Origin of the sequence: Streptomyces sp. NPDC090445, assembly GCF_044769385.1 — a bacterium.
Lineage (GTDB): Bacteria > Actinomycetota > Actinomycetes > Streptomycetales > Streptomycetaceae > Streptomyces.
In genome coordinates, this window is the sequence record NZ_JBIVXV010000014.1 from 57197 (window position 1) to 112126 (window position 54930).

The 54930-nt window shown below is 72.8% G+C and carries 54 protein-coding genes and 1 riboswitch (2 of these 55 only partly in view); of the genes, 29 read left to right on the forward strand and 25 right to left on the reverse strand.

Going from position 1 to position 54930, the window contains the following annotated elements; translation table 11 throughout:
- On the forward strand, window positions 1-69 hold the 3' portion of the coding sequence (gene def / locus ACIQUT_RS24430; protein ID WP_403565613.1) for a peptide deformylase. The gene continues 567 nt to the left of window position 1, outside the view; only the last 69 of its 636 coding nucleotides appear in the window; the start codon falls outside the window, past its left edge; it ends in the stop codon at window positions 67-69.
- Window positions 70-132: 63 nt separating this feature from the next.
- The gene (locus ACIQUT_RS24435; RefSeq protein WP_403565614.1) at window positions 133-330 is read left to right on the forward strand and encodes a hypothetical protein; all 198 of its coding nucleotides are present in this window, start codon (window positions 133-135) and stop codon (window positions 328-330) included.
- A 90-nt stretch (window positions 331-420) separates the two neighbouring features.
- Here ACIQUT_RS24435 and ACIQUT_RS24440 read toward each other — a convergent pair whose 3' ends face one another.
- From ACIQUT_RS24440 to ACIQUT_RS24450, 3 genes are all read right to left on the reverse strand, one after another.
- Window positions 421-1434, reverse strand: a complete 1014-nt coding sequence (locus tag ACIQUT_RS24440) for a ribonucleotide-diphosphate reductase subunit beta (RefSeq protein WP_403565616.1) — start codon at window positions 1432-1434, stop codon at window positions 421-423.
- Window positions 1434-3848: a ribonucleoside-diphosphate reductase subunit alpha gene (locus tag ACIQUT_RS24445; RefSeq protein WP_403565618.1), complete on the reverse strand. Its 2415-nt coding sequence runs from the start codon at window positions 3846-3848 to the stop codon at window positions 1434-1436. Before ACIQUT_RS24445 ends, ACIQUT_RS24440 begins: the two co-directional genes overlap by 1 nt.
- Before the next feature lie 146 nt (window positions 3849-3994).
- Window positions 3995-4135, reverse strand: a riboswitch (cobalamin riboswitch).
- 49 nt (window positions 4136-4184) lie between these two features.
- Entirely contained in the window at window positions 4185-4682 is a 498-nt protein-coding gene (locus ACIQUT_RS24450) for a GNAT family N-acetyltransferase (RefSeq protein WP_403565620.1), read from the reverse strand.
- A gap of 78 nt (window positions 4683-4760) precedes the next feature.
- Between ACIQUT_RS24450 and ACIQUT_RS24455 the strand changes: the two genes are divergently transcribed.
- On the forward strand, window positions 4761-5345 hold the full coding sequence (locus ACIQUT_RS24455; protein ID WP_403565621.1) for a Uma2 family endonuclease: 585 nt from the start codon (window positions 4761-4763) through the stop codon (window positions 5343-5345).
- Window positions 5346-5421: 76 nt separating this feature from the next.
- Here the strand turns inward: ACIQUT_RS24455 and ACIQUT_RS24460 are convergent, their stop codons facing one another.
- The 3 genes from ACIQUT_RS24460 to ACIQUT_RS24470 all read right to left on the reverse strand — a co-directional run bounded on the left by ACIQUT_RS24460 (window position 5422) and on the right by ACIQUT_RS24470 (window position 8731).
- Window positions 5422-5625, reverse strand: a complete 204-nt coding sequence (locus tag ACIQUT_RS24460) for a YbdD/YjiX family protein (RefSeq protein ID WP_360630894.1) — start codon at window positions 5623-5625, stop codon at window positions 5422-5424.
- Window positions 5622-7775, reverse strand: a complete 2154-nt coding sequence (locus tag ACIQUT_RS24465) for a carbon starvation CstA family protein (protein WP_403565623.1) — start codon at window positions 7773-7775, stop codon at window positions 5622-5624. The genes ACIQUT_RS24460 and ACIQUT_RS24465 overlap by 4 nt, the downstream gene beginning before the upstream one ends.
- Before the next feature lie 191 nt (window positions 7776-7966).
- Window positions 7967-8731 (reverse strand): GntR family transcriptional regulator, encoded by a 765-nt coding sequence (locus ACIQUT_RS24470; RefSeq protein ID WP_179172853.1) that lies wholly within the window; start codon window positions 8729-8731, stop codon window positions 7967-7969.
- 301 nt (window positions 8732-9032) lie between these two features.
- Between ACIQUT_RS24470 and ACIQUT_RS24475 the strand changes: the two genes are divergently transcribed.
- From ACIQUT_RS24475 to ACIQUT_RS24490, 4 genes are all read left to right on the forward strand, one after another.
- Complete coding sequence (locus ACIQUT_RS24475; protein ID WP_403565625.1) at window positions 9033-10319, forward strand: extracellular solute-binding protein; 1287 nt, start codon at window positions 9033-9035, stop codon at window positions 10317-10319.
- A gap of 169 nt (window positions 10320-10488) precedes the next feature.
- The gene (locus ACIQUT_RS24480) at window positions 10489-11586 is read left to right on the forward strand and encodes a carbohydrate ABC transporter permease (protein ID WP_403565627.1); all 1098 of its coding nucleotides are present in this window, start codon (window positions 10489-10491) and stop codon (window positions 11584-11586) included.
- A gap of 32 nt (window positions 11587-11618) precedes the next feature.
- Window positions 11619-12455 (forward strand): carbohydrate ABC transporter permease, encoded by an 837-nt coding sequence (locus tag ACIQUT_RS24485; protein WP_403565813.1) that lies wholly within the window; start codon window positions 11619-11621, stop codon window positions 12453-12455.
- Between the two features lie 6 nt (window positions 12456-12461).
- Window positions 12462-13979 (forward strand): glycoside hydrolase family 3 protein, encoded by a 1518-nt coding sequence (locus ACIQUT_RS24490; protein ID WP_403565628.1) that lies wholly within the window; start codon window positions 12462-12464, stop codon window positions 13977-13979.
- 105 nt (window positions 13980-14084) lie between these two features.
- Here ACIQUT_RS24490 and nagB read toward each other — a convergent pair whose 3' ends face one another.
- Together nagB and ACIQUT_RS24500 are read right to left on the reverse strand one after the other, a co-directional pair.
- Complete coding sequence (gene nagB / locus ACIQUT_RS24495; RefSeq protein WP_403565629.1) at window positions 14085-14870, reverse strand: glucosamine-6-phosphate deaminase; 786 nt, start codon at window positions 14868-14870, stop codon at window positions 14085-14087.
- Window positions 14871-15024: 154 nt separating this feature from the next.
- Window positions 15025-15786, reverse strand: a complete 762-nt coding sequence (locus ACIQUT_RS24500) for an SDR family oxidoreductase (protein WP_403565631.1) — start codon at window positions 15784-15786, stop codon at window positions 15025-15027.
- 84 nt (window positions 15787-15870) lie between these two features.
- Here ACIQUT_RS24500 and ACIQUT_RS24505 point away from each other — a divergent pair, with 84 nt between their 5' ends.
- Entirely contained in the window at window positions 15871-16464 is a 594-nt protein-coding gene (locus ACIQUT_RS24505; RefSeq protein ID WP_403565633.1) for a TetR/AcrR family transcriptional regulator, read from the forward strand.
- A 375-nt stretch (window positions 16465-16839) separates the two neighbouring features.
- Window positions 16840-18309, forward strand: a complete 1470-nt coding sequence (locus ACIQUT_RS24510) for a sensor histidine kinase (RefSeq protein ID WP_403565815.1) — start codon at window positions 16840-16842, stop codon at window positions 18307-18309.
- A 206-nt stretch (window positions 18310-18515) separates the two neighbouring features.
- On the opposite strand, the gene ACIQUT_RS24515 is transcribed toward ACIQUT_RS24510, so the two are convergent.
- Together ACIQUT_RS24515 and ACIQUT_RS24520 are read right to left on the reverse strand one after the other, a co-directional pair.
- Window positions 18516-18773, reverse strand: a complete 258-nt coding sequence (locus ACIQUT_RS24515) for a WhiB family transcriptional regulator (protein ID WP_003953983.1) — start codon at window positions 18771-18773, stop codon at window positions 18516-18518.
- A gap of 322 nt (window positions 18774-19095) precedes the next feature.
- Complete coding sequence (locus ACIQUT_RS24520) at window positions 19096-20061, reverse strand: diacylglycerol/lipid kinase family protein (protein ID WP_403565635.1); 966 nt, start codon at window positions 20059-20061, stop codon at window positions 19096-19098.
- A gap of 110 nt (window positions 20062-20171) precedes the next feature.
- Here ACIQUT_RS24520 and ACIQUT_RS24525 point away from each other — a divergent pair, with 110 nt between their 5' ends.
- On the forward strand, window positions 20172-20603 hold the full coding sequence (locus tag ACIQUT_RS24525) for a hypothetical protein (RefSeq protein WP_403565637.1): 432 nt from the start codon (window positions 20172-20174) through the stop codon (window positions 20601-20603).
- A 101-nt stretch (window positions 20604-20704) separates the two neighbouring features.
- Here the strand turns inward: ACIQUT_RS24525 and ACIQUT_RS24530 are convergent, their stop codons facing one another.
- From ACIQUT_RS24530 to ACIQUT_RS24540, 3 genes are all read right to left on the reverse strand, one after another.
- Entirely contained in the window at window positions 20705-21709 is a 1005-nt protein-coding gene (locus tag ACIQUT_RS24530) for an RNA polymerase sigma factor SigF (RefSeq protein ID WP_403565639.1), read from the reverse strand.
- A gap of 17 nt (window positions 21710-21726) precedes the next feature.
- Complete coding sequence (locus tag ACIQUT_RS24535) at window positions 21727-22140, reverse strand: anti-sigma regulatory factor (RefSeq protein WP_403565641.1); 414 nt, start codon at window positions 22138-22140, stop codon at window positions 21727-21729.
- A 204-nt stretch (window positions 22141-22344) separates the two neighbouring features.
- Window positions 22345-22605, reverse strand: coding sequence for a UBP-type zinc finger domain-containing protein (locus ACIQUT_RS24540; protein WP_179176614.1), 261 nt, complete (start codon window positions 22603-22605; stop codon window positions 22345-22347).
- A 75-nt stretch (window positions 22606-22680) separates the two neighbouring features.
- Between ACIQUT_RS24540 and ACIQUT_RS24545 the strand changes: the two genes are divergently transcribed.
- Window positions 22681-24258, forward strand: a complete 1578-nt coding sequence (locus ACIQUT_RS24545; protein ID WP_403565643.1) for a Na+/H+ antiporter — start codon at window positions 22681-22683, stop codon at window positions 24256-24258.
- A 94-nt stretch (window positions 24259-24352) separates the two neighbouring features.
- On the opposite strand, the gene ACIQUT_RS24550 is transcribed toward ACIQUT_RS24545, so the two are convergent.
- The 4 genes from ACIQUT_RS24550 to ACIQUT_RS24565 form a co-directional block, all read right to left on the reverse strand.
- Entirely contained in the window at window positions 24353-25303 is a 951-nt protein-coding gene (locus ACIQUT_RS24550) for a 1-aminocyclopropane-1-carboxylate deaminase/D-cysteine desulfhydrase (RefSeq protein ID WP_403565645.1), read from the reverse strand.
- Between the two features lie 138 nt (window positions 25304-25441).
- A complete protein-coding gene (locus ACIQUT_RS24555; protein ID WP_403565646.1) occupies window positions 25442-26032 on the reverse strand; it encodes an N-acetylmuramoyl-L-alanine amidase in 591 nt (196 codons plus the stop codon).
- Between the two features lie 152 nt (window positions 26033-26184).
- Window positions 26185-27381 carry a globin domain-containing protein gene (locus ACIQUT_RS24560; protein WP_403565648.1) on the reverse strand — a complete coding sequence of 399 codons (1197 nt, stop codon included), beginning with the start codon at window positions 27379-27381 and terminating at the stop codon, window positions 26185-26187.
- Between the two features lie 159 nt (window positions 27382-27540).
- Window positions 27541-27999 carry an RrF2 family transcriptional regulator gene (locus ACIQUT_RS24565; protein WP_403565650.1) on the reverse strand — a complete coding sequence of 153 codons (459 nt, stop codon included), beginning with the start codon at window positions 27997-27999 and terminating at the stop codon, window positions 27541-27543.
- A gap of 222 nt (window positions 28000-28221) precedes the next feature.
- Between ACIQUT_RS24565 and ACIQUT_RS24570 the strand changes: the two genes are divergently transcribed.
- The 5 genes from ACIQUT_RS24570 (at window position 28222) to ACIQUT_RS24590 (ending at window position 32674) form a co-directional block, all read left to right on the forward strand.
- Window positions 28222-29628: a family 2B encapsulin nanocompartment shell protein gene (locus ACIQUT_RS24570; RefSeq protein ID WP_403565652.1), complete on the forward strand. Its 1407-nt coding sequence runs from the start codon at window positions 28222-28224 to the stop codon at window positions 29626-29628.
- 39 nt (window positions 29629-29667) lie between these two features.
- Window positions 29668-30732, forward strand: a complete 1065-nt coding sequence (locus ACIQUT_RS24575) for a family 2 encapsulin nanocompartment cargo protein polyprenyl transferase (RefSeq protein WP_403565654.1) — start codon at window positions 29668-29670, stop codon at window positions 30730-30732.
- A 362-nt stretch (window positions 30733-31094) separates the two neighbouring features.
- Window positions 31095-31703 carry a GNAT family N-acetyltransferase gene (locus ACIQUT_RS24580; RefSeq protein ID WP_403565655.1) on the forward strand — a complete coding sequence of 203 codons (609 nt, stop codon included), beginning with the start codon at window positions 31095-31097 and terminating at the stop codon, window positions 31701-31703.
- Between the two features lie 70 nt (window positions 31704-31773).
- Window positions 31774-32358 (forward strand): dihydrofolate reductase family protein, encoded by a 585-nt coding sequence (locus ACIQUT_RS24585; RefSeq protein WP_403565657.1) that lies wholly within the window; start codon window positions 31774-31776, stop codon window positions 32356-32358.
- 85 nt (window positions 32359-32443) lie between these two features.
- Window positions 32444-32674, forward strand: coding sequence for a hypothetical protein (locus ACIQUT_RS24590; protein ID WP_403565659.1), 231 nt, complete (start codon window positions 32444-32446; stop codon window positions 32672-32674).
- 90 nt (window positions 32675-32764) lie between these two features.
- Here the strand turns inward: ACIQUT_RS24590 and snpA are convergent, their stop codons facing one another.
- The gene (gene snpA / locus ACIQUT_RS24595) at window positions 32765-33433 is read right to left on the reverse strand and encodes a snapalysin (RefSeq protein ID WP_403565661.1); all 669 of its coding nucleotides are present in this window, start codon (window positions 33431-33433) and stop codon (window positions 32765-32767) included.
- A 209-nt stretch (window positions 33434-33642) separates the two neighbouring features.
- Here snpA and ACIQUT_RS24600 point away from each other — a divergent pair, with 209 nt between their 5' ends.
- The 3 genes from ACIQUT_RS24600 (at window position 33643) to ACIQUT_RS24610 (ending at window position 36677) form a co-directional block, all read left to right on the forward strand.
- Entirely contained in the window at window positions 33643-34578 is a 936-nt protein-coding gene (locus ACIQUT_RS24600) for a LysR family transcriptional regulator (RefSeq protein WP_403565663.1), read from the forward strand.
- A gap of 244 nt (window positions 34579-34822) precedes the next feature.
- A complete protein-coding gene (locus ACIQUT_RS24605; RefSeq protein WP_403565665.1) occupies window positions 34823-35740 on the forward strand; it encodes a DUF4097 family beta strand repeat-containing protein in 918 nt (305 codons plus the stop codon).
- Window position 35741: 1 nt separating this feature from the next.
- Window positions 35742-36677 carry a helix-turn-helix transcriptional regulator gene (locus ACIQUT_RS24610; protein WP_403565666.1) on the forward strand — a complete coding sequence of 312 codons (936 nt, stop codon included), beginning with the start codon at window positions 35742-35744 and terminating at the stop codon, window positions 36675-36677.
- Between the two features lie 232 nt (window positions 36678-36909).
- Here ACIQUT_RS24610 and ACIQUT_RS24615 read toward each other — a convergent pair whose 3' ends face one another.
- From ACIQUT_RS24615 to ACIQUT_RS24630, 4 genes are all read right to left on the reverse strand, one after another.
- Entirely contained in the window at window positions 36910-37464 is a 555-nt protein-coding gene (locus ACIQUT_RS24615; protein WP_403565667.1) for a Clp protease N-terminal domain-containing protein, read from the reverse strand.
- On the reverse strand, window positions 37464-37673 hold the full coding sequence (locus ACIQUT_RS24620) for a helix-turn-helix domain-containing protein (protein ID WP_054220957.1): 210 nt from the start codon (window positions 37671-37673) through the stop codon (window positions 37464-37466). The genes ACIQUT_RS24615 and ACIQUT_RS24620 overlap by 1 nt, the downstream gene beginning before the upstream one ends.
- A 70-nt stretch (window positions 37674-37743) precedes the next feature.
- Window positions 37744-38706: a zinc-binding dehydrogenase gene (locus ACIQUT_RS24625; protein WP_403565669.1), complete on the reverse strand. Its 963-nt coding sequence runs from the start codon at window positions 38704-38706 to the stop codon at window positions 37744-37746.
- A gap of 480 nt (window positions 38707-39186) precedes the next feature.
- Complete coding sequence (locus ACIQUT_RS24630; RefSeq protein ID WP_403565671.1) at window positions 39187-40389, reverse strand: NADP-dependent malic enzyme; 1203 nt, start codon at window positions 40387-40389, stop codon at window positions 39187-39189.
- 524 nt (window positions 40390-40913) lie between these two features.
- On the opposite strand from ACIQUT_RS24630, the gene ACIQUT_RS24635 reads away from it, so the two are divergent.
- From ACIQUT_RS24635 to ACIQUT_RS24645, 3 genes are read left to right on the forward strand one after another with little or no spacing between them, the layout of a single operon-like run.
- A complete protein-coding gene (locus tag ACIQUT_RS24635; RefSeq protein WP_403565673.1) occupies window positions 40914-41876 on the forward strand; it encodes an ABC transporter substrate-binding protein in 963 nt (320 codons plus the stop codon).
- Between the two features lie 58 nt (window positions 41877-41934).
- A complete protein-coding gene (locus tag ACIQUT_RS24640) occupies window positions 41935-42876 on the forward strand; it encodes an amino acid ABC transporter permease (protein ID WP_403565675.1) in 942 nt (313 codons plus the stop codon).
- Entirely contained in the window at window positions 42876-43640 is a 765-nt protein-coding gene (locus ACIQUT_RS24645) for an amino acid ABC transporter ATP-binding protein (protein ID WP_403565677.1), read from the forward strand. Before ACIQUT_RS24640 ends, ACIQUT_RS24645 begins: the two co-directional genes overlap by 1 nt.
- Before the next feature lie 129 nt (window positions 43641-43769).
- On the opposite strand, the gene ACIQUT_RS24650 is transcribed toward ACIQUT_RS24645, so the two are convergent.
- Complete coding sequence (locus ACIQUT_RS24650) at window positions 43770-44525, reverse strand: class I SAM-dependent methyltransferase (protein ID WP_403565679.1); 756 nt, start codon at window positions 44523-44525, stop codon at window positions 43770-43772.
- An 82-nt stretch (window positions 44526-44607) separates the two neighbouring features.
- Here ACIQUT_RS24650 and ACIQUT_RS24655 point away from each other — a divergent pair, with 82 nt between their 5' ends.
- On the forward strand, window positions 44608-45237 hold the full coding sequence (locus ACIQUT_RS24655) for a CGNR zinc finger domain-containing protein (protein WP_403565680.1): 630 nt from the start codon (window positions 44608-44610) through the stop codon (window positions 45235-45237).
- Here the strand turns inward: ACIQUT_RS24655 and sodX are convergent.
- The gene (sodX, locus tag ACIQUT_RS24660; RefSeq protein ID WP_403565681.1) at window positions 45141-45566 is read right to left on the reverse strand and encodes a nickel-type superoxide dismutase maturation protease; all 426 of its coding nucleotides are present in this window, start codon (window positions 45564-45566) and stop codon (window positions 45141-45143) included. The genes ACIQUT_RS24655 and sodX overlap by 97 nt on opposite strands.
- 182 nt (window positions 45567-45748) lie before the next feature.
- Here sodX and sodN point away from each other — a divergent pair, with 182 nt between their 5' ends.
- Window positions 45749-46144, forward strand: coding sequence for a superoxide dismutase, Ni (sodN, locus tag ACIQUT_RS24665; RefSeq protein ID WP_403565683.1), 396 nt, complete (start codon window positions 45749-45751; stop codon window positions 46142-46144).
- Between the two features lie 100 nt (window positions 46145-46244).
- Here the strand turns inward: sodN and ACIQUT_RS24670 are convergent, their stop codons facing one another.
- Window positions 46245-46430, reverse strand: coding sequence for a DUF6104 family protein (locus ACIQUT_RS24670; RefSeq protein ID WP_010061466.1), 186 nt, complete (start codon window positions 46428-46430; stop codon window positions 46245-46247).
- Window positions 46431-46567: 137 nt separating this feature from the next.
- Between ACIQUT_RS24670 and ACIQUT_RS24675 the strand changes: the two genes are divergently transcribed.
- The 5 genes from ACIQUT_RS24675 to ACIQUT_RS24695 form a co-directional block, all read left to right on the forward strand.
- Complete coding sequence (locus ACIQUT_RS24675) at window positions 46568-48703, forward strand: trypsin-like peptidase domain-containing protein (RefSeq protein ID WP_403565685.1); 2136 nt, start codon at window positions 46568-46570, stop codon at window positions 48701-48703.
- 46 nt (window positions 48704-48749) lie between these two features.
- Window positions 48750-49760 (forward strand): AAA family ATPase, encoded by a 1011-nt coding sequence (locus ACIQUT_RS24680; protein WP_403565687.1) that lies wholly within the window; start codon window positions 48750-48752, stop codon window positions 49758-49760.
- A gap of 5 nt (window positions 49761-49765) precedes the next feature.
- Window positions 49766-53413: an SAV_2336 N-terminal domain-related protein gene (locus ACIQUT_RS24685; protein WP_403565688.1), complete on the forward strand. Its 3648-nt coding sequence runs from the start codon at window positions 49766-49768 to the stop codon at window positions 53411-53413.
- 119 nt (window positions 53414-53532) lie between these two features.
- Window positions 53533-53946, forward strand: a complete 414-nt coding sequence (gene fxsA, locus ACIQUT_RS24690) for an FxSxx-COOH cyclophane-containing RiPP peptide (protein ID WP_403565690.1) — start codon at window positions 53533-53535, stop codon at window positions 53944-53946.
- Window positions 53947-54083: 137 nt separating this feature from the next.
- Window positions 54084-54930 carry the 5' portion of an FxsB family cyclophane-forming radical SAM/SPASM peptide maturase gene (locus ACIQUT_RS24695; RefSeq protein ID WP_403565691.1) on the forward strand. 488 nt of this gene lie beyond the right edge of the window, so the window shows 847 of its 1335 coding nt (coding positions 1-847); it begins with the start codon at window positions 54084-54086; its stop codon lies off the right edge, out of view.

Below are 54930 nucleotides of genomic sequence, written 5' to 3' on the forward strand. Positions count from 1 at the left end.
GACCGCAAGGACGCCCTGCGCCAGATGGCCGAGGGCACCCCGCGCTACGAGACCGTCCCGAACGCGTAGCCGGCCGCCCGTCCGCCGCCCGCCCGCCGCGCGGTCCGCGCGGACCCGGGCCACAGTGGAGGTATGGACACCGTCCTGGGCTGCCTGGCGGTCCTGGTCATGATGGCCGTGGTACTCGCCCCGGCCCTGGTCGGCCTGCGGCACGAGCGGGTGGTCGACCGCCTGCTGCGCGAGGCGCGGCGGCACCCGCCGGCAGACCCGGTGTACGGCCTCGGCCCGCGCCTGAACCGCGTCCCGCGCCCGCACCCCCCGCAGGACTGAGGCGGTCCGCTCCACGGAACGCATGAGGGCCCCGGCAGCCGATCACGGCTGCCGGGGCCCTCGCACACGTACCGGGGCGGGCCGACCGGACTAGAAGTCCTCGTCCAGGTCGACCGTGCCCTCGACGGCGACCTGGTAGGCCGACGGGCGGCGCTCGAAGAAGTTCGTCAGCTCCTGGACACCCTGCAGCTCCATGAAGGAGAACGGGTTCTGCGAGCCGTACACCGGCGGGAAGCCGAGACGGACCAGGCGCTGGTCGGCGACGCACTCCAGGTACTCGCGCATCGACTCGGTGTTCATGCCCGGCAGGCCGTCACCGCACAGGTCGCGGCCGAACTGCAGCTCCGCCTCGACGGCTTCCTTCAGCATGTCCGTGACCTGCTGCTGGAGCTCGTCGTCGAACAGCTCGGGCTCCTCCTTGCGGACGGTGTCCACGACCTCGAACGCGAAGTTCATGTGCATGGTCTCGTCCCGGAACACCCAGTTGGTGCCGGTGGCCAGGCCGTGCAGCAGACCGCGCGACCGGAACCAGTACACGTACGCGAAGGCGCCGTAGAAGAACAGGCCCTCGATGCACGCCGCGAAGCAGATCAGGTTCAGCAGGAAGCGGCGGCGGTCGGCCTTCGTCTCCAGCCGGTCGATCTTCTCGACCGAGTCCATCCACTTGAAGCAGAACTGGGCCTTCTCCCGGATCGACGGGATGTTCTCGACCGCGGCGAACGCGGCGGTGCGGTCCTCCGGGTCGGGCAGGTAGGTGTCCAGCAGCGTCAGGTAGAACTGGACGTGCACGGCCTCCTCGAACAGCTGGCGCGACAGGTACAGGCGCGCCTCCGGGGAGTTGATGTGCTTGTACAGCGTCAGGACCAGGTTGTTCGCCACGATCGAGTCGCCCGTCGCGAAGAACGCGACCAGCCGGCCGATCATGTGCTGCTCGGCGGGCGTCAGCTTCGCCAGGTCGGCCACGTCCGAGTGGAGGTCGACCTCCTCCACCGTCCACGTGTTCTTGATCGCGTCCCGGTAGCGCTCGTAGAAGTCCGGGTAGCGCATCGGGCGCAGCGTCAGCTCGAAGCCCGGGTCGAGGAGGTTTTTGTCAGGGGTGGACATTACTGGCAGGCCTCGCAGGACTCGGGGTTCTCAAGGGAGCAGGCCAGCGCCTCGGCGTCGAGGGCCTGCGGGAGGGGCGTGGCGGTCGCCGGGACGGCGGCCTGGACGGCGGCACCGCCGGACGCGGCGCGGGCGATCTTCGTCGCCGGACGCGAGCGCAGGTAGTACGTGGTCTTCAGACCCTGCTTCCAGGCGTACGCGTACATCGAGGACAGCTTGCCGATGGTCGGCGTCTCCATGAACAGGTTCAGCGACTGCGACTGGTCCAGGTACGGCGTACGGGCCGCCGCCATGTCGATCAGGCCGCGCTGCGGGATCTCCCACGCCGTGCGGTACAGCTCGCGGACCTCGGCCGGGATCCAGTTGAAGCCCTGGACCGAGCCGGAGGAGTCGCGCAGCGCCTCGCGGGTCTGCGCGTCCCACACGCCGAGCTTCTTCAGGTCCTCCACCAGGTAGCCGTTGACCTGGAGGAACTCACCCGACAGCGTCTCGCGCTTGAACAGGTTGGAGACCTGCGGCTCGATGCACTCGTACACGCCCGCGATCGAGGCGATCGTCGCGGTCGGCGCGATGGCCAGCAGCAGCGAGTTGCGCATGCCGGTGGTCGCGATCCGGGCGCGCAGCGCGTCCCAGCGCTCCGGCCAGGTCAGCTCGACGCCGTAGTGGTCGGGGTGCAGCACGCCCTGGGCGGTACGGGTCTGCTCCCAGGCCGGGAGGGTGCCGTGCTTCTCCGCGAGGTCGGCGGAGGCCTCGTACGCGGCGAGCATGATGCGCTCGGCGATCCTCGTGGAGAGGGCCTTGGCCTCGGCGGAGTCGAAGGGCAGGCGCAGCTTGAAGAAGACGTCCTGGAGGCCCATCGCGCCCAGGCCCACCGGGCGCCACTTGCCGTTGGAGCGGCCGGCCTCCTCGGTCGGGTAGAAGTTGATGTCCACGACCCGGTCGAGGAAGGTCACGGCGGTCCGGACCGTCTCGTCCAGGCGCTCCCAGTCCATCTCGCCCGTCTCGGCGAGCACGAACGCACCGAGGTTGACCGAGCCGAGGTTGCAGACGGCCGTCTCGCCGTCGTTGGTGACCTCGATGATCTCGGTGCACAGGTTGGAGGAGTGGACGACCGTGCCCGGCAGGGCGGTCTGGTTCGCGGTCCGGTTGGAGGCGTCCTTGAAGGTCATCCAGCCCTGGCCGGTCTGCGCGAGGGTGCGCATCATGCGGCCGTACAGCTCGCGGGCCGGCATGGTCTTCTTGGCCAGGCCCGCCTGCTCGGCCTTGACGTAGGCGGCGTCGAACTCGTCGCCGTACAGGTCGACCAGCTCGGGCACGTCGGCCGGGGAGAACAGCGACCAGTCGCCGTCGGAGTTCACGCGGCGCATGAACTCGTCCGGGATCCAGTGCGCCAGGTTCAGGTTGTGCGTACGCCGGGCGTCCTCACCGGTGTTGTCGCGCAGCTCCAGGAACTCCTCGATGTCCGCGTGCCAGGTCTCCAGGTAGACGGCGGCGGCACCCTTGCGGCGGCCGCCCTGGTTCACGGCGGCGACGGACGCGTCGAGGGTCTTCAGGAACGGGACGATGCCGTTGGAGTGGCCGTTGGTGCCGCGGATCAGCGAACCGCGGGCGCGGATGCGGGAGTACGACAGGCCGATGCCGCCGGCGTGCTTCGACAGGCGCGCGACCTGGTGGTATCGGCTGTAGATCGAGTCGAGCTCGTCCAGCGGGGAGTCCAGCAGGTAGCAGGAGGACATCTGCGGGTGCCGGGTGCCGGAGTTGAAGAGCGTGGGGGAGGACGGCAGGTAGTCCAGGCGGCTCATCAGCCGGTACAGCGAGGCGACTTCCTCGACCGCCTCGATGCCGTCGTTCTCGGCCAGGCCGCAGGCCACGCGCAGCATGAAGTGCTGCGGGGTCTCGATGACCTGGCGGGTGATCGGGTGGCGCAGCAGGTAGCGGCTGTGCAGGGTGCGCAGGCCGAAGAAGCCGAAGCGGTCGTCGGCGCCCTCGCCGAGGGTGTGCTCGACCAGCGCGTCGAGGCGGGTGGCGTGCAGGCGGACGAACTCGGCGGTGCGGTCCGCGATCAGGCCCTCGCGGTGGCCGACCTCGACCGAGGCGGAGAAGGAGGTCGCGCCCTGGCCCGCGGCCTCCTCGGCGACGGCGATCGTCAGGAGGCGGGCCGCGAGCCGGGAGTACGCCGGGTCCTCGGAGATCAGACCGGCCGCGGCCTCGGTGGCCAGCCCGCGCAGCTCGGCCTCGTCGGCGTTCGCGCTGCGGCCGCGCAGGGCGGCGGCGGCGACCCGGCCCGGGTCGGTGTCGGGAAGGTCGGCGGTCAGCTCGGTGAGGGTGCGCAGCAGCGCGGCCCCGGGGCCCCCCTCAGTTCCGTTGTCGGACGGGTCGGACTCGGCGCGCGGTGCGGAAGGCGCGATGGTCACGGGGGGAGCTCTCCCTCGCTCGGCTCCGGGACGGCGGCGGCGCGGGCGCGAGCGGGCGCGCGCGGACAGGGTCCCCCGAGGGCAGCACTGTGCGGCGTCCGCCGGCCCTACCTCGAGGCCCGGACGTGGTCGGCACCCGGTTCGGTCGAGCCGGGCGCGCCGTCGGCAGGTCGTCGGACTTCGGTGACACCGATGGGTGTACTTCATACCGTTGCGGGACAGTTCCGGATTCTCACCGGATTCCCCTGCGGCGACAGCGAGGACGAGCATACATGTGGGGGGAGGTTTCTGTGCGACCCCCTAGATGTTGTGTCCGGCCCTTTGCTGAGCGTGGCCTCACAGCTCCAGTCGGTAGGTGAGCAGCGTCAATGCGGGGATCGGGGACCAGTCCATTTCCGGGGTGCGGACGAAGCCCAGGCGCGCGTAGATCCGCTGGGCGCCCCGCATCGCCGGCTGGGTCGACAGGGTCAGCGCGGTGACCCCGTCGAGGGTGCGGGCCCGCTCTATGCACGCCCGTACGAGGGCCTCCCCGACGCCCGTGCCGCGGGCCTCGGGTGCGACGGCCAGCATGCGGAACTCGGCCTCGTGCGGCCCGGCGACGTCGGCGAGGGGGCTGCCGGGCGGGGCGAAGGTCACCCCGCCGAGCACCTCCCCGTTCCGTACGGCGACGAGCACCTCGCCGGCGGCGGCCCGGCCGGCCACATCGCGCAGGACGTTCAGGTAGGTGTCGTCCTCGTTCTGGTCGAGCAGCCCGTCCCCGGTGTAGGCCTGCCCGGTGATCTCTCCCAGCCGCTCGTACTCGGCGGTCGCGGCCATGCGGATGTCGAAGTCCATGCCGCCGAGTGTGCCGGACGCGGGCAGGCGCCCGGCGCTATCGTCGGGAGTAGCACCGTCGAGGAAGGCGAGCGAGGCGTGACCGTGATGACCGCACACCCCCACATGCCGACCGAGGATTTCGAGTTCATCGCGCGCATAGCGGCTCGCGAGCGGGAGGGGACACGGCTGGAGTTCATCGACGGGGTCATCAGGAGCAAAGCCATGCCGGACGGGGATCACGGGCGGATCATCCAGTGGCTTACGCGGATTTGCATCCAGCACCGGCCCGAACTCTGGCTGCACCAGGGGCAGGGAATCAAGGCGCAGGAGTACCGGGCCGGGCGGGCGATCCCCGACGCCGTACTGGCAGACGAGGACGCTTTCGTAGGACAGGGCGACTGGGTTGGTCCCGAGCCGATCCTCATGGCCGTCGAGGTGACCTCATGGGACTCGGACACGCACCGGCGTGACCACGTCGAGAAGCCCCGGGCCTACGCAGAGACGGGCATCCCTGTTTACCTGCTCATCGACAGGGCCAAGTGTGAGGTCTCCGTCTACAGTCAGCCGAATGGCCGCCGGTATGAGAGCGTTCACGTCGTGCCGTACGGATCGGACATCGCTCTCCCGGAACCTGTTGGCATCACCCTCCAGACCGAGCCGCTCAAGGACTGGGTGCGCTGACGCCCGGCCGTACGCGCGAGGCCCCGCCGGATGGCGGGGCCCCTGTACGTGCGACGCGCGGCGGTGCGGCAAGCGCTCAGCAGCAGCGGAAGCCCTCCCGGGGGTCCGCCTCGCGGGCGTCGGTGCGGGCGCGTTCGAAGGCGCGGCGGGTCATGACCTCGGCGTCCGGATCGTGGGAGCGGGCGTGCGCGACGTACCGGTCGTACGCCGCCTCGCCGGAGAACTCCCGCACGTAGAACCGCGCCTTCGCCAGCGCGCCGCGCACCCCGCCGCCGCTCACGCCACCGGCTCCTTCGTGCGGCCGCCGCCCGAGTCGAGGCCGGCGGCGGCGAGTTCGGCCCGCTCCTGCGGCGTCGCGATGAGCCCGGCCGGGGCGATGATCTTCGACTCGGTCCACGGGACCTCGGTCAGCCGGACCGTCTCGGGGCTGCGGACGGCCCGGATGCAGGTGCGGGCCGCGTCCAGCAGCACGATGACGATCAGGACGGCGAACAGCCCGGCCAGGACGCCGTCCACGGTGGCGTTGGTGACCACCGTGTGCATCTCGTCCATGTTCTTCGCGGGTGCGAGCACCTTCCCCGCTTCGATGCCGTCCTGGTACTTGTCGCGCTGGGCGAAGAAGCCGACCTTCACGTCGTCGGAGAAGATCTTCTGCCAGCTCGCGGTGAGGGTGACGGCCACGTCCCACACCAGCGGGACGCCGGTCACCCAGGCCCACTTCAGCCGCCCGGACTTGACCAGCAGGGTCGTGCAGACGGCCAGGGCCACCGCCGCGAGCAGCTGGTTCGCGATGCCGAACAGGGGGAAGAGCTGGTTGATGCCGCCCAGCGGGTCCTTGACGCCGACCCACAGGAAGTAGCCCCAGCCGCCGACGACGAGGGCGCTGGCCAGCCAGACGCCGGGCTTCCAGCTGACGTCCTTGAAGGACTTGTGCACGTTGCCGAGGGTGTCCTGGAGCATGAACCGGCCGACGCGGGTGCCCGCGTCCAGCGTGGTCAGGATGAACAGCGCCTCGAACATGATGGCGAAGTGGTACCAGAAGGCCTTCATGCCGGCGCCGCCGACGACGGCCGAGAAGATTTCCGACATTCCGAGTGCGAAGGTCGGCGCGCCGCCCGTACGGGACAGCAGGGTGGCCTCCTCGACGTCCTTCGCGGCCTGGGCGAGGAACTCGGGCGAGACGGCGAAGCCGAAGTTCGTGACCGCCTCCGAGGCGGTCTGGACGGTGGTGCCGACGACCCCGCCGGGGGAGTTGACCGCGAAGAACAGGCCGGGCTCGATGATGCACGCGCAGATCATCGCCATGACGGCGACGAAGGACTCGGTCAGCATGGAGCCGTAGCCGATGACCCGGACCTGGGTCTCCTTCTGGATCATCTTCGGGGTCGTGCCCGAGGAGACCAGGGAGTGGAAGCCGGACAGCGCGCCGCAGGCGATGGTGATGAAGACGAAGGGGAACATCGACCCGGCGAAGACCGGGCCGTCCCCGCGGGCGGCGAAGTCGGTGATCGAGGGCATCTTCAGGGTCGGCATGGCGATGACGACACCCAGGGCGAGCATCGCGATCGTGCCGATCTTCATGAAGGTGGAGAGGTAGTCGCGGGGCGCGAGCAGCATCCACACCGGCAGCACCGAGGCGATGAAGCCGTACGCGACCATCCAGATGATCAGCGTCTCCTTCTCCAGGGTGAAGGTGCCGGCCAGCGAGGACTCGGCGACCCAGCCGCCCGCGACGATGGCGAGCAGCAGCAGGGCGACGCCGATGACGGAGACCTCGGTGACCCGGCCCGGCCGCAGCACGCGCAGGTAGAAGCCCATGAACAGGGCGATCGGGATGGTCATGCCGATGGAGAACACGCCCCAGGGCGAGTGCGCCAGCGCGTTGACGATGACCAGGGCGAGCACCGCCAGCAGGATGATCATGATGGCGAACACGGCGACGAGGGCGGCGGCTCCGCCCACCGGGCCGATCTCGTCCCGGGCCATCTGGCCGAGCGAGCGGCCGTCGCGCCGGGTGGAGAAGAACAGGGTGACCATGTCCTGGACGGCACCCGCGAAGATCACGCCGGCGACGATCCAGATGGTGCCGGGCAGGTAGCCCATCTGCGCGGCGAGCACCGGGCCGACGAGCGGCCCGGCGCCGGCGACGGCGGCGAAGTGGTGGCCGAAGAGCACCCGGCGGTCGGTCGGGTGGAAGTCGACACCGTTGTCAAGGCGTTCGGCGGGGGTGGCCCGGGTCTTGTCGACCCGGAGGACCCGGTGCGCGATGAAGCGTGCGTAGAAGCGGTAGCCGATGGCGTACGAGCCGAGCGCGGCGGCGAGCAGCCAGGCGGCGGAGATCTCCTCGCCGCGGGAGAGTGCGAGCACGGCCCAGCCGATGGCCCCGATGAGGGCGACGAGCACCCACGCGGCGATCGACTTCGGGGCCATGCGGGCTGATGCGGGGGGCGAGTCCGGTGCCGTGCCCGAACTCGCCGCGTTCCGCTGGGTGTCTGTTGCTTCCGGTTCCGGCATGATCCTCGTCCCCTCGTTGATCATCTGCGCAAGCGCAGGGAATCTACGGGGACCTGACCGGTGAACATAAGCCCCCGTCCGTATAGCGGAACGAAGTCAACTACGGATCACACGGCGGGGCGCTGGAGTCGGGCAACGAACTTGTATCGATCTCCGCGGTAGACCGAGCGGACCCATTCGACCGGCTCCCCGTCGGCGTCCAGGGAGTGCCGGGAGAGCATCAGCATCGGCAGGCCGACGTCCGTGCCGAGCAGCCCGGCCTCGCGGGGGGTGGCCAGCGAGGTCTCGATGGTCTCCTCGGCCTCGGCGAGCCGCACCCCGTACACCTCGGCGAGGGCCGTGTAGAGCGAGGTGTACTTGGCCAGGGAGCGGCGCAGGGCGGGGAAGCGCTTGGCCGACAGGTGGGTGGTCTCGATGGCCATCGGCTCGCCGCTGGCCAGGCGGAGCCGCTCGATGCGCAGGACGCGCCCGCCCGTGGCGATCTTGAGCAGTCCGGCCAGGGTGTCGTCGGCGGTCACGTAGCCGATGTCCAGGAGCTGCGAGGTGGGCTCCAGGCCCTGCGCCCGCATGTCCTCGGTGTAGGAGGACAGTTGCAGCGGCTGGGAGACCTTGGGCTTGGCCACGAAGGTGCCCTTGCCCTGGATGCGCTCCAGCCGGCCCTCGACGACGAGCTCCTGGAGGGCTTGGCGCACGGTGGTGCGGGAGGTGTCGAACTCGGCGGCGAGGGTGCGCTCGGGCGGGACGGGTGTGCCGGGGGGCAGGGTTTCCGTCATGTCGAGCAAGTGCCGCTTGAGTCGGTAGTACTTGGGCACGCGTGCGGTGCGCGTGGCCGCACCGCCCTCCGGCTCGGTGGTCGCCCCTTCGGTGGCCATCGCCGCCCGCCTTCCCGACTCCAGTTTCGCTGCCGTCACCGGCTCCTCCGATATGTGCGGTCACATGGTGACACGGGTGGGGGGACGGGCCTGAAGTCCTCCCCCAGGTGTCGGTCCGGTAACGGACGCGGCACCCGATCATTAGACCCTTGACACCCCTAAAGGTCTAGGCCAAGCTCCGGTTACTGGTCTACACCAATATGGATCAGATCCCGGCCCCACGGGCAGTACTTGTGCAGTACTCGGTGCATCACCGCGGCGGGCGAGGGAAGTTGCAGGCAGCATCCCTGAGGAGGGTGGCGTGAAGCGCAAGCTCATCGCGGCGGTCGGTGTCGCGGGCATGATGGCCGGTGTTGCGGCGTGCGGCAACGGGGGCGGCGACGACAAGGGCACGGCCGACGCGGGCGGCGCCAAGGAGATCACCGTCTGGGTGATGGACGGCTCCGCGCCGAAGGCCTGGATCGACGAGGTCAACAAGGAGTTCTCGGCCAAGCACCCCGGGGTCACCGTCAAGGTCGAGGTCCAGGCGTGGAAGGGCATCCAGGAGAAGGTCACCACGGCCCTCTCCGAGAACACCCCGCCGGACGTCCTGGAGCTCGGCAACACCCAGAGCGCCGGCTACGCGGTCACCGGCGGCCTCGCCGACCTGACCAAGGAGAAGGGCAAGCTGGGCGCCGACGCCTGGCAGAAGAGCATGCTCGCCTCCGCCGAGTACGAGGGCAAGCTCTACTCCGCCCCGTGGTACGCGGCCAACCGCGTCGTCGTCTACGACAAGAAGGCCTTCGCCAAGGCCGGCGTCACCCCGCCGACGACCCGTGACGAGTGGATCGCCGGCCTGGAGAAGCTCAAGGCCGCCGACCCGTCCACCCAGCCGATCCACCTCCCCGGCCAGAGCTGGTACGTCCTCGCGGGCTTCATCTGGGACGAGGGCGGCGAGCTCGCCGTCAAGGACGGCGGCAAGTGGAAGGGCGGGCTCGGCACCCCGCAGGCGGCCTCCGCGATGGACTTCTACAAGAAGCTCCAGTCCTACTCCACCGCCCCGAAGGACAAGGACGAGGCCACCCCGCAGCAGTCCACCGACATCGTCCCCAAGGGCGGCGTCGCCTCCTGGATCGGTCTCGGCTGGGAGGCCGGCGGTGCGGAGAAGGCCCTGAAGGAGGCGGGCAAGGAGGCCGACTTCGGCTACTTCCCGATCCCGGGCAAGACCGCCGACAAGCCCGGCACCGTCTTCCTCGGCGGCTCGAACCTCGCCGTCGCCGAGCGCTCCAAGAACAAGGAGCTCGCCAAGGAGTGGCTGGCCCTGGCCACCGGCAAGGACCAGATGGCGAAGTACGCCGCCGAGATCAAGGGCGCGTCGCTGCCGAACCAGGCCTCCGCCCACTTCACCCCGGCCGCGGGCTCCTTCGCCGAGGCCATGGGCAAGGCCGGCGTCAACGGCAAGATCACCCCGGTCACCCCGGGCTGGGCGAACGTCGAGACCGAGCCCAACCCGATCAAGGAGTTCATGACCAAGGTCCTCAAGGGCGAGGACGCCGCCAAGGCGGGCGCGGACGCGGACAAGGAAATCGCGAGCCGCGTCAACAAGTAACACCGCTCCAGGCAACACCGCTCCACACCTGCACCGGGGGGTGCGGCGGGCGCCCGGCCGCGCCCGCCGTACCCCCGGCCGCACGGACAGCCGTACGCGGTGGACGCCCGCTGCCGACCCGGGTGCGACGGACGCCGGTCGCCACCGCCAACCGCGAGGAAACCAAGACATGACCGTGCACTCCCAGGGAGCGGCGCCCGCTCCACAGGACGCACCACACGAGTCCGGCGGGCGGCCGCGCACGTCGGGGGCGCCACAGCAGCCGCAGCCCACCGGGGCCGGGGGGAAGGGCCCGAAGAAGGCCTCGAAGAAGGCCTCGAAGAAGGCCTCGAAGAAGGCCTCGAAGGAGGCCCCGTCTCCTCGCGGCGCCACGTCCTCGCCGCCCTCGGGATGGCTGCCGTACCTGCTGATCGCGCCGGCGGTGATCGGCATGGCCGCGCTGCTGCTGTACCCGCTGGCCAAGAACGTCATCCTGTCCTTCCAGAAGGTCGACCGGATCGAGTTCATCCAGCGCAAGGCGCCCTTCCACGGCGTCGAGAACTACACCCAGCTGCTGGGCGACGGGCACTTCTGGACCGTCGTCGTCCGCACCTTCGCCTTCACCGCCGCCAACGTCGCGCTCATCATGGCCATCGGCAGCCTCCTCGGCCTCCTGCTGAACCGGCTGGGGACGTGGATGCGCCTGGTCCTGTCGATGGCCCTGGTGATGGCCTGGGCCATGCCGATCGTCGCGTCCGTGACCGTCTTCCAGTGGCTGTTCGACGAGCAGTTCGGCGTCATGAACTGGGTCATGCGCACGCTCGGCTTCTCCGGCTACGAGCAGCACAACTGGTTCGAGACCGGCTGGTCGACCCTGGTGATCATCACGATCCTGGTGGTCTGGGGCTCCGTCCCCTTCGTCGCCCTCAACATGTACGCCGGCCTGACCACCGTCAGCGCCGAGCTGTACGAGGCCGCGCGGATGGACGGCGCGAACGGCTGGCAGACCTTCTGGCAGGTCGTCTTCCCCAACCTCAGGCCGTTCTTCCTCGTCACCACCTTCCTTGAGGTGATCTGGGTGTTCAAGGCCTTCACCCAGGTCTACGCGATGAACCGCGGCGGCCCCGACCGCGCCTCCGAGACCCTGCCCGTCTTCGCCTTCGTCGAGGGCCAGAGCCAGGGCCACTACGCGCTCGCGGCAGCGATCTCCGTCCTGACGATCGTGATGCTCGTGGTCGTCATGTCCTTCTACTTCCGCCTGATCCTGAAGCAGGAGGAGGAGCAGTGAGCACCACCACCGCCCCGAAGCCCGCGCCGCGGCTGCGCACCCGCCGCCCGCTGCGCCCGGGAGCCGTCGCGAAGAACCTCGCCGCCCTGGTCCTGGCCGCGGTCTTCGTCTTCCCCGTCTACTGGATGTTCTCCTCGGCCCTCAAGCCGTCCGGACAGATCCTCACCAAGGACCCGGTCTTCGTCTTCACCCCGACGTTCCGCAACTTCACCAAGGCCACCGGCGTCGAGCTCTTCTGGACGTACGTGCAGAACAGCCTGCTGGTCACCGTCGGGGCCGTGCTGCTGGCGCTGCTCGTGGCGCTCGCCGCGAGCTTCGCGATCGCCCGCATGAGGTTCAAGGGCCGCAAAGGCCTCGTCCTCGGCGTGATGATGGCGCAGATGGCCCCCTGGGAGGTCATGGTCATCGCGATGTACATGATCGCCCGCGACGCCGAGATGCTGAACAGCCTCGCCCTGCTGACCGCGATCTACTTCGTGATGGTCCTGCCCTTCACCATCTGGACCCTGCGCGGCTTCATCGCCGCCGTCCCGGTGACCCTGGAGGAGGCCGCCCAGATCGACGGCTGCACCCGCGGCCAGGCCTTCCGCAAGGTGATCCTCCCGCTGCTGGCCCCCGGCCTGATGTCCACCTCGCTCTTCGGCTTCATCACCGCCTGGAACGAGTTCGCCATGGTCCTGATCCTGAACAAGGAGAAGACGGCGCAGACCCTGCCGCTGTGGCTGACCCAGTTCCAGACCGCCTTCGGCAACGACTGGGGCGCCACCATGGCCGCGTCCTCCCTCTTCGCGGTCCCGGTCCTGGTCATCTTCGTCTTCCTCCAGCGCAAGGCCGTCGGCGGCATGACCTCCGGCGCCGTGAAGGGATAACGGCCCATGACTGTCCTTGCGCACCGCACCGACACCCTGACCCGCGACGCGCTCGCCGTCCTCCAGCCCGGCTTCGAGGGCACCACCGCCCCCGCCTGGGTGCTGCGCCGGGTCGCCGAGGGCCTCACCGCCGTCGGCCTGTTCGGCCGCAACATCGCCTCGCCGGAGCAGCTCGCCGCGCTCACCGCGCAGCTGCGGGCCGAGCGGGACGAGGTCCTCGTCGCCATCGACGAGGAGGGCGGCGACGTCACCCGCCTGGAGGTCCGCGGCGGCTCCTCCTTCCCCGGCAACCTGGCCCTGGGCGCCGTCGACGACACCGGCCTGACCCGCGGGGTGGCCCGCGAGCTGGGCCGCCGCCTCGCCGAGTGCGGGGTGAACCTCAACTGGGCCCCGTCCGCCGACGTCAACTCCAACCCCGACAACCCGGTCATCGGCGTACGGTCCTTCGGCGCCGACACCGGCCTCGCCGCCCGGCACACCGCCGCGTACGTCGAGGGCCTGCAGGCCGCCGGCGTCGCCGCCTGCACCAAGCACTTCCCGGGCCACGGCGACACCAACGTCGACTCGCACCACGCGCTGCCGCGCATCGACGTGGACCTGGAGACCCTGGCGGTGCGCGAACTGGTCCCGTTCCGGGCCGCCATCGAGGCCGGCACCAAGGCCGTGATGAGCGCGCACATCCTGGTGCCCGCCCTCGACCCCACCCGGCCGGCCACCCTCAGCCCGCAGATCCTGACCGGACTGCTGCGCAAGGAGCTCGGCTACGAGGGCCTGATCGTCACCGACGGCATGGAGATGCACGCCATCGCCGGGACGTACGGCATCGAGCGCGGCTCCGTCCTCGCCATCGCCGCCGGCGCCGACGCGATCTGCGTGGGCGGCGGGCTCGCCGACGAGGCCACCGTGATCCGCCTCCGCGACGCCCTGGTCGCCGCCGTGCGCGAGGGCACGCTCCCCGAGGAGCGGCTCGCCGACGCGGCCGCCCGGGTCCGGGCACTGGCCGAGTGGACCCGCTCGGCCCGGCCCGCCTCCGCCGTGCCGGGCGCGCCGGAGGGGGGCGCGCCCGGCATCGGCCTGGAGGCGGCCCGCCGCGCGCTGACCGTCTCCGGCGTCCCCGGCGTCCCCGGCGTCTCCGGCGGCGGGGTGCCCGGCTCCGCCCCGTACGTCGCCACGCTCGCCCCCGTCGCCAACATCGCGGTGGGCGACGAGACCCCGTGGGGCGTGGCCGCCGAGCTGGCCGCGCTGGTGCCGGGGACCGGGTCGGGCGTGTACCCGCGGGGCGCCGCGGCAGCGGACGTCCTGGCCGCGGCCGGCGACCGCACCGTGGTCGCCGTGGTCCGCGACGCGCACCGGCACCCGTGGATGGCCGAGGTCCTGGACGCGCTGGTCGCGGCCCGGCCGGACACGGTCGTGGTCGAGATGGGGTTGCCGCGGGCCGAGCCGCGCGGGGCCCTGTACATCGCCACCCACGGCGCCGCACGGGTGTGCGGGCGCGCGGCGGCGGAGGCCATCGCGCGCGGTTAGCCGGTGGCGCCGGACCGGCGGAAGGCCGGGCCCCGTGGAGGGGGCCCGGCCTTCCGTCCTTTCCACCGTCCGCCGTTCCGTCCGGCCGTGCGGTCGTCCCGCGGCCTACAGGCCCTGCCAGGCGGGCTTGTTGGCGTAGGTGTGGCGGAAGTAGTCCGCGAGCTTCAGCTTGGAGGCGGCGGCCTCGTCCACGACGACGGTCGCGTGCCGGTGGAGCTGCAGCGCGGAGGCCGGGACCAGCGCGGACAGCGGGCCCTCCACGGTCTGCGCGACGGCCTCGGCCTTGCCCTCGCCGGTGGCGAGGAGGACCAGGTGGCGGGCGTCGAGGATGGTGCCGATGCCCTGGGTGATCACGTGGTGCGGCACCTGCTCCAGGTCGTTGCCGAAGAAGCGCGCGTTGTCGACGCGGGTCTGCTCCGTCAGTGTCTTGATGCGGGTGCGCGAGGAGAGCGAGGAGCACGGCTCGTTGAAGCCGATGTGCCCGTCGGTGCCTATGCCCAGCAGCTGGAGGTCGACGCCGCCGGCCCCGGCGAGCGCCCGGTCGTACTCCTCGCAGGCGGCGACGAGGTCCTCGGCGGACCCGTCGGGGCCCATGAAGGACGCCTCGGCCAGCCCGAGGGGTTCGACGACCTCGCGGAGCACGGTGGCCCGGTAGGACTCCGGGTGCCCGGCCGGCAGGCCGACGTACTCGTCGAGCTGGCAGACGCGGGCCCGGGCGGCGTCGACCTCGCCGGCCCTGACCTTGGCCGTGAGCGCCTCGTAGACGGGCAGCGGGGTAGAGCCCGTCGCCACGCCGAGCAGGGCGTCGGGCTTGCGGCGCAGCAGCGCGGCGATGGCCTCCGCGATGAGCTCTCCGCCTGCCGTGGCGTCCGGGACGATGACAACTTCCACGCGGGGCCTGCCGATCTGGAGTGCGGGTATGTGGTATAGACCAATCTAGCAGAGCCGGGGCCGCTCCGGCCGCGGAATCCGCCCCGGATCCATGGTGGTCCCGAACCCCGCCCCCGGCCTCCCGGCGCCCCGCCCCGCACCCCGCCCGGCGCCGTCAGAGCAGGGCCAACTGGAGGCCTCCCGTCGCGTTCAGGTGCTGGCCCGTCACCCAGCGGGAGTCGGGCGAGGCCAGGAAGGCCACGACGTCCGCGACCTCCTCCGCCGTGCCCAGTCGGTGGAAGACCGACCGGGAGGAGGCGTGCGCCCGCGCCGCGGGGTCCGCCAGCCAGGCCGCGTTCAGGTCGGTGTCCGTGATGCCCGGGCCCACCGAGTTCACGGTGATCGCGCGCGGGGCCAGCTCGGCGGCGAGGGACCGGGTCAGCGCGTTGACCGCGCCCTTCGCGGCGATCGTGGCCAGGATCGCCGGCAGGGCGATGTCCGGGGTGCTGGTCACGTTGACGATGCGGCCGCCGTCGCGCAGCCGGGGCAGCCCGTACCGGATCACGAAGAACGGCGCCTTCGCGTTGAGCGCCTGCACCCGGTCGTAGGTCTCCTCGTCCGTGTCCGCGATGCCCGCGAAGGCCGGGGCGCCCGCGTTGTTGACCAGGACGTCCACCTCCGCGGTGTGCAGCGGGTGGGCCTCGTACGCCGCCCAGAGCGCCTCGGCGTCGCCCGGCACCCCGAGCTCCGCGCGGATCGCGAACGCCCGCCCGCCGGTCGCCGTGATCGCCGCAACCGTCTCCGCGGCCGCCGCCTCGTTCCGCCCGTAGTGCACCGCGACCAGGGCCCCGTCCCGCGCGAGCCGCTGCGCGATCGCCCGTCCGATACCCCGGCTGCCGCCCGTGACCAGTGCCGTCTTCCCTGTGAGCACGCCCATGACGCGCCCCCCTTCGTATTCAGTAGTGGTCGCTACAGAAAGGGACCGTACCAGATTCCATAGCGGCCGCTATAGAATCTCGGCATGGTGACCGGACAGCGCGGCAGGCCCCGCTCCTTCGACCGCGACGCCGCCCTCGACAAGGCGATGCTCGCCTTCTGGGAGAACGGCTACGAGACGACGTCGATCTCCGACCTGACCGCCTCGCTCGGGATCAGCGCGCCCAGCCTCTACGCGGCCTTCGGGGACAAGCGCAAGCTCTTCGGCGAGGTCGTGGCCGTCTACGGCGGCCGGTACGCGGACTTCGCGGCCGTCGCCCTGGCCGAGGAGCCCACGGCCCGCGCCGCGATGGAGCGCATCCTGCGCGAGGCCGCCGAGGTGTACACCGACCCGGCGCACCCGCCGGGCTGCATGGTGATCAGCGCTGCCGTCAACACCACCTCGGAGGAGGTGGCGGAGGCGCTGCGCCAGCGGCGCGCGGCCAGTGTCGCGCTGTTCGAGAGCCGGATCCGGGCGGACGTCGCGGCCGGCGTGCTGCCCGCGCACACGGATGCGGGGGCGCTGGCCCGGTACGCGATGTCGGTGCTCCAGGGGATGTCGCAGCAGTCGCGCGACGGGGCGACCCGGGAGGAGCTGGAGGCGGTCGCGGAACTCGCGGTGCGCGCCTGGCCGCAGTAGGGGGGATCGCTCCGGCCGCAGCGGCGGATTCCTCTGGGCCACGGTGCCGGGGCGGGACCCTCAGCCCGCCCGGCACCGTAGCCCGGAGTACTTACGGCCGGCGGGTGTGCGGTTCCCGGCGGCCGGTTGGGAGGTTGCCTGCGCGGTCAGGGCAGAGCGCGTGGCCCACCTCGATCCGTCCTCCTGTGCGGGGAGGGCGGAAGCTTACGTCAATTGTGGACTAGACCATTCTGTTCTGTCCATCCAATGTCGGGCACCGGAAACCCGTGACTTCCTCCAACAGTACGCGGAGTGGGCCCCTCCTGGATACTCCCGGGTAGTCGCCGTGGGGAAAGTCATGGCCCGAGCCCGGGGTACGCTCGCCACGTGCCCTCCATGAACGACCTCGTACGCCAGCACACCGCTCTCGGTGAAACCGACCTGGAGTGGCTCCACCTGCTGGTCTCGGAGTGGCAGCTGCTCTCCGACCTCTCCTTCGCCGACCTCGTGCTGTGGGTGCCCACCCTCGACGGCACCCGGTACGTCTCGGTCGCGCAGATGCGGCCCAACACCGGGCCCACCTCCTACCAGGACGACATGGTGGGCCACCTGGTGCCGCGCGGCCGGCGCCCGCTGCTCGACGCCGCCCTCGACGAGGGCCGGATCGTGCGCGAGGGCGACCCGGAGTGGCGCGAGGAGGTGCCCGTCCGCGTCGAGTCCATCCCGGTGCGCCGCGAGGGCCGGGTCCTCGGCGTGATCGCACGGAACACCAACCTGCTCACTGTGCGTACACCGAGCCGGCTGGAGCTGACCTACCTGCAGTCCGCCTCCGACCTGGCGCAGATGATCGCGGCCGGCTCCTTCCCGTTCCCCGGACAGCAGGTCGACATGGACGCCTCCCCGCGCGTCGGGGACGGCCTGATGCGGCTCGACGCCGACGGGGTCGTCACGTACGCGTCCCCCAACGCGCTGTCCGCGTACCACCGGCTCGGCCTCGCCTCCGACCTCGTCGGGCAGCACCTGGGCACCATCACCGCCGAACTCGCCCCGTCCCGCGGCCCGGTGGACGAGGCGCTCGTCAAGCTCGCCAGCGGCTGGGCCCCGCGCGAGACCGAGATCGAGGGCAACGGCGGGGTCATCCAGCTGCGGGCCATCCCGCTCAAGCCCAAGGGCACCCGGATCGGCTCCCTCGTCCTGTGCCGCGACGTCACCGAACTGCGACGTCGCGAACGCGAACTGATCACCAAGGACGCGACCATCCGGGAGATCCACCACCGGGTGAAGAACAACCTCCAGACCGTGGCCGCACTGTTGCGGCTGCAGGCCCGACGGATGGATTCGGACACCGGCCGCGAGGCGCTCAACGAGGCCGTGCGCCGCGTCGGTTCGATCGCGATCGTGCACGAGACCCTGTCCCAGAACCTCGACGAGCGGGTGGAGTTCGACGAGATCGCCGACCGCGTGATCGCGATGGTCGCCGAGATCTCGCCGGGCAAGGTGGACTGTCGGCGCATCGGCCGGTTCGGGATCCTGGACGCGGAGGTGGCCACTCCGCTGTCGATGGTGCTGACCGAGATCCTGCAGAACGCCCTGGAGCACGCCTTCACCCAGGGGGAGGGCGGCACGGTGGAGGTCACCGCCGCCCGCAGCGGATCCGGCCGGGCCGACGGCCGGCTGCTCATCACGATCCTCGACGACGGCTCCGGCCTGCCCGAGGGCTTCGACCCGCAGAAGGCAGGCAACCTCGGCCTGCAGATCGTCCGCACCCTCGTGGAGGGCGAGCTCGGCGGCACGTTCGACATGGTGCGGGCGGAGCCGCGCGGCACCAAGGTCGTCCTCGACGTCCCCGTCAGCCCGCAGAAGTAGCGCAACGGCCCGTCACGGAGCGTGACGGGCCGTGCGGGGCGGCATGGCCTGCCGGATGCGGGGCGGCAGTGCGCCCCGGACAGCACTGAGCCCCGGAGGGAACTTCCGGCGGTGGCCGGTGACGTTCCCGTCCGGGGCTCAAGAGCACGGTGCTGAGCGCTACCAGGTGTTACTACGCGCTGCGGCTCGAGGCTCGAAAGTCAATGTCAGGCGCTGGCGTTGCGCGCCCGGTTGCGGGCGGCGCGGCGCTTCATGGCGCGGCGCTCGTCCTCGCTGAGACCGCCCCAGACGCCGGAGTCCTGGCCGGACTCGAGCGCCCACTGCAGGCACTGCTCCATGACGGGGCAGCGGCGGCAGACGGCCTTGGCTTCCTCGATCTGCAGCAGCGCAGGACCGGTGTTGCCGATGGGGAAGAAGAGTTCCGGGTCTTCCTCGCGGCAAACGGCGTTGTGACGCCAGTCCATGGCTGCTCCATCTCCTTGTATTGCGGGCAGGTTGCTTGTGAATGTGAACGCTTTCACGAATCCCCCCGTGAGGGAAGGGCGACCGCCCAGGGGTGGCGGGTGGTCAGTCAAGGACTCGTGGTGGGGTTCTGGCGGTCTTCTTGGGAGCCGGTTCTGCGGGCTGTCCCGATCGCCATGAAGAGATTCGCAAACCTCGGACGGGGATACAACCCCTTCCGGAAAGTTTTTTTTGATTCGTCGGTGTCTACTAGGTCACAGCCCTACATCCTTAGGGTGGATCGGCGCGTAAACGTTCGACTGAAAGGACTTTGGGGCCTTCTACTCACACAATCACACGCAGTGCACGGCGAACGCCTGTGAACCGAACGCTGGTCCGCAATCCAAGGTGGTCTCCGTCCATCTGGAACGGAAGCGGCACCTTCGAATGCAAGGTGAAGTCGGTCAGATCGTGCAGAGTCACGGCATGCTTGCCGTGCGGGCCCCGCTCAGGAGTCGAGGTCAGGAGCTGCGTGGCGTACCGCGCGACGGCCGGAGTTGACAAACGGCTGAGCGCCAATACGTCAAGTGCGGTGTCGAACGAGGCCTCCGGAGACGCATACAGGGGCCGATTGCCCAGGTAGGTCCACGGAGACGTGTTGCAGACTATGGACAGCACCAGGTCCGTCACCGGATCCGCGCCCGGGCGCTCCAGCGTCACCGTGCCGCGCCGCCGGTTCGGCTCCTCCCAGAACTGGCGCATGAGCTGTCGCACATAAAGGGCGTGCGTCGAACGCTTGCCCCGCTCCCGCTGCTGCTCGACCCGCCCCACCACACCCGCGTCGAAGCCGAAACCCGCGCAGAACGTGAACCAGCGGGCCGGAACCGACTCGTCCTCCGAGCCCGGCGCACCCGCCGCCAGCCCCAGGCCCACCGTGCGCTCGCGGTGCTCGCGCAGCGCGTCCAGCAGGGCGCCCGTCGCCTCCACCGCGTCGTTGGGCAGCCCGAGCGCGCGGGCGAACACGTTCGTCGAGCCACCCGGCACCACCGCCAGCCGGGGCAGCCGCTCCGGATCGGGGCCGTTGTGCAGCAGCCCGTTGACCACCTCGTTGACGGTGCCGTCGCCGCCCAGCGCCACCACGAGGTCGAGGCCGTTCTCGGCCGCTCGCCGGCCCAGGTCCCGCGCGTGCCCCCGGTACTCGGTGGTCACCGCCTCCAGCTTCATCTCGCTGGCCAGAGCGTGGATCAGGACGTCGCGCGTGCGCGCACTGGTGGTCGTCGCTGCTGGGTTGGCCACGAGGAGTGCACGCATGCCCGCCAGCCTACCGACCCGTTCACACCGGTCCCATACTGGCCGCCCGCCCTGCGAGGCCGTCGGCCCCGCCCCCGCCGCCGGCCCGGCCGCGCGGCTACCCTGCAGGGGTGAGTACGAAGCCCACCCCCGCCCCGGACCAGCCGACCGCCCCGCTGCCCGGCCGGCTCACCGCCGCCGCCGCGCTCACCGCCATCGAAGGCCTGGCCCTCGCCGGCCTCGGCATCTACATGCTGTTCGTCGGGATCGCCGGCGACGCCGACTCCCCGCAGCAGGCGGAGACGGGCGGGCTGACGCTGATCGCCCTGGCCGCCCTGCCGCTGGTCGCCGCCCGCGGGCTGCGCCTGGCCCGGCGCTGGAGCCGCGGGCCCGCGCTGATCACGCAGCTGATGGCGCTGCCGGTGGCCTGGACGCTCTACACCACGGGCGGCGCGATGATCGCCGCCGCCGTGGCACTGGCCGCGACCGCCGTCGCGGTGGTGGCCCTCCTGGTGAACCCGACGGCGACCGAAGCCCTCGGCATCGGCGGGCCCGCCTCTTAGGACTTGTTCGCCGGGACTTGCTCGCCCGTTCGCCCGTTCGCCTCCGGGGCGCAGACGTCTGCGCCCCCTCGGCCCGCACGCCGGGTCGGCCCGGCCGGCGGCTACTCCTCGACCAGGAGCTTTTCGCGGAGCTGGGCCAGGGTGCGGGCCAGCAGCCGGGAGACGTGCATCTGGGAGATGCCGACCTCCTGCGCGATCTGCGACTGCGTCATGTTGCCGAAGAACCGCAGCAGCAGGATCCGCTTCTCCCGCGGCGGCAGCCCCTCCAGCAGCGGCTTGAGGGACTCGCGGTACTCGACGCCCTCCAGCGCCTCGTCCTCCGCGCCCAGGGTGTCCGCGACCGCCGGCGACTCGTCGTCGGTGTCCGGGACGTCCAGGGAGAGCGTGCTGTAGGCATTGGCCGATTCCAGCCCCTCCAGCACCTCCTCCTCCGAGATCCCCAGCCGCTCGGCCAGCTCGTGGACCGTGGGGGAGCGGCCGTGCTGCTGGGACAGCTCGGCCGTGGCCGTGGTCAGCGAGAGCCGCAGCTCCTGGAGGCGCCGGGGGACCCGCACCGCCCAGCCCTTGTCGCGGAAGTGCCGCTTGATCTCCCCGACCACGGTGGGCGTCGCGTACGTCGAGAACTCGACCCCGCGGTCCGGGTCGAACCGGTCCACCGACTTGATCAGGCCGATCGTCGCGACCTGGGTCAGGTCGTCGAGCGGCTCGCCGCGGTTGCGGAACCGCCGGGCCAGGTGCTCGACCAGCGGCAGGTGCATCCGTACGAGCCGGTTGCGCAGCTCCGCCTTCTCCGGTGAGCCGTCGGGCAGCGCCCGCAGCTCGACGAACAGGGCCCGCGCGCCGCTGCGGTCGCGCGGATCCGGCAGCGGCGGCAGCGCCGCGTCCGCGTCCAGGTCCGGGCCCGCGGCCGGGCCGGCGGCCGCGGGTGGCTGGGACGCCTGTGGTTCTTCGTGCTGGTTCTCGCTCATGGGGCCCGCCCGTCGCTCCGCCGAGTCCAAAAAGCCGTGTTCCGCATCCGCGTCAGCCGGGTGCGGCCGGGCGCGCTGCTGCTCCGGGATGCCGCCGTCGACCTCGTGCCGTACGCGGGGCCGGTCCCCACCCCGCACCGGGGTCTCCCCGCCGCTCACGCCGGGCCTGGACCCGCGCCGCGCTGTTTGTAGAGGCTGATGCTCACCGTCTTGTCCTCCTCGACCGTGGACTCGACCTTGCCGGCCAGTGCCGACAGGACGGTCCAGGCGAACGTGTCGCGCTCCGGCGCGCGGCCGTCCGTGGTGGGCGCCGAGACGGTCACCTCCAGCGAGTCGTCGATCAGCCGGAACACGCAGCTGAGGACGGAGCCCGGCACGGCCTGCTGGAGCAGGATCGCGCAGGCTTCGTCCACCGCGATACGGAGATCCTCGATCTCGTCGAGGGTGAAGTCCAAACGTGCCGCGAGGCCGGCCGTGGCCGTTCGCAGCACCGACAGGTAGGCACCCGCAGCCGGCAGCCGGACTTCCACGAAGTCCTGGGTCCCGGGCTCGCCTGCGATCTGGGACACCCTCACCTCCAAGGTGGTACGAGCTCTCTTCGCCGGTGACGCTACCGCGATCCGGGCGATCGTGTCGCGGCACCCCTCGTGGAGCCCGATCGGGACACCCACGCCTACGGCCGGTGACAGATGGTATGCCTACGGGTACGCACAGTGGCTAGGGGTCTGCGGGCCCAAATCCGGGGAACCGGCGGAGGTTTGACCTACCCCGCCTCAGACGATCGAACCGTCGACAAAACACCACCGCCAGGTCTCTCCCGGCTCGAAGCTGCGCATCACCGGATGACCGGTGGTCCGGTAGTGCGCGGACGCGTGCCGGTGCGGGGAGGAGTCGCAGCATGCCACGTACCCGCACCACAGGCACATCCGCAGCTGCACCGGATGGCTGCCGAGCACCAGACATTCGGGGCAGGTCTGGGCAGTCGGCACAGGCTCGGGGCGCGGCAGTTCGGGAACGTGGGTGCACTCGCTCATGATGGCCAGCGTACTGACGTGCGGGCGCCGCCGGACGAAGTCCGATCAGCCACGACGAGCGAAGGTGGGTTGTCGATGGAGGTATTGCCGCTGGTGGCGCTGGTCGCGGTCAGCGCGGCCGTCGCGGGCATCGCGCGCCGGACGCCGGTGCCCGCACCGCTGCTGCTGGTCGCGGCCGGGCTCGTGGCCTCGTACGTGCCCGGGGTGCCCGCGTACGTCCTCGACCCGCACATCGTGCTGCCGCTGCTGCTCCCGCCGCTGCTGTACACGGCCGCGGTGGACAGCTCGTACCTGGACCTGCGGGCCAATGCCCGGCCGATCGCGCTGCTGTCCGTCGGCTACGTGCTCTTCGCGACGCTCGTGGTCGGGTACGCGGTGTACCTGGCGGTGCCGGGGCTGTCGCTGCCGGTGGCGCTGGTGCTGGGCGCGGTGGTCGCCCCGCCCGACGCGGTCGCCGCGACCGCGATCGCCCGGAAGCTCGGGCTGCCGAACCGGATCACGACCATCCTGCAGGGGGAGTCCCTCGTCAACGACGCGACCGCGATCACCGCCTACAAGGTGGCGCTGGCCGCGGCCGTCGGCGTCAGTGCCGGCTGGGCCGGCGGCATCGCGGAGTTCCTGCTGGCCTCGGTGGGCGGCGTCGGCATGGGCCTGGTGCTGATGGTCCCGATCCACCACCTGCGCACGCGGCTGCGGGAGCCGCTGCTGCAGAACACCCTGTCGCTGCTGATCCCGTTCGTGGCGTACGCGGCGGCCGAGCGGGTGCACGCCTCGGGTGTCCTCGCGGTGGTCGTGGTGGCGCTGTACCTCGGGCACCACAACTGGCAGGTCGATTTCGCGACCCGGCTCCAGGAGGAGGCGGTGTGGAAGATGGTCGCCTTCATCCTGGAGTCGGTGGTCTTCGCGCTGATCGGGCTCCAGCTGCCGGTCGTGCTGAAGGGGCTGGTGGAGTACGAGGGCGCCGAGGCCGCCTGGTACGCGGTCCTGGTGTTCCTGGTGGTGGTCGTCTCCCGGTTCCTGTGGGTGTTCCCGGCCACCTTCGTGCCGCGCTGGGTCTCGGCACGGATCCGCGCGCGGGAGCCGGACACCACGTGGAAGGCGCCGGTGGTGGTGGGCTGGGCCGGCATGCGGGGCGTGGTCTCGCTCGCGATCGCCTTCTCGGTGCCGATGGACGTGCCGCACCGCGACCTGATCCTCTTCCTCACCTTCACCACCGTCATCGGCACCCTGGTGGTGCAGGGGCTGACCCTGCCGCCGCTGATCCGGCTGCTGCGGCTGCCCGCCCGGGACGCCACGGCGGAGACGCTCGCCGAGGCGCAGGCCCAGAGCGAGGCCTCGCGGGCGGCGGAGGAGCGGCTCGACGAACTGCTGGCCGAGCCCGAGAACGCCCTGCCCCCGCCGCTGGCGGAACGGCTGCGCACCGTCCTGGAGCGGCGGCGCAACGCGGTGTGGGAGCGGCTGGGCGACGTCAACCCGCTCACCGGGGAGTCCGCGGACGACGTCTACCGGCGGCTCTCGCGGGAGATGATCGGGGCCGAGCGCGAGGTGTTCGTGTCCCTGCGGGACCTGCGGCGGATCGACGACGAGATGCTGCGGGCGCTGCTGCGCCGGCTGGACCTGGAGGAGGCGGCGGCGTACCGCGAGGCCTCCTAGGGGACCCGGCCTCGGGGGGTGCCGCGACGGTCCGGCGCTCGTCTGCGGCCCGGTTGTGGCTGGTCGCGCAGTTCCCCGCGCCCCTGCGGGGCGCTCAGGGGGAGAGGGGCGGAGGGAGGGCGGGGGGTTCAGGGTCCGCGGGCCGGCCGGTGACGACGGCGGTGACCGCACTCCCGGCGGGGAAGGATCCGGCCGCCGCCAGCTCGGCCAGCGCCCACAGCAGCTTCGCCACGTAGATCCGCTCGACGGGGAGGCCGTGGCGGTCCTCGAAGTCCGCGGCGAAGGCCTCCAGGGCGTCCGGTACGCGGGCGTAGCCGCCGTGGTCGAAGCCCTCGGCCAGGCTCCAGTCCCCGGCCGGGCCGCCGAAGGCCTGCTCCTGGAGGGAACGTATCTCCGCGGCCAGGAAGCCGCCCGCCAGGACGGGCACCCCGAGGGCCCGCTGCCCGGGGGCGAGGCCCGCCGCCAGCCCGGCCAGGGTCCCGCCGGTGCCGCAGGCCACCGCGACCACGTCGGACACGCCGTGCAGCTCGCGGCCGAGCGCGGCGCACCCGTGGAGGGCGAGCGCGTTGCTGCCGCCCTCGGGGACGGGGTACGCCCCCGCGGCCCCGGCCTCGGCGATCAGCTGCCGCGCCGCCTCGGGGTCGCCCTTGCGGCGGTACGCGGACCGGGTCGTGAAGTGCAGCCGCATCCCGTCGGCGGCACACCGGGCGAGGGACTCGTTGAGCGGCCGCCCGGCCAGCTCGTGCCCGCGCACGATGCCGGTGGTGGCGAGCCCGAGCAGCCGTCCGGCCGCGGCGGTGGCCCGCAGGTGGTTGGAGTAGGCCCCGCCGAAGGTCACGAGCCCCGGGTACCCGCCGGCGGCGGCGGCCCGGAGGTTGGGCGCGAGCTTGCGCCACTTGTTGCCGGGCAGCTCCGGATGCACGAGGTCGTCCCGCTTGAGCAGCAGCCGCACCCCGTGCCGCCCGAACCGCTCGTCACGGATCTCCTGCAGCGGCGACGGGGGCCGGTCCCGCAGCAGCGCATCGGGGTTCGGGGGGCGTTCCATCCGCCCATTGTGCGCCGCCCGTGCCGCGTTCTCGCACGTCGCGGTCCTGCCGTGCCCGTTGCCGCGGTCGACGGCATCACCCGGCCGGCGACGGGGGCGGCGCCGGGGTGGGCGGACGCGGGGCCGCCCGGTGGGGCCTCATTCCAGGCGTTCGGCCACGCGGCCGCGGAACGAGGCCATGGTGAAGCCCTTCGGGTCGATCTTGCCGGGGCGCCACTCCAGGTGGCCGATCACCGAGCGTTCGGTCCAGCGGTGCACCCGGCACACCGCGGCCGCGGCGCGGGCCATCGCGTCGAGCTGGACCGCCGGCCAGGGGTCCTCGCCGTCGCCGAGGTTCTCGCACTCGAAGCCGTAGAAGTGGCGGTTGCCGTCGGCGTTGGCCTGGTTGTCGGGCGGCAGCCGCTTCTCGGCGATGACGGCCGCCAGGACGTCGGCGTCGCCCGCGCCCGCGTGGTTGGCCCGGCCGTAGCCGACCAGGTGGACCCGGCCGTCCTTGGTGATGACGCCGTGGCAGAGGGGGCCGGGCAGGTCCGCGTCGCCGAACCGGCAGAGCTCGACGGTGTTGGCCGTGCCGCGGGTGACGGTGTGGTGGATCATCACCCCGTGCACCGGGCCCCAGGGGCCCTTGTGGTTGCGGTTGTGGGTGCGCCAGGCGCCGACCTCGACGACGGTCAGGCCCTCGTTGCGCAGTGCGTTGATGAAGCGGTCCGCTGACATGGGTGCGGCCATGGCCGCCTCCTTTGCGGGTCCGTTGCGGTCACCTTGCGTGGCCGCCTCGTTGCACCCGGTGTAACGGAGGAGGTCTTTCCATGGCTAGGGCATTCGTACAGCGAGCGAGCCGATCCGGACACTCGTCCCGACCGGCCCGCTCGTCCCGACCGTTACTCCGAGGCCAGCCAGAGGTCCGGGCCGAACACCTCGTAGTGGATGTCCGCGGCCGGCACGCCCTTGGCGAGCAGCTGCTCGCGCACCGCCCGCATGAAGGGGAGCGGCCCGCACAGGTAGGCCTGGGTGCCGGGGGCGACCGGTACGTCCGCGAGGTCCATGCGGCCCTCGCCGTCGCCGGGCTCGGCGTCGGCCTCGTACCAGAACCGGGCGGTGGAGTCCGTCAGCTTGAGCGCCAGCGCGCGGTGGTCGTCGCGCATCGCGTGGTCGGCGGGGGAGCGGTCGGCGTGCAGGACGGTGACCGGGGCGGTGTGCCCGGATTCCGCCAGGTGCTCCAGCATCGACAGCATCGGGGTGCAGCCGATGCCGGCGGAGGCGAGCAGCAGCGGGGCCTCGGTGTCCTGCAGGACCAGGTCGCCGTACGGCGCCGAGACGTGCAGGGTGTCGCCGACCGCGGTCCGGGAGTGCAGGTGGTTCGAGACCTCGCCGTCGGGGCCGAGGGCGGACGGCCCGTGGATCCGCTTGACGGTGATCGTGCGCTCGGGCGCGGCGGGTGCGCCGGTCAGGCTGTACTGGCGGATCTGGCGGGCGCCGTCGGGGAGTTCGACCTGGACCGAGACGTACTGGCCGGGCTTGAAGTCCGGTGCCGGGGCGCCGTCCGCGGGGGTCAGGCGGAAGGTGGTGCAGTCGGCGGTCTCGGCGACGCGGCCGGTGACCGTCCACGGGCGCCAGACGTCGCCGGCGAGGACCTGCTGCTCGGCGTAGAGCCGCTCCTCGATGGTGATGAGCGCGTTGGCCATCAGCCAGTAGACCTCGTCCCAGGCCTCGGCGACATCGGGGGTGACGGCCTCGGCGAGGATGTCGACGATCGCCTCGAAGAGGTACTTGTGGACGATCGGGTACTGCTCGCGGGTGACACCGAGGGAGGCGTGCTTGTGCGCGATGCGGCTCAGCATGACGTCGGGGCGGGTGTCGGGCCGGGCGACGAGGTGGGTCGCGAAGGTGGCGATGGAGCCGGCGAGGGCCTGCTTCTGCAGGCCTGCGTTCTGGTTGCCCCGGTTGAACAGGTCCCGCAGCAGCTCGGGGTGGGCCGCGAAGAGCTTTGCGTAGAACAGCTCCGTGATCTCGCCTATGGCGGCGCCCACGGCGGGCAGGGTGGCGCGTACGGTCTCTGCCGACTTCGCGGAAAGCATCAGAAGGTCCTCGCCTCGATGTGAGTGGTGCACTAAATTGGTATGTCAGATGCAAATTTTTGTGTACGGGTTCGGGCGGGGTGCATCCGTTCGGGTCATCGCCCGGAATCACCGTAGGCCCCCGCCCGGCCGGTCCGAACCGGCCGTCCGGCCCCGTGGTCAGGGACCTTCGGCCCACCCCGCCGCCCTGCTGCTCGAAATGCCCAGCAGGAGGGGCCCCGTGGGCGTCGCGACCAGGTCGTTCACCGTGAGCGGGTCCAGCGTCGCGAAGAACGCCTCCTGTGCCCGGCGCAGTGCCCCGCGCAGGATGCAGGCGCCGCGCAGCGGGCAGGGCGTGGTGCCCTCGCACTCCACGACGTCGCCGGCGCCCTCCAGTTCGCGGACCACCCCGCCCACCGAGGCCGCCCGCCCGGCCGCGGTCAGTGCGAGCCCGCCGCCGCGGCCGCGCCGCGCCTCGACCAGGCCGAGGTGCTGCAGCCGGGCGACGACCTTGGTCGTGTGCGTGTACGGGACCTCCATCGACGCCGCCACGTCGCGCGTGGTGGGGAGGTCGTCCTCCGCGACGGCCAGGCGCATCAGGGTGCGCAGCGCCAGGTCGGTGAATCGGGTCAGCCGCATGGCATCACCGTAGAAAACTTGCATCTTGGATTCAAGTTAGGGTCCGCGCGGGGCCGCCGGCCGGAAAGCGCTGTTGCGGGCGGGGCTCATGGGAAGAGGGTCAACTCCAGAGGGTGCCCAGCGCTCCGGCGGCGTAGTCCACCCGTTTGTGTAATGGTCTCACCACACAGCGTGCTGAAAGGCTTCTCCTGCAGATCCATGGAGTGATCGAAAGGGATGCACATGTCGGTCCAGGCAGGTTCCGAACCCGAAGTCCGGACTCCCCGGCAGAGTCTCGCGACGTCGGCCGCACGGAACTTGGCAACCACGACCAAGTCCGCACCGCAGATGCAGGAGATCACCTCCCGGTGGCTCCTGAAGATGCTCCCGTGGGTGCCCGTCCAGGGCGGTACGTACCGGGTCAACCGACGGCTCAGCCACTCCGTCGGCGACGGCCGCGTCGAGTTCGTCAAGACCGGGGCGCAGGTCCAGGTCATCCCCGCCGAGCTCGGCGAGCTCCCGCTGCTGCGCACCTACGAGGACCCGGACGTGCTCACCGAGCTCGCCGGGCGGTGCCGCCAGATCGACTTCGAGGCCGGCCAGGAGCTGACCTCCTTCGGCAGCCCCTCCGACCGGGTGTTCCTCCTCGCGCACGGCCGGGTCGACCAGGTCGGCCCCGGCCCCTACGGCGAGGACGCCGTCCTGGGAACCGTCGCCGACGGCGCCTACTTCGGCGAGGACTCCCTCACCGACGACGCGGCCATCTGGGAGTACACCGCCCGCGCCACCACCCCCGGCACCGCCCTCGTCCTCTCCCGCCAGGACTTCCTGCTGCTCGCGGACCGCGTCGACTCGCTGCGCCGGCACGTCGAATCCGTACGGGCCGAGCCCGGGCAGCGCACCAACGCGTACGGCGAGGCCGCCATCGACCTCTCCGCCGGCCACCGCGGCGAGCCCGCCCTCCCCGGCACCTTCGTCGACTACGAGGCCCACCCCCGCGAGTACGAACTCTCCCTCGCGCAAACGGTCCTGCGCGTGCACACCCGCGTCGCCGACCTCTACAACCACCCCATGAACCAGACCGAGCAGCAGCTGCGGCTCACGGTCGAGGCGCTGCGCGAGCGCCAAGAGCACGAGATGGTCAACAACCGGGAGTTCGGCCTCCTCCACAACGCCGACTACGGCCAGCGCATCCAGCCGCACGACGGCGCGCCCACCCCGGACGACATGGACCAGCTGCTCAGCATGCGGCGCGGCTCCAGGCTCTTCCTCGCCCACCCCAAGGCCATCGCCGCCTTCGGCCGCGAGTGCAACAAGCGCGGCCTGCACCCGGAGGCGGTCGACGTCGACGGGACCCGGATCACCACCTGGCGCGGCGTGCCGATCTTCCCGTGCGACAAGATCCCGATCAGCGACGCCCGGACGACGTCCATCCTCTGCATGCGCACCGGCGAGGACGAGTCCGGGGTGATCGGCCTGCACCAGCCCGGCATCCCGGACGAGATCGAGCCGAGCACGTCGGTGCGGTTCATGGGCATCAGCGAGCAGGCGATCATCTCCTACCTGGTCACGGCGTACTTCTCCGCGGCGGTGCTGGTGCCGGACGCGCTCGGCGTCCTGGAGAACGTCGAGATCGCCCGCCGCCACTGAGCGGCCGGGCCGGAGACCACCAGGGGATCGGGGGCAGTCATGGGTACCACTGAGGCGATCACGACCGGCGAGGGGCAGGAGGCCGCGGCCCTGCTGGAGCGGGCACGGGAGGCGGTCGATCCGGAGCTGCGCCGGGCGCTGGAGGGCCTGCCCGGCCCCATGCGCCGCGTGGCCATGTACCACTTCGGATGGGAGCACGCGGACGGAAGCCCGGCCGCGGGCAGCGCGGGCAAGGCCATCCGGCCGGCCCTGGTGCTCGCCGCGGCCCGGGCCCTGAGCGGCGGCGGGGACGGGCCGGCCGGCGGTGTGCCCGAGGGCGCGGTGCGGGCCGCGGCGGCCGTGGAGCTGGCGCACAACTTCACGCTGCTGCACGACGACGTCATCGACGAGGACGTGACGCGGCGCGGCCGGGCCACGGCCTGGACCGTGTTCGGGCTGCCGGACGCGGTCATCACGGGCGACGCGATGGCCGCCCTCGCGCTGCGGCTGCTGGTGCAGGACCCGCACCCCGCCGCGGCGGCCGCCTCCGCGCGGCTCGCGTCCTGCGTGATCGAGCTGTGCGCGGGCCAGCAGGCCGACTGCGCCTTCGAACAGCGGCCGCACGTCTCGCTCGACGAGTGCCTGGCCATGGCCACGGCCAAGACCGGGGCGCTGCTGGGCTGCGCCTGCGCGCTCGGCGCGCTGTACGCCGGCGCCGGGCCGGACGAGGTCGAGGCGCTGGACGCCTTCGGCCGGGAGGCCGGCCTGGCCTTCCAGCTGATCGACGACCTGCTCGGCATCTGGGGCGACCCGGGGCACACGGGCAAGCCCGCCGGGGCCGACCTGATCGCCCGCAAGAAGTCCCTCCCGGTCGTGGCCGCCCTCACCTCGGGCACCGCGGCGGGCGAGGAGCTGGCCGCCCTGTACGCGGGCCCCATGGCCGGGGACGACGTACGGCGCGCCGCGGACGCCGTGGAGCGGGCCGGCGGGCGGGACTGGGCGCAGGCCCATGCGGCGGACCGGATGGGCCGGGCGGTCCAGCAGCTGTCCCGGGCGGTCCCGGACCTCGGGGCGGCGGGCGGGCTGCTGGCGCTGGCGGAGTTCGTCACGCGCCGGACCCGGTGAACCCGCCTTTGCGCTCCGCGGGGGGCCGGTCATGACACCGCGGGCCGGTGGGGGTTGATCGCGCAGTTCCCCGCGCCCCTACGGGGCACGACCGAGCCCGCGTTGCGCAGTTCCCCGCGCCCCTGCGGGGCACGATCGGGCTCGCGTCGCACAGTTCCCCGCGGGCCGGTGGGGGCTGGGCGCGCAGTTCCCCGCGCCCCTTGCGGGGCGCGACCGGGCCCGTGTCGCGTAGTTTGCCGCGCCCCCTGCGGGGCGCAAGCCCTGTTCCGGCACCATGCGGTGCCGGAACAGGGCTTTCTGTCGTCGTGGCCCAACTCTAGGATCGCCTGCGGTTGTTGACGCGTGAGCGAAGGGTGTGACCAGTGGTGCTGGAGATACGCCGGGCGGACCAGGCGGACCGGGACGCGGTGGCGCGGCTGCTCGACGAGGCGTTCCGCGAGGACCCGGTGAGCAGCTGGGTCTTCCCCGACCCGGAGCACCGGGCCGCCGTGCACGGCGCCTTCCTCGGGGTCTTCGTCGACGTGGCGCTGGAGGAGGGCCGGATCGACTACGCCGCGGACGGCTCGGCGGCGGCCCTGTGGCTGCGGGTCCCGGCGGGGGAGCCGGAGGACGGGGCCGCCGAGGACGACGTCCCGGCCCGCATGCGCGCGGCGGCGGACCCGGACAACGAGCGGTGCGAGCTGGTCGGCCGGCTCACGGGGGCGGTGCACCCGACGTCCGAGGAGCACGAGTACCTGCTGATGATCGCGGTCGCCCCGGGGCGGCAGGGCGAGGGCCTGGGGGCCGGGTTGATGCGGCCGGTCCTGGAGCGCTGCGACCGGGAGGGCGTACCGGCGTACCTGGAGGCGAGCAGCGAGCGCAGCATGCGCCTGTACGAGCGGCTGGGCTGGGAGTTCACGGGCGAGGCGGTGCGGCTTCCGGACGGGCCGCCGATGTGGCCGATGTGGCGCAAGCCGCAGCCCCTTGCCTGAACCACTCCGGGTGGAGTACTTTGTTTGACGTGCCCCGGAGCGGTGGCACCCACCGACGAAAGAGACCCGCTTGCGCAAGCTCACGTACTTCATCGCCACGTCCGTCGACGGCTTCATCGGAGCCGCGGACGGCGATGCCGACTTCCTCAACCAGTGGCTGGACCCCGAGTACACGGCCGCCCTCGCGGCGGAGTACCCCGAGACCCTGCCCACGCCCGCCCACGCGATGTTCGGCATCCCCGAGGACTTCCGGGCCCGCCACTTCGACACCGTCGTGATGGGACGCGGCACCTACGAACCGGGGCTCAAGGTCGGGTTCACCAGCCCGTACGCGCACCTCGACCAGTACGTGGTCTCCCGGTCGCTCGCCACCGCGCCCGACCCTGCGGTGAAGGTGATCAGCGGCGACATCGTGGCGCGGGTGCGCGAGCTGAAGGAGGAGCCGGGCCTCGGCATCTGGCTCTGCGGCGGCGCCGACCTGGCCGGGCAGCTGGTCGAGGAGATCGACGAGTTCGTCGTCAAGACCTACCCGGTGTTCCTCGGTTCCGGCATGCCGATGTCCCGCGCCGGCTTCGGGCTGCGGGCGCTGGAGCTGACCGGCTTCACGGCCTACGGCGGCGGCCAGACGATCGCCACGTACGCGCGCAAGCGCTGAACCCGCGGACCGGCGGACCGGCGGACCGGCGGGCCCGCGACCCCGCGGGCCCGCCGAACGCGCGGAACCGGCCTACCGTGGAGGTATGGCCGGTGAACAGCGACACTCCGAGCGCCACCCGCCGCCGCACACGCCCGCGGTGGTCGCCCCGCACGCCGGGCACGAGCAGCGCACGTGCCAGGCCTGCGGGCGCCCCGTCGACACGCTCGTCCGGCGGCGCAAAGCGCTCGGGATCTTCATCCCGGAATGGGTGCCGGGCCCCTGCCGGAACCCGGACTGCCCGGAGTACGCGCCCGAGGCCGGCAGTCTGACCTAGCCCCGGGCCGGTGCAGGGTGCCGCCGTCCCGGAAGTCCGGAAGGTCCCGGAAGGACCCGGGAGGCGGCCCCCGCTTCGTGCTGCCGGGCGTCAGCCCTTCGCGCCCAGGCCCGAGGCGGCGAACCCGTTGGCCCACAGCTGGTTGACCCGGGAGCGCTCGGCGCCGTTCGGGTAGGCGTTGGTGCACGAGGTGCCCGGCCCACCGCCCGACATCAGCTCGGAGCAGGGGCCCGAGTAGTGGTCGGGCAGGCCCAGCACGTGGCCGGTCTCGTGCGCGGTCACGCGGGTGGAGTTGTACTGCTGGTTCTGGCGGTAGTCCAGGAAGATGTAGCCGCGGCCGTGCCCGTCGGTGCTCGCGTACGAGCCCCGCGAGTCGTTGCCCTCGTAGTACGCGAAGTTCCCGCCGGAGGAGACCTCCTGGAGCTTCACGTTCGACACCGAGCTGTTCCATATCTGCGTGGAGCGGGAGATCTGCGAGCGGAAGCTCGGCGCGTTGCGGGTGTTGTACGTGACGGTCACGGCCAGGGCGCCCGGGTTCGCGGCGCGCTGCTCGGCCACCGAGCGCTGCACGGCCTCGAAGAACGCCTTGTTGGCGGCCTGGTTCTCCTGCGAGCGCTCGTACGCGGCGTAGGTCTCGGCGCTGCCGGCCGGGGCGGACGCGGCGGTGGCGGTGGGGGCGACACCGCCGAGGGCGGCGGCGAGGGCCAGGCCGACGACGGCTGCCGGCAGGCTCTTTCGGGGCATACGGGAGTGGCGCATGTGGGGGGGCTCCTACTCAATCCGGTGCGGGGGGTGGGTCGTTCGGTACCGGAGTCTGCGGGAGCCGGAGGGGCGGGCGGATGATGTCAGCCAGCGATAACGCCGCCCTATCGGGAGGGTGTCGACAGGCCAACTTCCTTGAGAATGGCGGGATTCTAGGGGGTATTAGTGGCTGGTGAAGTGCGCAGGGGCCGCCCTACCCTCGGGACATGGAGCTCGAGGTGAGGCACCTGCGCGCACTGTGCGCCATCGCCGACGCCGGCAGCCTGCACAAGGCGGCGCGGCAGCTCGGCGTGAGCCAGCCCTCCCTGACGACCCAGCTGCGCCGTATCGAACGAGCCCTGGACGGGGAGCTGTTCCTGCGGGAACGGACCGGATGTCGCCCCACGCCTTTCGGCCGCACCGTCCTCGGCCGGGCCCGCCCGCTCGTCGACGGCATGGCCGCCCTCGTCGCCGAGGCCCAGGCCATGGCCCGCGGCCCGCGGCTGCGCCTCGGCTCGACCGCCAGCCGCGCCCTGCCCGGCTGGCTGCGCCGGCTGCACCGGCGGTGGCCCGACACCGAGACCTCGCTGGTCGTGGACGGCTCCCCGCACGCCCTGCTGCGGATGGTCGCCTCGGGCCAGCTGGACGTGGCGTTCGTCCACGAGGTGGAGGGCAGCCCGCTGCGGGTGCCGCCCGGCCTGGAGATGCGGGTCCTCATGGAGCGGGAGCCGCAGTTCGTGTCGATGTCCCTGGACCACCCGGCGGCCGCCCGGCCGGTGGTCGAGCTGCGGGACCTCGCCGAGGACCGGTGGACCGTCGACCCCTCGGTCGACGGTGAGTGGGACGGCCTGCGGCGGGTGTTCGCCGGGGCCGGGGTCGACCCGCCCGTGCTGCACGCCGACTACCACACCGCTGCCTCGCTGATCGTCTCCGGCGAGGCCGTCGCCCCCTGCCAGCCGACCTCGGGGCCGCGCACCGACATGGCGATCCGGCCCCTGGCCGGTGACCCCCTGGCCGTCCGGCTGCTGCTGGCGACCCGGCCCGGCGAGCACGCCGAGGCCTACGAGGACCTCCGCGCCGCCTACCGCGAGGCCGCCCTGAACGCCCCGCCGTACCGGGCCTGGCTGCACCACCACGCGAGCCCCCTGCTGGCCGCCTCCTAGCCCGCCTGCCGGCCCCGCCTCCGCGAACGGCCGCCCTTCGGGGACACCGCCCCCGCCGCTGCCCCGCGCCCGCCCCCTGCCCGTCGCCGCGGACCGGCGCGCGGGCCCTTCGGCATGCCGCGGACACGCGGCACAGTCTTGACTTCACCCGACCGCGATATATCGTGTTATCCAGAAGACGCGATATGTTGCGTGGCCGTGTCCGGACGCCCAGCGTGTCCGTACGCAGAGGAGGAGCGACGCCATGACAGAGCAGAAGACGTGGTCGGTGGGCGATCCGCAGAAGCTCGCCTTCGACGAGCCGGTGACCGAGCTGCGCGTCCGCCTCGTCGGCGGCACGGTCAACGTCGTCGCCGACGAGGGCCCGGCCCGCCTGGAGGCGACCGCGATCGACGGCCCGCCGCTGTACGTGGTCCAGGAGGGCGGCACCCTCACCGTCTCCTACGAGGACCTGCCCTGGAACGGCTCGCAGGGCTTCAAGAAGTGGTTCGAATCCAAGCCCTGGAAGGCCTGGACCGGCTCCAACGAGGAGGGCCGCAAGGCCTGGGAGCGCAGCGCCGCCGTCACCCTCACCGTCCCCGCCGGCACCCGCGTGCGCCTGGCCGCCGTCAGCGCCGCCGCCGTGGTCTCCGGCATCCGCGGCGGCACCGACGTCAACGGCGTCTCCGGGGACGCCACCCTCGTCGGGCTGTCCGGCCGGACCTCCGCGCACACCGTCTCCGGCAACGTCGAGGCCCAGTCCGTCACCGGCGAGCTCGGCTTCCGCTCCGTCTCCGGCGGACTGACCGTGGTCGACGGCGCGGGCCTGACCGTACGGGCCGACTCGGTCAGCGGCGACATGCTGATCGACCTTGACGCCGACCCCGCCGCGCCCGGCGGCGTGGACATCGCCCTGAACTCCGTCTCCGGCCAGGTCGCGATCCGCCTCCCGCACCCCGCCGACGCGCGGGTGGAGGCCAACACCGCCACCGGCGGCGTCTCCAACGCCTTCGAGGACCTGCGGGTCTCCGGCCAGATGAGCGCCAAGCGGATCACCGGAACCCTGGGCGCGGGCACCGGCAGCCTGCGGGCCACCACCGTCTCGGGCTCCATCGCCCTGCTGCGCCGTCCGCCCGCCGACGCGCCCGCCGCCCCCCTCGCGCTCGACAAGAAGGTGCTCTGACATGCCGCCCGTCTTCGCCCACGGACGCCTCCGCCTCTACCTGCTCAAGCTCCTGGACGAGGCCCCGCGCCACGGCTACGAGGTGATCCGCCTGCTGGAGGAGCGCTTCCAGGGCCTGTACGCGCCCTCCGCGGGCACGGTGTACCCGCGCCTGGCCAAGCTGGAGGCCGAAGGGCTGGTCACGCACGCCACCGAGGGCGGGCGGAAGGTGTACTCCATCACCGACGCCGGCCGCGCCGAGCTGGCCGACCGCGGCGGCGAGCTCGCCGACCTGGAGCTGGAGATCCGCGACTCGGTGTCCGAGCTGGCCGCCGAGATCCGCGACGACGTGCGCGGCGCGGCCGGCGCCCTGCGGCGCGAAATGCGGGCGGCGGCGTCCGCATCGGAGACCCATGTGGAGGACGAGTCCTGGACGGCGGCCAAGGAGGAGCTGCGCCGGGCCAGACAGGAGTGGAAGGAGCAGGCCCGCCGGGCGAAGGACGAGAGCCGCCGGGCCCGCGAAGAGGCCCAGCAGGCCCGCCGCCAGGCCAAGGAGGCGCAGGAGCGGGCCCGCGAGGAGGTCATGCGGATCGCGAGCCAGCTCCAGGAGCAGTTCGCGAAGTCCGGCGGGGTCCTCGGCACGCTGGCCGGAAGCTGGCTCGGCGGCGCTGCGGGCAACCCGTCCGGCGCATCCGGCCCGTCCGGCACGGCCGCGCCCACCGCCACCGCGGACACCGGCGGCGCCGCGGCCGCCGGCCCGCACCCGCGCTGGGCCGAGGACCTCGCGCCCACCGGCGACCCGGCCCGCGACCTCGACCGGCTCCTGGACCGCTTCCGCGACGACGTCCGCGACGCGGCCCGCGACCACGGCGTCACCGGAGACCAGCTGGCCGAGGCCCGGGCCCACCTGGCCGCCGCGGCGGACCGCATCGCGGCCGTCCTGAAGCCGGTTCGCTAGCGCTCGGCCGGTTGTGGCACCGCGGGCCGGTGGGGGCTCGTCGCGCAGTTCCCCGCGCCCCTGCGGGGCGTTCCCGGCGCGCCCCGGTCCCCGCTCAGGCGGCCGGGTCCGCCTCCGCCTGAGAGCTCGGGCGGAAGGCCGGTTGTGGCACCGCGGGTCGGTGGGGGCTGGTCGCGCAGTTCCCCGCGCCCCTGCGGGGCGCCCCCGGCGGGTCGCGTAGATACCCGCGTTCCTACGGGGTTGTCTCCGCTGCCGCGTAGGTGATGCCGTGGTCGGCCAGTACCTCGGCCGTCGTGCCCGGCCGGGAGAGCAGGGCGAGCAGTAGGTGCAGGGCGGTGATGTGGTTCTCGCGGCGGCCGAGCGCGATGCGCAGGGACTGTTCGAGGGTCTTCTTGGCGCCCTCGCCGAAGGGGACGTGGCGCCGCGCCGGCTCGGGGCGGCCGAGGGCCGAGCGCAGCGAGGACCCCAGGGTCCGGCGCCGCGGTGCGGCCGAGGCCAGGGCGCCCGCCCCGTGGACCTCCTCGACGCGGGAGACGATCTCCGTGAGGTCGATCCCGAGGCCGGCGAGGGCCTCCTCGTCGGCCCGGGTCATGCCGCCCCGGCGCCGGGCCGCCGCCAGGTCCGCGGCCACGGCGGCCCGGTCCACGCCGAGGGGGTCCAGGGCGCCCTGCTCCAGCAGCGCCCGCAGCAGGTGCTCCTCGGTGACGGTGGTGTCCCCGGACCGCCGGGCCTCGGACACGGCGCCGGTCACGACGTCCCGGGCGTCCCGCGTGAAGCGTTCGAACATCAGGCCCTCCCGTGTTTCTTGTGCACGGCCTGCCGGCTGACGCCCAGCTCGGCCGCGATCTCCTGCCAGGACCACCCCTGTGCGCGGGCACTGCGCACCTGTACGGCTTCCAGCTGCTCCAGCAGTCGCCGGAGCGCGGCGACGGCGCGCAGGCCCACACGGGGGTCGCGGTCGCCGGCCCGCTCGGCGAGATCGGTGGCTTCGGTCATGCATGTCAATGTAGGTTGACGCCCCCAGGGTGTCAACCTACATTGACGGACGGGTGTGCGGCTCCCGCGGTTACACGGTCAGCACGACCTTGCCGAAGAGGTCGCCCGACGCGAGCTTCTCGAAGCCCTCCCGGGCCCGGTCCAGCGGCAGCACCTCGTCGATCACCGGCCGCAGCCCGGTCGCCGCGCAGAACGACAGCAGGTCCTCCAGCTCGTCCTTGGAGCCCATCGTCGAGCCGACCACCTTGAGCTCCAGGAAGAAGATCCGGGTCAGCTCGGCGTGCGCCGGGCGGTCGCCGCTGGTCGCGCCCGAGATGACCAGCGTGCCGCCCGGGCGCAGGGACTTGACCGAGTGCGACCAGGTGGCCGCGCCGACCGTCTCGATCACCGCGTCCACCCGGTGCGGCAGCCGCGCGCCCGGCTCGAAGGCCTCCACGGCGCCCAGCTCCACGGCCCGCTTGCGCTTGGCCTCGTCACGGCTGGTCGCGAAGACCCGCAGGCCCGCCGCCTTGCCCAGGGCGATCGCCGCGGTGGCGACCCCGCCGCCCGCGCCCTGGACCAGTACCGAGTCGCCGGGCCGTACGCCCGCGTTGGTGAAGAGCATCCGGTACGCCGTCAGCCAGGCCGTCGGCAGGCAGGCGGCCTCCTCGAAGGTCAGCTCGGCGGGCTTGCGCAGCACGTTCCAGGCGGGGACGGTCACCTGCTCGGCGAACGTGCCCTGGTAGCGCTCGGTCAGGATGGACCGGGGCTCGTCCGGGCCGACGCCGTGCCCGCTCTGGCCGATCACGGAGTGCAGGACGACCTCGTTGCCGTCCTGGTCGATGCCGGCGGCGTCGCAGCCGAGGATCATCGGGAGTTTGTCCTCGCCGAGGCCGACCCCGCGCAGCGACCAGAGGTCGTGGTGGTTGAGGGAGGCGGCCTTGACGTTCACGGTCACCCAGCCGGGGCGGGCCTCGGGGGCCGGGCGCTCGCCCAGCTCAAGGCCGCTCAGCGGCTGGTCACGGTCGATTCGGGCGGCGTAGGCAGCGAACATGCGGCGACGCTACCGTCCGGTAGTCCGGCGGGCCAGCCCTGACGGGCGTCCGGCGGGTGAGGTCTTCGTCGCACCGGCCGCCCCCGGAAAGGGCGGAACGGGGAGGCTGCAGCCGGGAACCGGGACGGCGTTCCGCTGCGTCCAGGACGGTGGTGAACGGTCGGTGCCGGGATCATGAACGGAACTGTCCGTCATGCACTCAACTACGGGCTGTACCTGCGGTCTTGGCTTGCCGACAGCGATAAGCGGAACGGCAAGATCAGGCCAGGGGGAGGGGTAGTATTCAGGCCGGACAGTGGCTGGTCATGAGCCTGACATCTGCTGTTCCTCCTCTTCCGAGGCTTGCCTCGCACGACTCGCCGACGCGGCGCGACCCCTCCCGGTTCGGGGGCGGGGAGGGTGCGCCCGCGGGTGGGCCCGCACGTGAAGGGGCCCGGCCGGATCACTCCGGCCGGGCCCCTTCACGCACAGCGGTACCGATCAGCCCAGGCGGGCCACGCCGTCGGCCTTGGCCGCGGCCGCCACCGCGGCCGCCACCGCGTCGGCGACCCGCTCGTCGAACGGCGACGGGATCACGTAGTCGGCGGCGAGCTCGTCACCCACGACGCCGGCGATGGCGTCGGCGGCGGCGATCTTCATGCCTTCGGTGATCCGGCCGGCACGGACCTTCAGGGCGCCCGCGAAGATGCCCGGGAAGGCCAGCACGTTGTTGATCTGGTTCGGGTAGTCCGACCGGCCCGTGGCCACGACCGCCGCGTACTTGTGCGCGACGTCCGGGTGGACCTCCGGGTTCGGGTTGGCCATGGCGAAGACGAAGGCGTCCTTCGCCATCGAGGCCACGGCCTCCTCGGGCACCGTGCCGCCCGAGACGCCGATGAACACGTCCGCGCCGGCCAGTGCCTGCTCCAGCGAACCGGTGATCCCGGACGTGTTGGTCAGGCCCGCGATCTCGGCCTTGACGTCCGTCAGGTCGCCCCGGTCGGCGGACACGACGCCCTTGCGGTCGGTGACGCACACGTCGCCGATGCCCGCGTCCACGAGGATCTTGGCGATGGCGATGCCCGCCGCGCCCGAGCCCGAGATCACGGCGCGCAGGTCGCCGAGCGTGCGCCCGGTGAGCTTGGCGGCGTTGCGCAGGGCGGCCAGCGTCACGATGGCCGTGCCGTGCTGGTCGTCGTGGAAGATCGGGATGTCGAGCGCCTCCTGGAGGCGGCGCTCGATCTCGAAGCAGCGCGGCGCCGAGATGTCCTCCAGGTTCACCCCCCCGAAGGAGGGTGCGAGGCGGACGACCGTCTCGACGATCTCGTCCGTGTCCTTGGTGGCGAGCGCGATCGGAACCGCGTCCACACCACCGAACTGCTTGAAGAGGATGGCCTTGCCTTCCATCACGGGAAGGGAGGCCTCGGGCCCGATGTCGCCGAGTCCGAGCACGGCCGTGCCGTCGGTGACGACGGCGACCACGTTGGACTTCCAGGTGTATTCGTTCACCAGCTCGGGCTGCTCCGCGATCGCGGTGCAGACCTTTGCCACGCCGGGCGTGTAGGCGAGGGACAGGTCGTCCTTGTTCTGGACCGGCACGGTGGCCTGGATGGCCATCTTGCCGCCCCGGTGCAGTGCGAACACCGCGTCCGGGTTGTTGTCCGTATCGCTGTCGCTGCGAGGATTGACGATCTCCGCTGCCACTGTTCTAGACCCCTTAAGTCTTCTGTCGATGAGGGTGGCCACTCCTGGTTAAGGGGTGGGCGGGCACCGCGTACGTACTCCGCATCGACGGTTGGCCCGTCTCCGCGAAGGGGAGGCTCGTACGCGCGGGGCGCGCCGCACGCGCGCCCTGAGCCCCGGATGAGGGGTGTAAGGATCCGTTGTACCCGAAGAACACTCACCCAGACGAGTCGCTTCCCACGGGACTGGAGGTCTCTTGTCCCGATTTCGGCGAAAGGTCCAAACGGGTCTGTCCAATTGGCGAGACGTACCGCAAATAGTCCATCAAAAAGGCCTGGTCACAGCCGTTCCTTCGGTCCACGGGCGTGCTTCCCGCAGGCAAGTTGGACACTCCGGGACACCCGTTATCCGATTTTGACCTGACGAACTGCCTGAATGCGTCAGTCCGAATGGCAAGATGCGGATTCACACGAGGTCGCGACACTCGAAGATGCGTGCCCGACCGCTCTCGCTTGCTTTCCCCAGTCAGCCGGAGGAACCAGCTCATGACCGCAAGCACCACCCGTCGTACGACCGCCGCCAGGTCCCGGATTGCCGCGGTCGGCGCGATCGCGGTCGCCGGCGCCCTGATCCTGACCGGTTGCGGTGACCAGACCGACAAGGCCTCCACGGCCCCGTCGGGCCAGGCCGCGAACAGCTCCGCCCCGCTCTTCGCCAAGCTGCCGAAGAAGATCCAGGACGCGGGCGTGATCAAGGTCGGCACGGACGCGACCTACGCCCCGATGGAGTTCACCGAGGGCGGCAAGATCGTCGGTGTGGACCCGGACGTGGCGGCGGCGCTGACCAAGCAGCTCGGCGTGCAGTTCAAGTTCGAGTCCGGCACCTTCGACACCCTGATCGGCAGCATGCAGACCGGCCGCAGCGATGTGGTCATGTCCTCGCTGAGCGACACCAAGGCCCGCCAGGAGGGCCTGGACGACAAGGGCAACAAGACCGGTGCGGGTGTCGACTTCGTCGACTACTTCTCCTCCTCCACCGCCCTGCTCGTCAAGAAGGGCAACCCGGAGGGCCTCAAGACCCTCGCCGACCTGTGCGGCAAGAAGGTCGCCGTCCAGCGCGGCACCACCTACGAGCAGGCCGCCAAGGACCTGGCCGAGAAGTGCAAGGCGGAGGGCAAGGGCGAGCTCTCGATCGAGTCCTTCCCGACCGACGCCGAGGCCCAGACCCGCGTGAAGGCCGGCGGCGCCGCCGCCGACCTGAACGACTCCCCGGTCGCCGCGTACATCGCGAAGACCGCGGGCGGCGGCAACGACTTCGAGGCGATCGCCGACCCGACCGACGCCGGCCTCTTCGGCATCGCCGTGGACAAGAAGAACACCCAGCTGCGCGACGCGCTGAAGGAAGCACTGGACGCGATCATCAAGGACGGCACCTACAAGGCCGCCCTGGACAAGTGGAACGCGGGCTCCGGCGCCGTGACCGAGGCCAAGGTCAACGCCGGCCAGTGACCCCGCGGAGTACTCCCCTCGTACTTCGTTCTCCTTGCACCATCGAAGGGCAGTCACTGTGACTGACAAGCTCGACAAGGCCTCCGGCCCGGCGGACAACCCGCCGGCCGGGGCCGTCCCCCACGAGGCGATCCGCGCCATCCCGGTGCGCCACTACGGCCGGTGGATCAGCGCCGTGGTCGTCCTCGCGCTCGCTGCGGCGCTCATCTACGCCTTCTCCCAGGGCAATGTGCGCTGGGCCACCGTGCCCGAGAAGCTGTTCGACCCCACGATCATCAAGGGTGTCGGCAACACCATCTGGATCAGCGTCACCTCGATGGCTCTGGGCCTGGTCCTCGGTGTCGTCTTCGCGGTGATGCGGCTCTCGAAGAACCCCGTGACCAGCACCATCGCCTGGTTCTACATCTGGTTCTTCCGCGGTACCCCGGTGTACGTCCAGCTCCTCATCTGGTTCAACCTCGCCCTGATCTTCCCGATCCTGAACATCGGGTTCTACAAGGACGAGATGACCCAGGTCATGACGCCGTTCCTGGCCGCCCTGCTGGGCCTCGGCCTGAACGAGGGCGCGTACATGGCGGAGATCGTCCGCGCCGGCATCCAGTCCGTCGACGAGGGCCAGACCGAGGCCTCGCACGCCCTGGGCATGACCCAGACGCAGACCATGCGCCGCGTGGTCCTGCCGCAGGCCATGCGCGTGATCGTCCCGCCGACGGGCAACGAGTTCATCAACATGCTGAAGACCTCGTCGCTGGTCGTGGCCGTGCAGTACTTCGACCTGCTGCGGGCCGCCCAGGACATCGCGTCCACCTCGTTCGCGGTCATGGAGATGTTCTTCGTCGCCTCGATCTGGTACCTGGCCCTGACGAGCGTCTTCTCGATCGGCCAGTACTACCTGGAGCGGCACTACGCCCGAGGTGCCCTGCGCACCCTGCCGCCCACGCCGTGGCAGAAGCTCAAGGCGAACCTCTCCCGCTTCTCGAACCGCAAGGCGGTGGCCTGATGACGACTGCCATGGTGAAGGCCGAGGGCGTCCACAAGTCCTACGGCGCTGCGCACATCCTCAAGGGCATCGACCTGGAGGTCGCCCCGCGTGAGGTGTTCTGCCTGATCGGCCCCTCGGGCTCCGGCAAGTCGACCTTCCTCCGGTGCATCAACCACCTGGAGAAGGTCAACGGCGGCAAGCTGTACGTCGACGGCCAGCTCGTCGGCTACCGCCAGAAGGGCGACAAGCTCTACGAGCTGAAGGACAGCGAGGTCGCGGCCCAGCGCCGGGACATCGGCATGGTCTTCCAGCGCTTCAACCTCTTCCCGCACATGACGGCCATCGAGAACGTCATGGAAGCGCCGGTCATGGTCAAGCGCGAGTCCAAGTCGGTGGCCCGCGAGCGCGCCATCAAGCTGCTCGACCGGGTCGGCCTCGGCGACAAGGGCGGGAACTACCCCTCCCAGCTCTCCGGCGGCCAGCAGCAGCGTGTGGCGATCGCCCGCGCGCTGGCCATGGAGCCGAAGCTGATGCTCTTCGACGAGCCCACCTCGGCGCTCGACCCCGAGCTCGTCGGCGACGTCCTCGACGTCATGCGGGACCTGGCCGAGTCGGGCATGACCATGGTCGTGGTCACGCACGAGATGGGCTTCGCCCGCGAGGTCGGCGACAACCTCGTCTTCATGGACGGCGGCGTCGTGGTCGAGTCCGGCAACCCGCGCGACGTGCTGGGCAACCCGCAGCACGACCGGACGAAGGCGTTCCTCTCCAAGGTGCTCTGAGCCGGAAGCCGGCCGGGCCGCCGCCCGGCACCCCGGCACCCCGGCACCCCGGCACCCCGGGAGGGGCGGTACGGATCCCCGTACCGCCCCTCCCGGGTTTTTCGGGCCCCGGCCCTCTTCCGGAAGCTCCTACTTCAGACCGAGGACCAGCGAGTCGGAGGGGGAGCACCAGACCGCGCGCGCCTCGGCGAAGCCGGCCTCGCGCAGGGTCCGCGCGTGCCAGGCCACGTCGGGGGTGTCTCCGTCGGCGTGCTCGCCGTAGATCTCGTAGCGGCGCCTCGTGGGCTCGGCGAGCAGCGGGTCGGCGGCCGCCGTCGCCCACCACTCGGCCCAGTCCAGGGCTCCGGCCGCGCGGGCCCGGTCCGTGGCGGCGTGCCGCACGGCGCGGTCGGCCTCGTTGATCCGCGGGGTCGAGGCGTCGGGCATGTGGTCGGCGTTCATGAAGACCCCGCCCTCCCGGACCAGCGGGGCGAGCTGCCGGTAGAGGGCGTCGAGCTGCGGGCCGTGCAGCCAGTGCAGCGCGGTGGCCGTCAGCACCGCGTCGTACGTCCCGTGGGGGAGCGCCGCGGTCCAGCCGGGGTCCTTGAGGTCGGCGGCGACGAAGGAGACCCTCCCGTCGCCGGCGAAGTGGCCGCGGGCGATGGTCAGCAGCGCCGGGTCCAGATCCACCCCCGTACCGGTCGCTCCCGGGAACCGCTTGAGGACGCGGTCCGTAATACTTCCCGTACCGCACGCCAGATCCAGCACCCGGGGGGTGGGGCCGACGAGCGCCTCCAGCATGTCCAGCATCACGCGGAACCGCTCCTCGCGGTCCGGCATGTATGCCTCCTGCTGCCGGTCCCAGCTGTCCTGCCAGGCCTGCCAGTCGGTCGTCGTGCGCGTCATCGCGAAACCCTCCACCCGTAATACCCTCGAATACGTAGCAGCTGTTACCCGAGACCCTAATCCGCATCTGTAAGGACTACAAGTGGAACTGGCCCATTACTCGGACTTCGCCGTGCGCCTGGTCAACACCGAGGAGCCGGCCCGCAACAAGGACACGCTCACCTCGGTCGAGGCCGTACGCGCCCTCTTCGGCGCGAGCACGCAGATGGCCCGCCGGGTCACCGACACCGACGTGACCCGCTTCCGCAACGTCCGCGGCAGGCTGCGGGCCGTCTTCGAGGCCGCCGACGGCGGCGACCACGTCCTCGCGGTCGACCTCCTCAACTCCCTGCTCATGGAGTTCCCGGTCAGCCCCCAGGTCTCCGGCCACGAGACCCTGGACGAGGACGGCACCCCCAAGTGGCACATCCACCTCGCCGACCACCCCTCGAACGCCTCCGCCGGCTACGCGGCCATCGCCTCCTTCGGCCTGGCGTTCCACCTCACCGAGCACGGTCCCGACCGCCTCGGCCTGTGCCAGGCGCCGCCCTGCCGCAACGCCTACCTCGACACCTCCACCAACCGCTCCCGGCGCTACTGCTCCGACCGCTGCGCCACCCGGGCGAACGTCGCCGCCTACCGCGCCCGCAAGCGGCTGGAGGCCGAGGCGTCCGCCCACAGCGGCCGCAGCGCCGAGACCGCCCAGGACAGCCGCGCCCTCAGCGAACTCTGATCCTCCGGGCGCGGCCGGAACCGCAGCACCGCCGTCGCCAGCACCAGGTCCTCGGGCACCGCCCCGTAGTCGGTGCTGTCGCCGGTCTCGTTGAACGGGTTGTCCCCGAGCACCCACCAGCCGCCCGGCCGCCGCTCCACCGCCCGCTTCACCACCAGCAGGTCCTGCTGGAACGGGTGGCGCAGCACCACCACGTCACCCGGCCGGACGGCGGCCCCGTACCGAACCACCAGCCGGTCGCCGTGCAGCAGCGTCGGCGCCATCGACGGCCCCGCCACCTCCAGCACCTCGAACCGGGAGCCGCCCCTGCCCGCCGTTCTGCCCGCCATCCCCGACCTCCTCGCCCGCTGATCCCTCACCGGGCATGCTGCCGCACGCCGCCGTACATTCGCTCACCACGGCACGACCCGCCCTGGACTTTTGTCCCAAGCCCACGGGGCCGCTCGCGAAATACCCGTTGCCACGGAGTAATCTCCCCCCTGAGAAGACGATCACGAGGAGGAGAATCTCCATGCTTTCCCGCCTCTTCGCCCCCAAGGCGAAGGTCTCCGCCCACTGCGACCTGCCGTGCGGCGTGTACGACCCTGCCCAGGCCCGCATCGAGGCCGAGTCGGTCAAGGCCGTGCAGGAGAAGTACCAGGCCAACGAGGACCCTGACTTCCGGGCCCGTGCCATCACCATCAAGGAGCAGCGCGCCGAGCTCGCCAAGCACCACGTCTCCGTGCTGTGGAGCGACTACTTCAAGCCGCCGCACTTCGAGAAGTACCCGCAGCTGCACACCCTGGTCAACGACACCCTGAAGGCCCTCTCGGCCGCCAAGGCGTCCCACGACCCGGCGACCGGCCAGAAGGCCCTCGACCTCATCGCCGAGATCGACCGCATCTTCTGGGAGACCAAGGCCGCCTGAGGCGCGCCTCCCCCATGACGCCGGAGGGGCCCGACCGTCACCGGTCGGGCCCCTCCGCCGTTGCGGGCCCCGCGCACTCGCGCCGCAGGTCCCGCCGCTCTCACTCGTCCTCGTCGTCCTCGTCGTCCAGCCGCGCCAGCCACGTGGCCAGACGCTCCACCGGGACCTCGAAGTCCGGGTTCAGGTCGACGAACGTGCGCAGCTGCTCGGCCAGCCACTCGAAAGTGACCTCCTCCTCGCCGCGCCGCTTCTCCAGCTCCTCGATGCCTCGATCGGTGAAGTACAAGTCGGGCTCCGTGCCGTAATGAAGATGTGCATGCGGATGTTTCCCGCCAGGATAATCCGCATAACCGGCGAGACCTCCCCCACCGGCGGCCCCGGCGCTAGCCTGGAGTGCCTTTCCAATCGCGAGAGGGGCGGGGGATGCCAGACGCGCGCACCGGCGGCACCGCACGCGCATACGAACTCCTCGAACCCCTCGTCCAGGCCGCGACCGTACGCGTCCACGCAGCCCCCGCCGGGTATGCACCCCCTGGGACCGGCCCCACCTGGGGAAGCGGCTTCTTCATCGCGCCCGGCTGGGTCCTGACCTGCGCGCACGTCGTCGGCGAAGGGGGTGCTGCGGTGCGTCTCGTGGGACGTGAGCTCGGCATCACCTTCTCCTCCGGCCCCCGCACCACCGGGACCGTCACCGGCCGCGTCGAATGCGTCCTGCCCGAACGGCTCGAAGAGCGCCGGCCCGCCCGCCGCGCCCTGTGGGACCTCCCCGACCTGGCCCTCGTCCGCGTCCTCGCCCCCGTCTCCCACGCCTGCGTACGCCTCACCGACCGCGCCCGGCCGCGCCTGGACGAGGTCGCCTACTTCGGCTGCACCGAAGACCTCGGCACCCCCGAGATCACCGGCCGCACCACCCGCCTGCGCGGCACCGCGGCCGGCGGGGCCGCCCTGCGCCTCGGCGACGACGACGAGATCGAACCCGGCATGTCCGGCGGCCCCGTCGTGGACCTGGCCTCCGGCGAGGTCGTCGGCGTCGTCAAGGCCCGCCGGCACACCGGCGGCGGCGGACTCGCCGTCTCCGTCATCCAGCTGCGCACCCTGCCCCTGGCCGCCACCGGCCAGGTCGGCCTGTACCGCCGCGTCATGCAGGCCCACGACCTCTACCACTACGACCAGCACCTCAGCGACCTCGACACCCGCCGCACCTGGACCGACCTGCACGGCGAACTCGGCGCCCTCGGCGCCGCCCGGGCCACCGCCGGCCCCGGCGGACTCCCCGGCACCGCAGACCCGTACGCGGCGGCCGGCCGGCTGACCCCCGCCGAGCGCACCACGCTGTGCGGGCTGCTCGCCGAGCTGCCGCCGCCCCCCTCCTCCGAAGCCGTCCGGGCCCTCGTCGAGGCGGCCCGCGGCGAGGAACCCGACCCGGCCCTGCCCGCCCCGCTCAGCTGGCGCGACGGCCTCGGCATGCTCCACGACCCGCCCGGCGGCGCCGGAGAGGCCGCCGCCATGCTCCGGTACGCCACCGACGTCAGCGTCGCCGACTTCCGCGAGCCCCCCGCCCCCGGCGCCGACGAGGAGCTGTGGGACTGGGTCCGGGCCACCGCCGAACGGCTGTGGCGGCCCCTGCGCCGGGAACTCGGCGAACGCCGCGACCAGGGCCTCGCCGAACGGGAACGCCGCCGCCGCACCCGCGCCGGGCACGGCGCCCCCGGCCTCCACCAGCACGGCCGGACCGCCGGCGCCCTGTCCCAGGGGCCCTCCGTCCTGCTGGAGGCCTGGGCGCACGGCTGGGAGGACGTCTACGACTGGCGCGTCTCCGTCCTCGCCGGACCCGCCCACCCCGGACGGCTCACCCCCGTCGGCTCCGGCGTCCGCGCCACCCGCGCCGGACTGGCCGAAGCGGTGCGCGACGCCCTCGCCGAGGCCTTCCGCCGCTGCGACACCCACGAAGCGGCGGCCGTCCTCGAAGTCGCCGTGGCCCCCGAACTGTTCGGACTGCCCGTCGACACCTGGATCCTGACCGGCCGGATCCCGCTCGGCGTCCAGCGGCCCGTCGTACTGCGCCACCCCGCCGGAGCCGACGGGGCGCACCCCGCCGACGCCGACGCCGCCCACCGCAGGGCCGACCGCTGGGCCCGCGTCCAGGCCGGGCCGCTGCTGGACGAGCGCGCCGACTGCGCCCGCGGCCGGCCCCGCAGCCCGTCCCCCGCCTGGCTGGACGGACTCGCGGACAACACCGTGCCGGTGCACTGCCGGGCCGCCGACGCCGAACCCACCCGCGGATCCCTGTACGCGGTCCGCGACGCCGGGTACGGGGTGGCCGTCACCCGGCGGCCCCCGGCCGACCAGGGGGAGTCCTGCGCGCCGTTCCACCGCGGACTGCGCGAGGAGCTGACCGAGGCCGGGCAGGGCGCACCGCTGCCGGTGCGGCTCCAGGCACTGCGGGCCCGCGCCCACGGGGCGGACCCCGACGCCTGGTGGGCGAACGGGATGGCGCTCGTCTGGGAGGACCCGGCCCGCGCCCTGCCCGAGGAAGAGCCGCTGCAGGGGGACCTGTGACGGGCGGGAGGGGACCCGGGAGGGGACCCGGGAGGGGACGGCGGACGTGAACGAGGAATGGCTCATCTACCGGGGGGTCGGCGAGCCCCACGACGGCATCGACACCCTGCCCGACCCGCCGCCCTGGCGGGACTTCGACGGCGGTCCGGTCGCCGAACCCCCGTTACCGGCCGCCACGGGCGACGGCAACGTCGCCCGCCGGCTCGGCGCGCACCGGCAGGCCGCCGAACTCCACCGGCCCGAGCCCGAGGAGCTGGAGGCCATCAACGCGGCCCTCTACCTGCGCCGCCCCCTGCTCGTCACCGGGTACCCCGGCACCGGCAAGTCCACCCTCGCCCACGCCGTGGCCCACGAACTCAAACTCGGCCGGGTGCTGCGCTGGCCGGTCGTCTCCCGGACCGTGCTCCAGGAAGGCCTCTACCGCTACGACGCCATCGCCCGGCTGCAGGACGTACAGATCGCCGCGAGCGGCGGCAGCCCCGGCGACGCACCCGGCATCGGCACGTACATCCGCCTCGGCCCGCTCGGCACCGCCCTGCTGCCCGGCCGCCGGCCCCGCGTCCTGCTCATCGACGAACTCGACAAGAGCGACATAGACCTCCCCAACGACCTCCTCAACGTCCTGGAGGAGGGCGAGTTCTCCCTGCCCGAACTGGAACGCGTCGCCGACACCGAGCCCGACGTCCAGGTCCTCACCGACGACGGAGCCAAGGTCACCGTCCGGGACGGCCGGGTCCGCTGCCGGGCCTTCCCCTTCATCATCCTCACCAGCAACGGCGAACGGGACTTCCCCGCCGCCCTGCTGCGCCGCTGCATCCAGCTCAAACTCGGCCAGCCCGGCGAGAAACGCCTCGCCACCATGGTCCGCGCCCACCTCGGCGAGGACGCCGCCCGGCTCGGCGCCGACCTGATCCGCGAGTTCCTCAGCCGCTCCCAGTCCGAACTCGTCGCCGCCGACCAGCTCCTGAACGCCATCTACCTCACCCACTACGCCTCCCCGCCCACCCGGGAGGACCTCGCCGACCTGCTCATCCAGCGCCTCGACCGCCCGAGGTGACCACCGTGCCCTCCCCTCCCGCCCCCGCCGGACGACCCGCCCCGACCGGGCGGCCCGCCCCCGCACCCCCCGAGATCCGCGACCTGGCCGGCCTGCTGCGCGCCGCCGGACTCGACCCCTCCGCCGAGGAGCTCGCCGACGCGCTCTGGCTCGCCGGCCGCATCGGCCCGCCCGGCCCCGCCACCGCCCCCGCCGGCACCGCCCATCCCGCACGCCGTCCGGTGCGGCAGGACGAACCGCCGCCCGAGGCAGAACCCGCGCCCCCCGGGCCCGACGACCCGGTCCGGCTCTACGCCGCCCGCCCGGCCGGCACCGCCGCCGAGGAGGCCGCCGCCCTCCCCGGCGGCGCCGGCGTGCCCGTACGGGTCCCCGGCGCCGCCGCACTGCCCCGGATCCTGGACATACAGCGCGCCCTGCGCTCCCTCCAGCGGCACCGCCCGCCCGGCCGGCCCACCCGCCTCGTCCTCGACGAGCCCGCCACCGCCGAGGCCAGCGCCCGCGCCCTCGGCCTGGTCATCCCCGTCCTGCGGCCCGAGAGCCGCCGCGAGGCGACCGTCCGGCTCGTCATGGACGCCTCGCCCTCCATGGCCGTGTGGCAGGACATGTTCGAGGAACTGCGCGCCGTCTGCGAACGCCTCGGCGCCTTCCGCGACGTACAGGTCCACTACCTGCAACGGCTCGCCGACGGCCGCGCCGCCCTCGGCCAGGCCCCCGCCCCCGGCACCCGGCTCCGCTCCGGCGACCAGCTCCGCGACCCCAGCGGCCGCTCCCTCACCATGGTCGTCTCCGACTGCGCCGGGCCGCTGTGGCGCGAGGGCGAAGCCCAGCGGATCCTCCACCGGTGGGCCGAATGCACCCCCTGCGTCGTCGTCCAGCCCCTGCCCCAGCGGCTGTGGAACCGCAGCTGGCTGCCGACCGAGCGGGGCACCCTCACCCGGGTCGAGGGCGGCGCCGGCAAGCTCCGGTTCCGGCCCGACCGGCCCGCCCGCCCCGGCCGGCTCCGCGGCGGCCTCACCGTCCCCGTGCTCCCGCCGAACGCCACCGCGCTCGGCGCCTGGGCCCGCCTCGTCGCCGGGTTCGGCACCGGCCCCGTACCGGCCGAGGTGGGCCGGGTCCTCGCCGACCACCCCGCCGCACCCGTCCCCCCGCCGCGGGCCGTGCGGCCGCCGCGCGAACTCGTCCGCCGCTTCTACTCCTCCGCCTCGCCGCGCGCCGTCCAGCTCGCCGTCTACCTGTCGGCGGCCCCCCTGACCCTGCCCGTGATGCGGCTCGTCCAGCGCACCATGCTGCCCGACTCCGAACCCTCCGACCTGGCGGAGGTGCTGCTCAGCGGACTGCTGCGGCGCGGCCCGGCACCGGGGGAGTGGTACGAGTTCACCCCCGGCGTGCAGGACGTCCTGCTCGGGCCGCTCGGCCGGGACGAAGCCGCCCTCGTCCTCAAGCACTGCTCCGAGTACGTCCTCGCCCACTTCGGGCGCGGGGTGCGCAACTTTCCCGCACTCGCCGTCTCCCAGCTCACCGGCGAACCGGTGGCCGAGGAGGACGGCGACGAGCGGGTCCCCGCCACGCCGCTCCCACAGGCCTTCGCCGAGGTCTCCGCCCGCGTCGTACGCCGCTACCTGCCCGGACCGGCCGCGCCGGGCACCGCCGACCGGGAGCCCGCCGCGCCCCCGCCCGGGCGGGGCTGGGCCGTGCGCACGGCCCGCGACCGGATCGCCGCCCAGGACCGCCAGGGCGGCGACGGCGCCGAGCGCGGGCTGTACGAGGCCGTCGCGGTGCTGCGGCGGGCGGTGGCCGCCCCCGCGGGCCCCGACGACGCCCCGGGCGAGGCCGAGTGCGAGCTGGCCGGGGTGCTGCTGCGGCTCTGGGCCCGGCAGCGGGATCCGGAACTGCTGGCCGAGGCCGAACAGGCGGTCGGCGGGCTCCCCACCGCGCCGGCCCGGGCCCTGCGCGGCCGGGTGCTGTACGAGCGGGCGCTCACCCCGCCGGCCGAGCGGCCCGACGCGCAACTGCTCGCCGCCGCGGAGCGGGAGTTCGCCGCCGCGGCCGCCGCCCCGGACGGCGATGCGCGGCTGCGGCTGGACTGCGTGGTGCGGCAGGCCCAGGCCCTGGTCGGGCTGGGCGAGCTGCGCGACGACCCGATTCCGCTGCTGCAGGCGCAGGCCGTCCTGGAGGCCCTGGCCGGGCAGGGGGCCGGGGCGCAGGCCGGGGCCGACGGGGCCCTGCGGCCGGCCCTGGGGCGGGTGCTGCTGGCCCTGCTGCCCCGCACCCCCGACCCGGTGGAGCGCACGGCCCTGGCCGAACAGGCCGCCGGCCACCTGGCATCGGCGCTGCCGGAGGCGTCCGCCGGAGCCGGGCCGAACCCCCCGCCGGACCCGGCCCCGGCCGCCGCAGCGGGCACGGCCGCCGCAGCGGCCACGGGCGAGCGCGCGGGTACGGGCACGGCAGCCGGCGCCGCGGCACCGCAGCGACCGCCGGGCCCGGCACCGGAACCCGGCCGGGGCGGTGCCGGAGCCGGAGCGGAGGCCGGGCCCCCCGGCCCGGGAGCCGGCCCGGGAGCCGGGCCGGGGGGTGCCGTGGCCGACGGGCCCGGAGAGGCAGGAGCGGGGGCGGGTGAGCTCGGGGCTGCCGGTCCGGAGGCTGCCGGGACCAGTGGGCCCACCGGGGCGGGCGGGCCCGGAACGGCCGGAGCGGGTCCGGGTGCCCCTGAGGCTGCCGGAGCCGGAGCCGGAGCCGGAGCCGGGGGCGGAACCGGGGGCGACGGGCCCGCGCCGGCTCGGGACCGGGACCGGGCGCGGACCGCGCGGCTCCGCGTCGACCTGGCCACGGCCCTGCGCTACCTGCCCGCCCGGCTGGAGGAGGCGTCCGGCCAGCTGGCCCGGGCCCTGGCCGAGGCCGGCGGGGACCCCGAGCTCCGGCTGGCCGCGCTGGTCTGCCTGGCCCGCGTGCACCGGGCCCGGTCCGCGCGCGACGGGGACCCGGCGGCGCTGGAGGACGCGGCCGACGCGTACGGCCGGGCCCGCCGGCTGATCCCCCGCGACGGGGAGGCCTACGCGGAGCTGCTGCCCGAGTGGGGCGACGTCCTCCTGCAGCGGGCCCGGTCCGCGGGCGGCCGGCGGTTCACCTCGGCGGCCGTACGGGTGCTGCGCGACAGCCGGGCCGCGATCCCGCAGTCCGACGCCCGCTCCGCGCACCGGCTCGTACGCCTCGCCGAGGGGCTCCGGCTGCGGCACGGCTACGAGGGCGACGTGGTGGACCTGCGGGAGGCCGAGTACCTGCTGGAGCTCGCCGTCCGGCACAGCCGCAGCCCGCTGGAGCAGGCCCGCGCCTGGCGGGAGCACGGGGACGTCCAGCAGGAGATCCACGCCCACACCCGGGCCCTGGACCGGCTCGACCGGGCCGCGGACTCCTACCGGCGGGCCTGGCGGGCGGCCCTGGAGGCCGACCGCGCGGACCGCCGGGAGGTCGCCGTCGAACTCGCCGCCAGAGTCCAGGAGCTGCGGGGCGGGGTGCTGGAGCGGCTGGCCCGCCCCAGGGCGGCGCTCGACGCCTACCGGTCCGCCCTGGATCTGTGGCGGGCGCTCGGGGAAGCGGCCGCGGACCGCCGGGAGGCGCTGGCCTCCCGGGTCCGCACCCTGGAGGCCGGGCTGTGAGGCCGGCGCCCGGGGCGTGAAGGGCCCGTGCGCGGGAACACGTTCAACGGGCGGGCCGTCGTGGACCGCGACACCGCACGCGATTCGGTACGGCGACTCGACAGGGGGACGGGCAGCCCATGGTGATCCGGCATCAGGCAGCGCACACGGAGGCGGCGGCGCGGACGGAAGGGGACAGGACCCCCGACTCGGAGACCGAGCCGGAGACGGCAACGGCCGACGCCCGGGAACACGCCCTGGCCGCCGCCAGGGCCGGCGGCCAGGGAGGTGCCGGGGACGGCGCCACAGCCGGCGAGGAGGGAACAAGCGCGGGCGCGGGCGCCAGCGCAGGTACGGGCGCGGACGCAAGCGCGGCCGCGGGGGCCGGGCGGGTGGTGGCGTGTGCGGCTCGGCTTCCCGATCTGTCCGGGTATGACCTGGCCGCGCTGCGGGGGATCGACCACCCCGTGCTGGCCCGGGTGATCGAGGCCATGGTGGAGCGGGTGACCCACCCCGCCGAGATCCTCAACGCCTTCGACTCGGGCGTCAGCTGAGCGCCCGCTCACGCACCGCATCCCCAAGGCCACGCAGCGCACCCACAGTTGACCCGTTTCCGCCGTTAGCCGGGGCCGAACCCCGGGCAGGGATGGACCGTCCGCCGGGGCAGGCGGCCGGGCAGGAGGTGCACGCGATGGGGCACACGGACAGGAGCGGGTCCGCGCTGCCCGCACACCGGGCCCGCGCCCCCTGGCCCTACGCCCGGCTCGACGTCCCCGCGCTCCGCGCGGCCGGCCACCGCCCGTACCCGGTACGGCAGTTCGTGTTCAAGACCCGCAGCCGCTGCAACCTGGCCTGCACCTACTGCTACGTGTACGAGATGGCCGACCAGACCTGGCGCGACCGGCCCGCCGCCATGTCCCCCGCGACCGTCGCCCGCGCCGCCGAGCGCATCGCCGAGCACGCCGCCGCGCACGCCTTGAGCCGCGTCGACCTCGTCCTGCACGGCGGTGAACCGCTGCTCACCGCCCCCGCCGAGCTGGCCGCACCCGTCGACGCCGTACGGGCCGCCCTGCGCGCGGCGTCCCCGCGGACCAGGGTCACCGCGACCGTCCAGACCAACGGCACCCTCCTCACCCGCGGCCGGCTCGCCGCACTCGCCGCCGCGGGGATCCGCGTCGGCGTCAGCCTCGACGGGGGGCTGCCCGAGCACAACGCCCGCCGCGTGGACCGGGCCGGGCGGCCCGGGTTCGGGGCGGCCGCCCGCGGGCTGCGGCTGCTCGCCCGGCACCCGGAGAGCTACGCGGGCGTGCTGTGCGTGGTCGACCCCGCCCAGGACCCGGTGCGGACGTACGAGTCGCTGCTCGCCTTCGCCCCGCCGAGCATCGGCCTGCTGCTGCCGCTGGCCAACTGGAGCACCCCGCCGCCCGGCCGCCGCCCGGGCCACAGCCCGTACGCCGACTGGCTGACCGCCGTGTTCGAACGCTGGTGGCACGACGGGGCGCTGCGGACCCGGATCCGCATGTTCGAGGAGATCATCG

Coding starts and splice junctions, on each gene's coding strand:
- ACIQUT_RS24440 (WP_403565616.1), bottom strand. CDS start 1,434: ATGTCCACCCCTGACAAAAACCTCCTCGACCCGGGCTTCGAGCTGACG.
- sodX (WP_403565681.1), bottom strand. CDS start 45,566: ATGGCGGGCAGAACGGCGGGCAGGGGCGGCTCCCGGTTCGAGGTGCTG.
- ACIQUT_RS24545 (WP_403565643.1), top strand. CDS start 22,681: ATGGAGGTATTGCCGCTGGTGGCGCTGGTCGCGGTCAGCGCGGCCGTC.
- ACIQUT_RS24620 (WP_054220957.1), bottom strand. CDS start 37,673: ATGACCGAAGCCACCGATCTCGCCGAGCGGGCCGGCGACCGCGACCCC.
- ACIQUT_RS24675 (WP_403565685.1), top strand. CDS start 46,568: ATGCCAGACGCGCGCACCGGCGGCACCGCACGCGCATACGAACTCCTC.
- ACIQUT_RS24625 (WP_403565669.1), bottom strand. CDS start 38,706: ATGTTCGCTGCCTACGCCGCCCGAATCGACCGTGACCAGCCGCTGAGC.
- ACIQUT_RS24515 (WP_003953983.1), bottom strand. CDS start 18,773: ATGGACTGGCGTCACAACGCCGTTTGCCGCGAGGAAGACCCGGAACTC.
- ACIQUT_RS24600 (WP_403565663.1), top strand. CDS start 33,643: ATGGAGCTCGAGGTGAGGCACCTGCGCGCACTGTGCGCCATCGCCGAC.
- ACIQUT_RS24570 (WP_403565652.1), top strand. CDS start 28,222: ATGTCGGTCCAGGCAGGTTCCGAACCCGAAGTCCGGACTCCCCGGCAG.
- ACIQUT_RS24500 (WP_403565631.1), bottom strand. CDS start 15,786: ATGGGCGTGCTCACAGGGAAGACGGCACTGGTCACGGGCGGCAGCCGG.
- ACIQUT_RS24560 (WP_403565648.1), bottom strand. CDS start 27,381: ATGCTTTCCGCGAAGTCGGCAGAGACCGTACGCGCCACCCTGCCCGCC.
- ACIQUT_RS24610 (WP_403565666.1), top strand. CDS start 35,742: ATGCCGCCCGTCTTCGCCCACGGACGCCTCCGCCTCTACCTGCTCAAG.
- ACIQUT_RS24650 (WP_403565679.1), bottom strand. CDS start 44,525: ATGACGCGCACGACGACCGACTGGCAGGCCTGGCAGGACAGCTGGGAC.
- ACIQUT_RS24635 (WP_403565673.1), top strand. CDS start 40,914: ATGACCGCAAGCACCACCCGTCGTACGACCGCCGCCAGGTCCCGGATT.
- ACIQUT_RS24450 (WP_403565620.1), bottom strand. CDS start 4,682: ATGGACTTCGACATCCGCATGGCCGCGACCGCCGAGTACGAGCGGCTG.
- ACIQUT_RS24550 (WP_403565645.1), bottom strand. CDS start 25,303: ATGGAACGCCCCCCGAACCCCGATGCGCTGCTGCGGGACCGGCCCCCG.
- fxsA (WP_403565690.1), top strand. CDS start 53,533: ATGGTGATCCGGCATCAGGCAGCGCACACGGAGGCGGCGGCGCGGACG.
- ACIQUT_RS24575 (WP_403565654.1), top strand. CDS start 29,668: ATGGGTACCACTGAGGCGATCACGACCGGCGAGGGGCAGGAGGCCGCG.
- ACIQUT_RS24520 (WP_403565635.1), bottom strand. CDS start 20,061: ATGCGTGCACTCCTCGTGGCCAACCCAGCAGCGACGACCACCAGTGCG.
- ACIQUT_RS24615 (WP_403565667.1), bottom strand. CDS start 37,464: ATGTTCGAACGCTTCACGCGGGACGCCCGGGACGTCGTGACCGGCGCC.
- ACIQUT_RS24465 (WP_403565623.1), bottom strand. CDS start 7,775: ATGGCCCCGAAGTCGATCGCCGCGTGGGTGCTCGTCGCCCTCATCGGG.
- ACIQUT_RS24540 (WP_179176614.1), bottom strand. CDS start 22,605: ATGAGCGAGTGCACCCACGTTCCCGAACTGCCGCGCCCCGAGCCTGTG.
- ACIQUT_RS24565 (WP_403565650.1), bottom strand. CDS start 27,999: ATGCGGCTGACCCGATTCACCGACCTGGCGCTGCGCACCCTGATGCGC.
- ACIQUT_RS24480 (WP_403565627.1), top strand. CDS start 10,489: ATGACCGTGCACTCCCAGGGAGCGGCGCCCGCTCCACAGGACGCACCA.
- ACIQUT_RS24470 (WP_179172853.1), bottom strand. CDS start 8,731: ATGGCCACCGAAGGGGCGACCACCGAGCCGGAGGGCGGTGCGGCCACG.
- ACIQUT_RS24435 (WP_403565614.1), top strand. CDS start 133: ATGGACACCGTCCTGGGCTGCCTGGCGGTCCTGGTCATGATGGCCGTG.
- ACIQUT_RS24510 (WP_403565815.1), top strand. CDS start 16,840: ATGAACGACCTCGTACGCCAGCACACCGCTCTCGGTGAAACCGACCTG.
- ACIQUT_RS24490 (WP_403565628.1), top strand. CDS start 12,462: ATGACTGTCCTTGCGCACCGCACCGACACCCTGACCCGCGACGCGCTC.
- ACIQUT_RS24555 (WP_403565646.1), bottom strand. CDS start 26,032: ATGGCCGCACCCATGTCAGCGGACCGCTTCATCAACGCACTGCGCAAC.
- ACIQUT_RS24590 (WP_403565659.1), top strand. CDS start 32,444: ATGGCCGGTGAACAGCGACACTCCGAGCGCCACCCGCCGCCGCACACG.
- snpA (WP_403565661.1), bottom strand. CDS start 33,433: ATGCGCCACTCCCGTATGCCCCGAAAGAGCCTGCCGGCAGCCGTCGTC.
- ACIQUT_RS24645 (WP_403565677.1), top strand. CDS start 42,876: ATGACGACTGCCATGGTGAAGGCCGAGGGCGTCCACAAGTCCTACGGC.
- ACIQUT_RS24605 (WP_403565665.1), top strand. CDS start 34,823: ATGACAGAGCAGAAGACGTGGTCGGTGGGCGATCCGCAGAAGCTCGCC.
- sodN (WP_403565683.1), top strand. CDS start 45,749: ATGCTTTCCCGCCTCTTCGCCCCCAAGGCGAAGGTCTCCGCCCACTGC.
- ACIQUT_RS24505 (WP_403565633.1), top strand. CDS start 15,871: ATGGTGACCGGACAGCGCGGCAGGCCCCGCTCCTTCGACCGCGACGCC.